This window comes from Actinopolymorpha sp. B11F2 (assembly GCF_040195635.1).
GTDB lineage: Bacteria > Actinomycetota > Actinomycetes > Propionibacteriales > Actinopolymorphaceae > Thermasporomyces.
This window is the reverse complement of record NZ_JBEFTX010000008.1, coordinates 1-56964: the sequence shown is the minus strand read 5'-3', so window position 1 is coordinate 56964 and position 56964 is coordinate 1. Positions and strand designations below refer to the sequence as shown.

Below are 56964 nucleotides of genomic sequence, written 5' to 3'. Positions count from 1 at the left end.
CTCCGCCCACTCGCCCAGTTCGCCACCAGCAAACCGGTCGATCCGTTGTCGAAGTGAAGTGTCGCCGTGATCCAGTTGAGGTCCGGTACGCCGACCTGCTTGCAGTGGCTGTCGATGTCGACGACCTCGCCACCGCAGAGCCACCGCAACGTGTCGATCGCGTGCACGCCGTCGTCGAGCATCCGGTCGCGGGCGGACACGAATGCGCGCCGGTCGCACTTGTAGAACTCGCACACGGCATGGGTGATCGGTCCTCGGGCAAGACATGCCTCGCGCATCTTCACCAGGAGCGGCGACGTCCTGCGTTGGTGGCTGACCTGAGTGATCACCCCCGACGTCTCGGCGAGGTGGGTCAGCATCCGCGCCTGGTGCCAGCTGAGGCCGAGCGGCTTCTCGACGTAGAGGTTGAGGCCGTGTTCCAGGCACCAGACCCAGATGTCGTACATCAGGTGCGGCTGGCCGACGGCATAGACACCGTCGGGTGCCGTGGCGTCCGCCATCGCGCGATAGTCGGTGAAACGACCCTCGATGCCGTACTGGTCCGCGACCTCCGCCAGGCGTCTGGCGTCCAGGTCACAGACACCGACGATCTCCACGTCCTCGAACGACGCCAGTGACGGAAGGTGCACCCGCTGCGTCATCGCACCGACGCCGATCAACGCGACCCTCGCACGGTCCATGCCATCTCCTGCTTCCGTTGCTCAGTCGTCAGCTTCCGGCGGCTCTTCCGGCGGTCTCCGGCTGCTCAGCTGCCGGCTTCCGGGCACCTGCGCCCGCTGCTTTCATCGACCGCCCGGTGGGGCCGTCGACTGCCGGACGACGAGTTCCGCCGCCGCGGTCACGTGCTCGGGCTCACCACTCCGCTCGCCTTCCAGTCGTCCGATGAGCTGGTCGGTGGCGACACGCATCATCTCGGGCAGCGGTTGGCGCACCGTGGTGAGCGGCGGCGCGGCTACCTCCGCGAGCACCGGCAGGTCATCGAAGCCGAGCACCGACAGGTCGTCGGGCACGCGAAGGCCGAGGTCACGAGCGCCCGCGTAAGCCCCGATCGCGTACATGTCGTTGATCGTGAAGAGCGCCGTCGGCCGGTCGGGCCGGCTCAGCAGGTGATGCGCACCTGCCCGACCCAGCTCGGCCCCCTCCGCATCACCGAACGCCGTCACCGACGCGCCCTCCCACACCAGACCAGGGTCGAACCCGATGCCCGCCGCCTCCAACGCCTGGCGGTACCCGGCGAGCCGCTCGCGCCGACTGACGGTACGGATCGGGCCGGACAGGAAACCGATCCGCGTGTGCCCCAGTCCGGTCAGGTGGGAGGTCGCCAGCCGGGCGGCGAGGACGTTGTCGATCTCCACGCTGCCGACGACCACCGAGCCCGCGCCGGCGAGCGAACGGTCGAACGCGACGACCTGCAGGCCACGCCCAGCGAATGTCGTGAGGTGGTCGAACGACAACGGCGACGACCCGAAGATCAGTCCTCGGACGCCGGAGTCGAGCAGCGTCTCGGCGAACCTGGCCTCCCGCGCCGGGTCGCGCTCGGCGTTGCACAGCAGCACCTGGTAGTTGCGTTCACTCGCCGCCTGTTCGACCCGCAACGCGACGAAGCCCCAGAACGGGTTCGCCACCGAGGGAACGAGCAGCCCGATCGTGCGTACCTGCCCGGTACGGAGCTGGCGGGCGAGCTGGTTGGGCGCATAGCCGAGCTCGCGGACGGCCTGGCGTACCCGCTCGCTGGTCTCGTCCCGCATCCGGCCGACCCTGCCGTTGAGGACGTTCGACACCGTGCTCGGTGAGACGCCGGCATGGCGCGCGACATCACGCAGGCTGACCTTGCCGCTGCCCAACCGCCCTCCTCACACCGGTATGGATGTCGTTCGGAGTCTAACGATTTAGTCAAGACGTTGGCCACCTCGAACATCGGTCTCTTCGAAGCACGACAGCGTCCTCTCTCGGACGCGGCGACGTCCGCAACGCCATTGAGTGGCAGATTGATAAATCGTTACACTGCGGCGATCCACGCTGGTCGTCGTCTCGCCCGGCGGGCGGCATCTCCACAGTCCCGCGTTCAGCCCGCCCGTTGGATTCGAAGGCTGGCGCTGCCTCGACGAGAGGAGCCTGACCATGGGTCAGCAGACCAACCACGTCCGCCACGGTCTGACCCGGCGGCAGGCACTCGGCATTGGCGTGTCGACCCTGCTGGCCAGCGGCGCGGGAGCCGGCTGCAACCTGCTGTCGACCGATCCGAGTACGCAGAAGAAGGCGACCGGACCGGCCGCGTCCAAGGGCCGGGAGGCGCCCATGCTGGCCGAACGCGTCAAGGCCGGTACGCTCCCGCCGGTCGGACGACGCCTACCGAAGAAACCGCTCGTCGTCGAGCCCGCCGAACGCATCGGCCAGTACGGCGGTACCTGGCGGGCGGCCATGCTCGGGCCCGACACCGCGTGGCTGGATCGCAGCGTCGGTTACGACCCGGTGCTGCGATGGCGCCCCGATGCCCGCACGTTCGGCCGCGACCAGGTGGTGCCGGGCGTCGCCGAGTCCTTCGAGGTCAACGCCGACGCGACCGAGTACGTCTTCCGGTTCCGGGAGGGCACCCGGTGGTCCGACGGAGAACCCTTCACCGCCGACGACGTGCTCTTCGCCTATGACGACGTGTTGCGAAACGAGGACATCTCTCCGCTGCTGGCCGCCGCCTACCTCAGCGCGGATGGCCCGGCAACGCTGGAGAAGATCGACGACTACGCGGTACGGGTGACGTTCCCCGCGCCCAACGCACTCTTCGCCCAGCGGATGGCGACCAAGGCGTACGGTCTCGACTTCGTCCGGCTCCCGAAGCACTACCTGTCCCAGTTCCACGCGAGCTACGCCGACAATGCCGACCAGCTCGCCGAAGAGGAGAAGCTCGGCGACTGGGTGGCACTGTTCGACGCCAAGCGCGACAGATGGGCCAACCCCGAGCTCCCCACGCTCAACGCCTGGATAATCAGGCAGCCGGTCGGAGAAGGCGACCGGGTGGTTGCCGAGCGCAATCCGTACTACTGGAAGGTCGACCCCGACGGCAGCCAGCTTCCCTATCTGGACGAGTTCGTCAACGCCATCATCACCGACCCGGAGGTGATGCTCCTCAAGGCCACGAACGGCGAGTTCGACATGCAGACGCGGACCATCACCTCGCTGCGGAACAAGCCCGTCCTCGCGCAGAGCCGCGAGAAGGGTGGCTACGAGTTCGTCGACATGGTCAACGCGAACATGAACACCGCGATCATCTCGCTGAACCTCTGCCACAAGGACCCGGTGAAGCGCGAGATCTTCCGCAACCGCGACTTCCGCATCGGACTCTCCCACGCCATCAACCGACCGGAGATCATCGTCGCGGCCTACCAGCGGCAGGGCGAGCCGGCCCAGCCGGCGCCCCGCCCGGAGTCGGACTTCTACGACGAGACGTTGGCCAAGCAGTACACCGAGTACGACGTGGATCTGGCCAACTCGCACCTGGACAGGGCCGGTTACAGCGACCGCGACGGTGATGGCCTTCGGCTGGGCCCGGACGGGTCGCCGATCAGGTTCTCCGTCGAGATCGCCTCCCAGGACTACGGCTTCGCCTGGGCGAGCGTGATGGACCTGGTGCGGGGATACTGGCGCGAGGTCGGCATCGATGTGAACATCCGGGCCGAGGACGGCGACCTGTTCTACGAACGCAAGGACGCCAACCTCTTCGACGCGGTGGTGTGGCAGGGCGACGTCGGTGGCATGGACCCGCGCCTCGAACCCCGCTACTACATGCCGTACCGCGACGAGTCGAACTTCGCGCTGGCGTGGGCGGAGTGGTACCAGACCAAGGGCGCCGGCGGCGAGGAGCCGCCGGCCGCGGTGCGCGAGCAGATGCGGCTGTACGACCAGATGGCCGCGACCGCCGACCCGGCCGAGCAGGACCAGTTGCTCCGCGACGTCATCGCGATGGCGCGCGAGCAGTTCTACGCGATCGGGATCGCCCTGCCGCCGAAGGGTTACTGCATCAGGCGTACGGATTTCCACAACGTGCCCGCGACGATGATGATCGAGTCCGACTATCCCGAGCCAGGACCGTCCAACCCGGAGCAGTACTTCACCACCCGCACCTGACTGACCGCCTTCGCCCACGGACCACCCGTGGCGATAGTGAACGTTGTGTTTCCAATACATGGAGAGTAATCTGCGCGTATTGGAAACGCTCCGTACTCTATTCTCGCGAGGGTGGGTGGCGGCATGGCGCAGCGACGGCCGACGTCGATGGCCCTCGTACTCCCGGGACTCCTGCTCGTCATGCTCCTCGGCGCCCTCGACCAGACGATCATGGCGCCCGCGCTGCCCACTGTGGCGGCGGACCTCGGCGGGCTCGAGGAGATGCCCGCTGTCGTGGTCGCCTACCTCGTCGCGGCGACCGTGGTCATGCCGATCTACGGCAAGCTCGGCGACCGGCTCGGCCGCAAACCCGTCATGCAGGCGGCGATCGGGGTTTTCGTCGCCGGCGCGATCCTGTGCGGGCTCGCGGGGTCGATGTCGCAGCTCGTCGCGTTCCGGGCGGTCCAGGGCATGGGCGGCGGCGGGTTGATGATCGGCGCCCAAGCCCTCATCGGCGAGATCGTCAGTCCCCGTGAGCGCGGCCGCTATCTCGGGTTCGTCGGTGCGGCGTACGTCGTCGCCGCCGTGGGTGGGCCGCTGCTCGGCGGGTTCTTCGTCGACCAGCTCAGCTGGCGGTGGATCTTCGCGATCTATCCGCCGCTCGGGCTGGTCGCCTTCGTCCTGCTGGCCGGCACGCTCCGGATCCCCCGGCCGACCGCCAGGCCGCCGATCGACTGGGCCGGCGCACTCACCCTGGGCACCGCAGTCGTCGGCACGGTCCTGCTGGCAGGCACGGTGGGCGGTCTCGACGCGGTGCCGGGGTGGGTCCGTCCAGGCCTGATCGCCGCGACGATCGCCGGGTACGCCGGCTGGCTCGTCACGACCAGGCTTGCCACCGACCCGATCCTTCCGCTACGGCTGTTCCGCGACCCGGCGTTCGCCATCCCGGTCACGATCAGTTTCCTCATCGGGTTCGCGCTCTTCGGTACCGTCACCTACGTCCCGGCGTTCCTGCAGATCGCCCTGGGGACGACCGCCACGCAGGCGGGGTTGCTGGTGACGTCACTCATGGCCGGCGTCCTGCTCACCACGGTGGTGTCCGGTCGGCTCATCACGCGGACGGGGAAGTACAAGGCCTTCCCGGTAGCCGGTACCGCCCTCACGGCGACCGGACTGGCACTGCTGGCCCTTGTCGGCGCCGGCGCTCCTCCCGCGGTTCTCGCGACCGTGCTGCTCCTGACCGGACTCGGGGTCGGTCTCGTCATGCAGGTCATGGTCCTGGTGGCACAGAACTCCGTGAGCTATCCCGACCTTGGTGCGGCGACGTCGGCCGTGACCTTCCTCCGCCAGATCGGCGCCTCGGTCGGGGTGGCGGTCGTCGGAGCACTGGTGACCTGGCGCTTCACCGAACGCCTGCCCGCCGGGCTCACGGACCGGCTCGGCGGCGGCCGGATCGAGAGCCTCTCCCCCGACGCCCTGGCGCAGCTTCCAGAGGGTGTGCGGTCCGCCGTCAGTGCGGCGTTCGGTACCGCCGCGCCACCGGTGTTCGGCGCGATGGCGCCGCTGCTCGTGCTGGCGTTCGTTCTCGCGCTCGCGCTGCCGGTACGCCCCCTGCGGACCACTGCCCATGTCGACGCGCACCACGAGCCCACCGCCCAGGTCGCCACCCACGACGACGCCACCGCCTCCCGACGACACGAGGAGCAACTGCCATGACGGACTGGCACGTCACCTCGCTCAGCGACTTCGGCCGCGACGACATCGGTGCAGCAGGCGGCAAGGGCGCCAACCTGGGCGAGCTGGTCCGGGCCGGCTTCCCGGTCCCCGACGGGTTCGTCGTCCCCACCGATGCGTACGAACGAGTCCTTGACGCCTCCGGGCTCCGGGTCCACATCGCCGACGTGCTGGGCGCTGACGGTGGCGACGGTGCCGCGATTCGCGCCGGGTTCGCCGCGGTCGAGGTTCCCGAGGCACTCCGAGCCGCGCTCGCAGACGCCCACGCGAAGCTCGGCGGCGGCCCGGTCGCGGTCCGCTCGAGCGCCACGGCGGAGGACCTGCCCGGCGCGGCGTTCGCCGGCCAGCAGGACACCTATCTCAACGTCGTCGGTTCCGCCGCCCTGGTCGACGCCGTACGCCACTGCTGGGGATCGCTGTGGACCGACCGGGCGATCGCCTACCGCCGTAAGCGGCGGATCGACTCCGCCGACGTACGCATCGCCGTCGTCGTCCAGCGCATGGTCGAGGCCGAGACGGCGGGCGTCATGTTCACGGCTAACCCGGTCTCCGGCGACCGGAGCGAGATCGTCGTCGACGCCAGCACCGGGCTCGGCGAGGCCGTCGTCTCGGGCCTCGTCACACCGGACCACTACGTCCTGGACGCCGGCGGCAGGGTCAAGGAACGCACGCCCGGGCGGCACGAGGTCGTCGTCACGTCGACGCCGGGCGGCGGCGTCAGCCAGGACAAGGGTCCGGTCACCGACACGCCTCCGCTGCCGGCGGCCGTGCTGGCAGAGCTCGCCCGGCTGGGAACCGCGGTCGCCAGCCACTTCGGACGTCCCCAGGACATCGAGTGGGCCTACGCCGACGGGCAGCTGTGGTTGGTGCAGTCGCGCCCGATGACCGCGTTGCCGCCGCCCCCTGTCCGGCTCAACCACGTACAGCGGCGCATGGCGTCGGTCCTGCTCGAGTATCTTCCGGTCCGCCCGTACCCCATCGACATGACGACCTGGCTGCCGTACGGACCAGCCGGGCTCATGGCAAAGGTGGCGGCGAGCGTCGGTGTGGTGCGGACCTTCGACGACATCCTCCACGAGGAGGACGGCGTGGTGGACCGGGTCGTGCCGCCATCGCCGCGCCTCGCGCCCAGGGTGCTCGTGGCGCCGTTCCGGCTCGCCCGCCGCGCCGGCCGGTACGACCCGGCACGGTGGACGGAGGACCCGCGCTTCGTCGAGTTCCTCCGGCGTACGGACGCACTCGCCCGCGTCGATCTGCAGGGCCTTTCCTGGTCAGAGCTCGTCCGGGTCCCGCGGACCGCTCTGGACCTGGAGAAGCCGGTCGCCGACCTGCGCATCGACTACCTTCCCCGGTCCGGACTCGCGCTGTTGCGGCTGCTCGTCGCGCTCACACTGGTGCGGCGACGGCGCCTGCTGGGCGACCTGATCCTCGGCGCGCACACAAGGACGGAGGCGGCCAACCGTGCTCTGGCTGGACTCGCCGATCTGGTACGCGCCGATGCCCGACTGGCGGACGCGTTCGCGCGGTTCGACGCGGTCAAGCTGGTCGACGTGATCGCGGATCCGGCGTTCGACGGGTTCGCGCGGGCGTTCGAGGACTTCCTCGGTGAGTACGGACATCGCGAGACCGCCAGCCCGATTCTCGTGTCGCCACCCACCTGGGGCGAGGCTCCGGAGACGGCCCTGGGGCTGGTCAAGGTGCTCGCCGGGGCGCGGTCGCGGAGTGGTCCCGACGCCGATGCCGATGCTGATGCCGATACCGATGCCAAGGCCGACCGGGCAGGTGCGGCGATGGCCGACGTGCTCGACCATCCACTGCTGCGCCGGCCGTGGGCGCGGGCGAGAATCCGGCGCTGGGTCGAGGCGGCCCGGGCGGGTATCGCCTTCCGCGAGGACTCGCACTTCTACTTCACCAAGCCCTTGCCGGTCCTGCGGCGTTCCCTGCTGGAGATGGGACGCCGGCTGTGCGAGGCCCGAGTGCTGAACGTCTCCGAGGACGTGTTCCACCTGCGTCTCGAGGAGCTCGAAGCGCTCCCCGACGTGACCGCTCTCCCGGACGCGACCGCATCGCAGGTGCGCGCAGTGGTCCGGGCGAGGGCGGCCAGGCGCGACGAGTTGTCCGGCGTACGCCTGATCGATCCTGCGCTGGTCTTCCCGCGCACCAGCGACGAGGGGGACGCGCTGGTCACCGGAACCGGCGCCGGCGGTGGCGCCGTCACGGGACCGGTCAAGGTCATCCGCGGACCGGACCGGTTCGGTGACCTGCAGACTGGCGACGTCCTCGTCTGTCCGTACACCAATCCGGCGTGGACACCGCTGTTCCCACGCGCGGCGGCGGTCGTGGTCGATGCCGGCGGGATCGCTTCACATGCCGCGATCGTCGCCCGGGAGTACGGCCTGCCCGCCGTCATGGGCACCGGCCGGGCAACCAGCGTGCTCAGCGACGGACAGCTCGTCACCGTCGACGGCGACACAGGACGGGTGACCGCGGCCATCCCGGAAGCTTCCTAGGATCTCCTGTGGCCCGCGAAGCGCACGACCCTCCGGCCAGGGCGGCCACCGACCACCGCAGCCAGCCGCGGCGGCGCGGAGACGCCCTCACCGCCGCCATCTTCCAGGCCACGCTCGACGAACTCGCCGAGCACGGCTACGCGAAACTGACCATGGAACGCGTCGCCGAACGTGCGCGGGCGAGCAAGGCCTCGCTCTACCGTCGCTGGCCGACCCGGATCGAGCTCGCGATGGACGCGGTCTACCACGCCCTGCCCGACCCGACCGCGCCTCCGGACACGGGGACGCTGCGCGGTGATGTCCTCGCCAGCCTCCGCGCCTCCGCCGACGCGCTCGCGGGACCTGCCGGCGAGGCGATGCGCGGTCTGCTGAGCGACGTCCTGCGTGACCAGGCCACCACCAGACAGGTACGCCAGCACTCGCAGGGAACCGGCCGGATGGTCATGGGAGAGATCGCCCGCCGGGCGGCCGAGCGCGGCGAGATCGACCCCGGCGTCGTGACTCCTCGCCGGCTCGAGACCGGACAGGCGCTGCTTCGTACGTACTTCCTCTTCAACGGCGTACCCATCCCCGACGAGGTCATCGTCGAGATCGTGGACGAGGTGGTACTGCCGCTCTTCGGGGCCGATCCCCCCGCGTCCTCGGCGTGAAGGTCCTCTGTACCCCGCCCCGGGGCTGCTGGCCCACCGGGCTCCAGCTCGGCTCAGGCGTCCTTCGTGGGTTCGCCGCGGTAGGTGCCGAACGACCAGAGGTTGCCCTCCGGGTCTCGGACGCCGAACCCGCGCGAGCCGTAGTCCTCGTCGCGGAGCTCCTGGAGGATGTCCACGCCCGCGGCTTTGGCGCGGGCGTACAGGGCGTCCGGGTCGTCGGTGACGACGTAGACGCCCTCGTGTCCCGGCTGCTGCGGCCACGGGTCGTCGGTGCCCGCATCGCGAACCGAGCCGAGCATGATCCCGCCGCCCAGGGGCCAGGACAGCTGCGCGTGGTCGACCCGGTCCCCTTCGCCGAAGACCGCCGTCTCGACGAAGCCGAAGGTGTCGACCAGGAAGCGGATCAAGGCTCGCGCGTCTCGGGCGCGGAGGGTCGGCCAGATGGCAGCCGTGCCAGGTGCGTTGTCAGTCATGGCCTCGATGCTGTCCGGTCGAGGTCCGGTGCGACTTGGAAATTTCCGAACTCCTCGGCCAGCCACCGGCTCGGCGGACATCCCGCCAGCGACCGGAACTCTCTCGCCAGGTGGGCCTGGTCGTAGTAGCCGGACTCCGCGGCCAGGGTGGCGAGGTTCGGGCCGGAGTCGTCGGCAGGTGTGGCGTGGCGCTGCAGGATCCGCCGGGTCCGGTCGAACCGGATGACCCGCGCGGCGACCTTCGGGGTGAGCCCGATCTCGGTACGAAAGTGCCGCGCGAGGTACCGGTCGCTCCACCCGACCTCCTGCGCGACCTCGGCCACTGAGGACGTTCCCCCGCTCGCCAGAAGCCGCCGCCAGGCGTGGAGGAGCTCGGGCGGGAAAGGGCGGGCTGGATGGTGGTCGCGGTGGTGGCCGAGTTGGTCGAGTCGTCGCAGGAGGAGTTCGTCGAGGATGGCGAGGCGTCGCGGCCAGGCCGCCGCGGTCCGGATGCGCTCGTGCAGTTCGTTCGCGAGTGACCCGAGGATCTCTGTGCCGTCGACGTCCACGCTGGCGAGCTCCCCGGCCGGCAACCCGAGGAGTGCCCTCGCGCCGCAGGGGTTGAGCGCCAGCTGGATCCCCGACTGCCGTCCCTCGTGGCTGATCAGGGCGGGAGCGGTGTGCAGGCCGCCGATCAGCGTGTCGTACCGGCCTGGCGGGATGGCAGGATCCGGATGGGCGGCGATCGTGACGGGTTCGTCCAGGGTGACGATCAGGGTGAGGTACGGCGAGGGCAGGCCGCGATGGATCCCAGGCGCCCGACCGGCCTGCAGGTAACCGACGTACTCCGCCACGAACGGTCGCAGGGCCGGCGAGGGCCGCCTGCTCACCCATTCCTCGGCCGGCTCGTTCCCGGGCATCCGTCCATTGTGCGGCACGTCGTACGGCCACCCACGCTGCGCGCCTTGTGCGCCAGTTCCCCACAATGCGCGCCCGATTCACCGTGCACGTGGGGAATGATCACGCATACGTGATCATTCTGCCTGGAGTCCGGTCGAGATCCGGCAATTCCTTGACACCTGTTGCGGGGCGTAAATAGCGTCCGAAATGCTGGACACCTGGCGCGGGACGCCTTTTCCATCCCGCTCCCGCCTGTGGAGGGCTCCGTCGCAAGGACCCCGGTCGGCCAATTCGCCCCGTTTCTCTCCGGGAGCGGCGGGTGGGCGCAACGTGGCGCCCGGCCCGGCGCGTCCCTCGCCGCTCGTCCGTTCCGGATCGCCAAGGTCACAAGGACCGCAAGGATCGCCAAGATCGCCATCGTCGCGAAGTGAGGTTTCGTTCATGGGGTTGGAGTCGTTCGGACTCAACGGCCGGGTCGCCCTGGTCACCGGAGGCAACCGCGGCCTCGGTCTGGTGATGGCGACGGCGCTCGCCGCCGCCGGCGCCGACGTCGCCGTGACGAGCCGCCAGGAGGAGCAGGCAAGGAAGGCGGCGGCCGGCATCGCCGAGTCCACCGGCGTCCGCGCGCTCGGAGTGGGCGGGGACGTGACCCGCGCCGACGACGTGGCCCACGTGGTCACCACGGTGGCCGAGGAGTTCGGCCGGATCGACATCCTGGTCAACAACGCCGGGATCAACATCCGCAAGCCGATCGAGGAGTTCGACGAGGACAGCTGGGACCGCGTGCAGGCGACCAACCTCAAGGCGCCGTACCTGTTCGCCCGGGCCGTCTCGCCGCACATGAAGGCGCAGGGCTACGGCCGGGTGATCAACATCGGTTCGATGCTGGGCCTGTCCGCACTCCCCGACCGCAGCGCCTACTGCTCGAGCAAGGCGGCCGTGATGCAGCTGACCAAGGTGCTCGCACTCGAGTGGGCCGGCCACGGCATCACCGTCAACGCGCTGTGCCCGGGACCGTTCGCCACCGACCTCAACATCCCGGTCATCGAGAACCCGGAGACGAACAAGTTCTTCGTCGACCGGATCCCCCTGGGGCGATGGGGAAATCCTGACGAGCTCAGTGGCGCGATCGTGTTCCTCGCCTCGGCCGCGTCGAGCTTCATGACCGGCTCGGAACTCGTGATCGACGGAGGGTGGACCGCCCAATGAGCCCGTCACCTCTGCGCGTGGGACTCTCCGCGTACGGCACCACCTACAGCATGGGTCTCAACCCCGACGCCGGTCGGCCGCGCATCACCGCGCGGGCAATGATGGACCTGGCACAGACGTACGGCCTGACCGGCGTGGAGATGCCGGCCACGTTCCTCGAGGGTGAGGACGTCGAGAAGCTGGGCAGCGAGGCGGCCGAACGAGGTCTGTTCATCACGGTCGACACCGGCGGCTACGACCCCGAGGCACTGGCCCGGGTGATCGAGCTGGCCGCGCGGGTGGGCGCTCCCACTGTCCGTACCGTCGTCGGCGGCGCCAAGATCGGCGGCGACCGGCGACCCCTGGCCGGCCGCTGGCAACCCTTCCTCGCCGAGGTGCAGGCGAAGCTGAAGGTGGCCGCCGGCACCGCGGAGAGCGCGGGCATCAACCTCGCCGTGGAGAACCACCAGGACCTCGCGTCGGAAGAACTCCTGTGGCTGTGTGAGTCGATCGGATCGCCGTCCTTCGGTATCAACCTCGACACCGGCAACCCGCTGGGAACGGCGGAGGAACCGGTCGACTACTTCCGCCGCGTCGCACCGTATGTCAAGAACGTCCACCTCAAGGACTACTGGACGTGGTGGAGCGAGGAGGGCTATCTGCTCGTCCGCTGCCCCCTCGGTCAGGGGCTGACCGACTTCCCGGCGTTGCTGGACCTGCTCGACGAGGCCGTGCCGGGCGTCACGATGGCGATCGAGCTGGGTGCGCTTCAGGCACGCGACATCCGGGTGTTCGCGCCCGACTTCTGGCCCGACTACCCGCCTTCCCGTACGCCCGCCCAGCTGGCCGAGGCGCTGCGCGTCGTCCGCGCGAACGTCCGGCCGGGAGGCGACTGGCGGACGCCCGCCGAACGCGGCGAACCGGCCGAGGCCATCGTCGCCTACGAGCAACGCCAGCTGACCGCGAGCCTCGCGTACGTCCACGCACTGCAGACCACTCGGGCAGGAGACCGATGACCGCGCAGGACCACCCGGGCGGTGACCTCACCGGCAAGGTCGCGCTCGTCACCGGGTCGAGCCGTGGACTCGGCCGCCACTACGCGCTCGAGCTCGCCCGCCACGGCGCCGACGTCGCGATCCACGACCTGGACGGGGCCGCGGCCGCGCGATTCGGCGAGGCCGAGTCCGGAGAGGCGGTGGCGGACGAGGTACGCGCGCTCGGCCGGGGGTCCGGGTTCTTCGCCGCCGACCTGACCGACGCCGCCCAGACCGCTGGTCTGATCACGGACGTGGTCGAGGCGTTCGGTCAGCTCGACATCCTGGTCAACAACGCCGGCGGGGACATCGGCGCGCAGACCCCCCGGCCGGAGCCGAACGACGCGCTCGACATCGACCCCGACGACATCCGCGCCGTCGTGGACAACAACGTCCTCACGACGATGTACGCCTGCAAGTACGCCGGCCGGCACATGCGCGAACGACGTACCGGCCGGATCGTCAACGTGGGTTCGGTCGCCGGACACCTACCGGCCCGCAACGGCCTCATCTACGCCGCGGCGAAGGCGGCGAACGCGCACTACACCAGGTGCCTGGCCGAGCAGCTTCGTCCGTACGACGTGAACGTCAACTGCATCGCGCCGACCGCGACCTATACCGGGCGGTTCCGCGCTACCCGGGAGGTCCCCGACCAGAGCGACCGGTCCCGGCTGCAACGCGTCGCGGAACCGGCGGACATGGCCTCGATCGTGCTGTTCCTCGTCGGCCCGGCGTCGGCCCGCCTGACCGGCGAGACGATCGTCTCCTGGTGACGCCCGTGACGAACCTGGCAATGAGCGTCGTGCGGGGCCGGCGTGACACGGCGGCGACGCTCGCCGTTCCCGAGCCCGGACCAGGCGAAGGCTCCGTGCTCGTGCGTACCCTCCTCGTCGGGGTCTGTGGCACCGACCTGCACCTTGTCGGCGGTACACACCGTGCGTCCGCGTCCGGCCCCGACGCGCCCCGGCTGGTGCTGGGCCACGAGGCGGTCGGCCAGGTCGTGGAGGCACCGCCGACCTCCGGGTTCGCGCCCGGGCAATTGGTCACCGGCATCGTGCGGCGGCCCTGCGCCGAGTGTGCCGCCTGCGCCCGTGGTGACTGGGACTTCTGCACCAGCGGTGCCTACACCGAACGCGGTATCAAGGGTGCCGACGGTTTCGGCCGGACCCGCTGGCGTAGCGAGCCCGCCTACCTGGTTCCCGTTCCCGACAGCCTCGGCGAGCTGGGCGTCCTCGTCGAGCCGATGTCGGTCGTGTGCAAGGCACTCGAGACCGCCTTCTACGTCGCCCGACGGGGACCCTCCACGCCCGCGCGCCTCCTGGTGACCGGCGCGGGGCCGATCGGTCTGCTCGCCGCCGCCGCCGGCCGCGACGCCGGGCTCGACGTGACCGTGCTCGACCGGATGCGTACCGGTGTGAAGCCCGACCTCGTGACCACGCTCGGTGCGGCGTACACCGACGACCTCGGCACCCTCGCGGACGGTCCCCGCTTCGACCTGGCCTTCGAGTGTTCAGGGGCGGCCGGGTTGATCGGGCCGGCCACCGCTCTGCTCGGCCAGGCCGGCGTGATGATGCTCATCGCCGGCGGCGCCGCCGACCCCGGCTCGGTCCCGCCGATGCTGCTGCGCGCGAACGCCGCACTGGTGGGCACGGTCAACGCCGGCCGCCGGCACTACGCCCAGGCCGTCGACACCCTGCTGCGCGTGGACCGCTCCTGGCTCTGCCGCCTCCTCACCCGGCGCGTGCCGCTCACCTCCTGGCAGAGCGCCCTCGACCGTGACGACGACGAGGTCAAGGTCGTCGTCGAGTTCTGAACCATCGGCTGCGGCGTTGTCGGGTTCTGCACTATCGAGCGCTCTGGGCACGCCGGTAACGTCGCGGCCATGGCGGAGCCGATTGCCGAAACGCAGGAGACCTACGACGCGATCGCATCCGAATACCTCCGGCGGAACTCGACCGTCGACCCTCGGTCGCTCAACGACGACATCGCTGCCCTCGCCGCCGTTCTCCCGCCCGGAAGCTGGGTGGCCGACGTCGGCTGCGGTCCCGGCCGGGAGGTCCGCGCCATGCGCGCGCACGGGTTCCGGGTCGTCGGCCTCGACCTGTCCGCCGGCCAGCTCCGGACCGGCGGGCTGACCGGCGCCGCGCGGGCCGACATGCGCCAGCTTCCGCTGCGTACCGGATCCATGGACGCCGTCTGGTGCCAGGCCGCACTGCTCCACCTCCCCCGTGCGGACGTGCCGGGCGTGCTCGCCGAGTTCGCCCGAGCCGTACGCATCGGCGGCCGGCTCCACCTGTCCGTGGCCGACGGCGACGGCGAGGCGTGGGAGGTCGCGTTCAACTACGGCTCGCAACGTCGGCGCTGGTTCACCTACCACCGCGAACGCGACCTCGCCGCGCATCTCGCCGCCGCCGGCTTCGTCGTCGAGGAGGTACGCCGGACCGCGTCCTACCGCGACTGGCTCGCCATCGATGCCCAGCGGGTCGCGACGTAGCACGTGTGCCTCTGCTCGATGGACCGTGAACCTCTAGTGTGGGGCACGCGTCGTTGCCCGCGAGTGAGCGTGCCGTGCAACGTCGTTCGTACGTACGAAAGAGGACGTCCATGATCTTCATCACCGCGAAGTTCCGCGTGCGGCCCGAGTCGGCCGACCAGTGGCCGGCGATCGTCGAGGAGTTCACGCGGGCGACCCGCGGTGAACCCGGCTGCCTGTGGTTCGACTGGTCGCGGAGCCTTGACGACCCGGCCGAGTACGTCCTGGTGGAGGCGTTTCGTGACGACGACGCCGGGGCGGCGCACGTTCAGTCCGCTCACTTCGCGAAGGCACGCGAGACGCTGCCGCCCCACCTCGTCGAGACACCGCGGATCGTGAACTTCAAGGTCCCGCAGGAGGACTGGTCCGAGCTCGGCGAGATGGCGGTGTCAGGCTGAGTCACTGAGTCGCGCGGCCAGCCGGGCGTCGTGATCAGCCGGTCCACCCGGGCACTGCCTGCCGCGACTGCGACGATCCGACCCTTGTCGAGTCTCGACCCACCCGCGGTGCATGGACAGCGCGGCGCATTCCGTTCACGTTCACCTTCCCGCAGTCCTACTCGGCCGCTGACATGGGCCAGTCTTGCGACCGGTCGGTCGGGGCCCCTCGTACGCCAGCGCACTGGGGTTGACCACCAGTGCAGTGTTCGGCGGAGAGGTCGCAACGGCGCATTGACAGATCACAGCTACCCGGACACGGCGCGTGGCGGCCAAGAGTGTCCACCGATGCCGCGTTCCGTTGACCTGCCACGCGGGCCACCATTACTAATTTTGTATGCCTTATTCCCCGCCCGCCGCTCAGCCCGCTGACGCTGGCACCAGGCGGTCAGGGGCGAAGCGGTCGCGCCGGCGCTGGGGGCAGGAGGCGGTGCACGGGTACCTCTTCGCCGCGCCGGTGATCCTTGGCCTGCTGATCTTCACGGCGTACCCCATTGTCTTCACGTTCTATCTGAGCTTCACCGAGTACAAGATCGTCGACGCGCCGACCTTCATCGGGTTGCGCAACTACCTGGAGATGTTCTCCGACGAGTTGTTCCTCAAGTCGCTGTCGGCGACGATCTACTACAGCGTTCTCGCGATCCCCCTGACGCTCATCACCGGTTTCATGGTGGCCATCCTCATGAACCAGAAGGTTCGCGGCATCAGCATCTACCGCACCATCTGGTATCTCCCGACGCTCGTACCCGCAGCGGCCGCCGCCGCCCTGTGGCGCTGGATCCTCAACCGCGACTTCGGCCTCCTGAACAACCTGCTCGACTTCGTTGGCATACCCGGCCCCGGATGGTTGATCGAACCCGGACTCACCATTCCCGCTCTTGTGATGATCGGGCTCTGGATGGGCCTCGGCGGGACGATGCTGGTCTTCCTCGCCGGACTGCAGGGACTCCCCCAACAGCTGTACGAAGCGGCCGAGATCGACGGTGCCGGCACCGTCGGTCAGTTCCGGCACATCACGGTCCCGATGATGTCGCCGATCATCTTCTACAACCTCGTACTCGGCATCATCGGGTCGTTCCAGGTCTTCACGATCGTCTACCTGATCTACACTCCCACCGGCACGGGCAGTTCGGGGCCTGAGGACTCCGCGCTGATGTACATGGTGTTCCTCTACCGCAACGCGTTCCAGTACTTCAATGTCGGGTACGCAGCGGCACTGTCGTGGCTGCTGTTTCTCGTCATCGTGGGGCTGACCGTGGTGATGTTCCGCCTCCAACGCCGTTGGGTCTACTACGAAGCCGAGCGCGGGAGGTAGGCAGGTGGCCACCACGACGACGGGAAGCGGTCCCCTGACAGTCGACCTGGGCGAGGCACCGGCCGCACCGCGCCGGCGGCCGACCGGTCGGATCCGTCGCGTGGTGGCGTACGTCCTGCTGACCGGAGGCGGGCTCGTCATGCTGCTGCCGTTCGCATGGCTGATCAGCAGCTCCCTGAAGGGGCCGGAGAACATCTTCGTCCTACCGCCGGAGTGGATCCCCGAACCGGTGCGTTGGAGCAACTTCACCGAGGTCCTCTCCGCACTTCCCTTCCTGCAGTATCTGGAGAACACACTCGTCATCACGTTCGTCGCGACCGCGGGGCAGGTGGTGACGTCGGTGCTGTGTGCCTTCGCGTTCTCGCGACTGCGCTGGCCCGGCCGCGACATCTTCTTCGCCATCGTGCTGGCCACGCTCATGGTGCCGTACACCGTGACATTGATCCCGACGTTCATCCTCTTCAAGTCGCTGAACTGGTTGGACACCTTCCTGCCGTTGACCGTGCCCTACTGGTTCGGCGCCGGCAGTGCGTTCTTCATCTTCCTGCTCCGGCAGTTCTTCCGTACGCTGCCGATGGAACTCGACGAGGCGGCCCGGATCGACGGGGCGAGCCCCTGGGTGATCCTCACCCAGATCATTCTTCCGCTGTCCAGACCGGCGATCGCGGTCGTGACGGTGTTCTCGTTCCTCTCACACTGGAACGACTTCTTCGGTCCGTTGGTCTACCTCACGAGCGAAGAGAAGTGGACCCTCGCGCTGGGAATCTCAGCGCTACAGGGTCTGCAGTGGGGCCGGGACATGACCCATCTCGTCATGGCCGTCTCCGTCATCATGGTGGCGCCGGTGGTGGTGCTGTTCTTCCTGGCGCAGAAGACATTCATCCGCGGAATCGTGCTCACAGGCCTCAAGGCGTAGTGACGACGCCCTGCTCGAAAGGAAGGCATCATCGTGGATGCTCCGAGACAGTCTCCGCTCCACAGCCGGCGCGGGTTCCTCCTGGGCGCCGGCTCGCTCGGCCTCGCCCTTGCGGCCGGAGGCTTCACGTCGGCCTGCAGTGGCTTCACCGGCGGATCCGGCGGCGCGGGCGGCAGCGACAGTGCGGGAGTCGACTTCTTCGCCCGTGGCGACCAGGCGATCTGGAAGGTGTTCCGCCAACTGCGTGAGGAGTTCGCCACCCGCAATCCCGACACCAAGGTGAACATCGAGCAGGTGCCGGGCGACTTCTACCAGAAGTTCCAGCTCAAACTCGCGAGTGGCACGCCGCCGGATGCGCTCTTCGAGTGCTCGTGCACGATCACGTCGTCGATTCGGGCGGGTGCGCTCGAGCCACTCGACGATCTGATCAAGAGCGACCCCCGGTTCAAGAAGGACGAGTTCCTGCCGACCGCGTGGGACACCTCGGAGTACGAAGGCAAGACGTACGGCCTGCCCTATGACGGGGGGTCGATGGCGATCTACTGCAACCTCGACCTGTTCGAGAAGGCCGGCATCGAACCGCCCGACCCGACGACGCCGATGACCTGGGACGAAGTGGTCGAGTACGGCCGTCAGCTCACCGTCGACCGCAACGGCAAGAGCCCCGGCCAGGCCGGCTTCGATCCGAGGCGGGTCAAGCAGTACGGCTTCGACCCCGCGGCCGGTGGCACTCCCTGGCCGTGGGTGTGGGCGAGCGAGGGCGAGGTGATCACCGAGGATCGCCGAGTGCCGTTGGACGAACCAGAGGCGGTGGAAGGTCTGCAGTTCGTTGCCGACCTTGGCGTCAAGCACGCGATTGCCCCGAGTCCTGCCTACCAGCAGTCCGGCCAGCTCTCCTTCCTGACCGGCAACGTCGCGATGGTCTATGACGGCGTGTGGGCGACGGTGCGCAACCGGGCGGCGAAGTTCGACTGGGACGTCGTCCCCTTCCCGGTCGGGCGTAAGAAGGTCTCCACGGGTTGGTACTCCCCGCTTTCGGTCACGGCGAAGGCACCGGACGAGGAGAAGCAGGCCGCCTGGGACTGGATCTCCTTCTGTACCTCGGCCGACGGCCAGAAGATCGTCTCCTCGCTCGGCCAGAGCGTGCCGTCGCTCCGGGAGCTCGCCGAGGGCGACGTGTTCCTCGATCCGTCGACGAAACCCATGAGCAAGCAGGTCTTCCTCGACGAGCTCAACCCTGAGTTCCTTCGTACGCCAGGTGACAAGACGGGCAAGCACTACGGCGGGTACGTCGTCGAGTGGGGCAACGTCTTCACGCCGGTCTGGGAGTCGGTCCTGATGGGCAAACGCTCCGCGGCCGAGGCGATGAAGGAGGTTCGACCCAAGCTGGAGAAGCTGCTCGCCACCGGGAAGACCTCCTAGCGTCGGCGGCCACGGGGACGGCTTCAGCCGGGACCTCATCGGCATCATCCGCGACACGTGATCGCCTGGAATCTCGACGGGCAGGGCCGGAACGCCCGGAACGTTACGATTCCCGCATGACGTCCAGTGACGAGCCGGGACTGGCTCCGGCTGACAGTGATCTCCTGCGGCAGGTCGTCCAGCTCGCTTTGGACAACGCGGGCGTCGGTCGAGCCCCGTTCGGCGCCCTCGTGGTCCGAGACGGGCAGGTGCTCGGCACCGGCGTCAACACCACCGCGCAGGACAACGATCCGACGGCGCATGCCGAGGTGGCCGCCATCCGCGCCGCCTGCTCCCGGCACGGCCTGGAGAACCTCACCGGGGCGACCGTCGTGTCGAGCTGCGAGCCCTGCGTGATGTGCCACGCGGCATGTGCCGTCGCCGGGCTGGCCCGCATCATCTATGCCGCACCCAAGGAGTTCGTCCCCGGCGTCGAGCGGACTCCCCCGATCCTCACGCAGATGCAGGACGCCCTGCACCGACTGGCGCCGGGCCAGCTCCAGTACGTCCCGACGCCCGGTGCCGACGAGCCGTTCGCCCGGTGGCAGCAGTGAGGCTCCAGGCCTCCGCGCGCGGGACCCGGGAGCTAGGGCTGCGACGCGTCCTTCGACCAGGCGAGCTCGGCGACGATCCGGGCCGAGTCGTCAACGGGTTCGTATCCCAACTCCCGCCGGGCATTCTCGAGGTCGTACCGCATCGGGGTGTTCGCCGAGACGCCGTAGTAGATGCCGAAGCGGACATCGGCGGTGAGGCTCTTACGGACGAGTTGGCCAAGGTCGCGGAAGCTCAACCACATCCGCCGCCAGCCCGCGTTGTCGGGAAGGTAGCGTTCGAGCACCCAGCCGATCCGTAGGCAGACGACGGACAGGTCACTGGTCTCGGCGTAGTAGCGTCCGAGCGCCTCGCCGAACGCCTTGCTCGCGCCGTAGAGGGAGTCCGGCGCGATGTCACCGCCAGGGTCGAGGGGCCACCGCTCCTGCTGGTCGAGCATGCCGGTCACGTGGTTGGTGCTGGCGAAGACGAGCCGACGCGCGCCGGCCAGACGGGCCGACTCGAACACGTGGTAGGCACCGTCGAAGTTGGGCGAGCGCAGGTCGTCCCAGGGCGCCGAAACCCGGGGATCCGCCGCCAGATGGATCACCGCGTCGCACCCCGCTGCCGCTTTCTGGACGCCGGCGAAGTCCGCGATGTCACCCTCGAACACCATCTCGTTCGGCCGCGCCTGGACGCCGGACGGATCCCGGTCATGCAGGTGCAGGCGATAGTCCGACAGCGTGTCGCGCAGGCTCGTGCCGATCCTGCCAGCCGCTCCTGTCAACAGGATCCGCGGTGCGTCGTCACCCACGTGCCATCTCCTTAGCCGGACGTCGAGACTGTCACGATATCGGCCAGGCGGACGACCGCCCTCACCCCGCCCTTGTCGGACAGAAGCCGGAGTTCCGGGCGCGGCTCAGGCGCTCAGACGCCGCCGAACGCAAGAGTGATCGCGATGTCCTGCGCTACTCCGCCCCGAAGGGATAGCCGCCGACGTCGTTACGTATTGCCTCGATCAGGATCGAGATCTCCCGCTTGTCGTCCGTGTCGAGCTCGAGCGCCGCACTGGGCGCCCGTTGGACGGTCGAGGTGAAGACGCCACGCCTCCTGAGGATGTAGCGCATCAGTGACTGCCGTTCCCGGATGAGGATCGGCAGGAGCCGCTGGTGGAGGTCCCGGGCGGCCGGCTCATCACCGGCCCACCACTGCTCCATCACCTTGGCCAGGACATCGGCAACCTGGCAGGCGGGCATGCACCCGCCGGCCCCACGGACAAGTTCCTCCGGAAGCAAGCGCCCGCCAACCCCGCCGAAGATGGTCTTGATCTTGTCGCCGAGCAGCTGGTGGATCTCCCCGATATGCCGCGGTCCCGGTGGGCGTTCCTCCTTGACGTACTCGATCTGGGGTACGTCGTCGACGACCGACGCCACCTGTTCGGCCGACAGCGGAACATAGTCGCTCGCGTTCTGCAGGATGATCGGGCCCTCGAAGACCTCGCCGAGCCGACGGAACATGTCCATTCCCACGTCCTGCGTCGTACGCGCCGGAGGCATGGCGATGATCGCGTCTGCACCCGCCTTCTGCGCCTCGCGGGCGAACAGCAACACCTGCGGTATGGACGTGCCGGAGCATCCGAACACCACCGGCAGCCGGCCGTTCGCCTTCTCCAGCAGGGGTTCGAGATGGCGGAGACGTTCTGACTCACCCAGGAGGTAGAACTCCCCCACCATGACCGGCCACACGATGCCGTGCTGCCCGGTCTCACAACAGAAATCCGCCGCCGCCAGGAGATCGGCGGTGTGGATCTCGTAGTCCTCGGTGTAAGGCGTGGGCAGCAGGCCGAAGACGCCTTTCAGATGGTCCAATCTCGTCATCGTCACTCCCGCCAGCGATCGTCTGGACGCCAGAAGCCGAGCTTGGGAGTGTTCCACTCTTCGGTGGGAAGGAACATCGTGTCGGGTGTGCGGAGGTTCTCCTCGATGGCGGCGTAGTTGAGATCGACACCCAGGCCAGGAACATCCGGAACGGTGACGTAGCCGTCGGTCAGATAGTCCGCCGGCAGGCCAGTCACCAGGCTCTCCCAGAAGGGAAGGTCGAGACCGTGGTGTTCGAGCGCCACGAAGCTGGGAATCGCCGCAGCGCAGTGGACGTTGGCCATGAACGCGATCGGCGAGCCGGCGAAGTGCAGCGCCGTCGTCAAGCCGAAGCGTTCGCCGTAGTCGGCGATCTTCTTCGTCTCCAGCATCCCACCCGAGGTGAGAAGGTCGGGGTGCAGAATGTCCATGGCCCGCTCTTCGATGAACGGCTGGAACTCGTCCCACAGATAGAGTTCCTCGCCCGCCGCCGTCGGCGTGGAAATCGCGTCCGTCACCCGCTTGTGCCCCGCCACGTCGTACCACGGCATCGGATCTTCCAACCAGGCAAGGCCGTAGGACTCCAAGGGCTCGGCGAGCTTGATGACGTCTTTCGCGGTCAGGTGTCCATGACCGAAGTGATCGGTGCAGAGCGAGACGTCCCAGCCGGCCGCCTCTCGCACCGCGGACACCACCTCGACCGCACGTGCGATGCCGCGTTCGGTGAGCTTCGCGGGAGATCCGGCACCCGGTGCCCGCCATCGGCGACCGAGGCCGTGCTCGAACCTCGACGGCTGGCCGATCGTGCCGCCCGGCGTGTCGGTGAACAGACTCGGCCGGATGTCGAACTTGATGAACGTGAGACCGAGAGCCTTACGGGCGCGTACGACGTCGGCGTAGGCCTCCGGTGTCGGCTCCGCCGGCGCGGGCGTGTCGCCGTAGATCCGTACGGCGTCACGGTACTTGCCGCCGAGGAACTGGTAGCAGGGGACGCCGTAGACCTTGCCGACGAGGTCCCACAGGGCGATCTCGATCCCGGAGACGCCGCCACCCTCACGACCGCTGTTGCCGTATCGCTTGATGGCACGGAAGATCATGTCCACGTTGCAGGGGTTCTGACCGACGAGCATGCTCTTGAACTGCAGCGCGCTTTCCTTGTGCCCCGCGTCGCGGACTTCGCCCAGTCCGTACACGTCCTGGTTGGTGTCGATCCGGATGATCGGGTAGTCGTAGTTGCTGGCCACGACCGCCACGCGGATATCGGTGATCTTCAGATCCGACGACCGCGAGGCCGTGGAGATGGCGTCCTCGACCTGGCCGAGGCGTTCGGCGTCGTCACCTGTGCGTGACACGAGAAGTCCTCCTGTCGGTAGGCAATCGTGAAAGGTCTGTTCCGGCCACCTGAGAGGGCTACTGGCGGCGCGTACGCTTCAACTCCACCAGCTCCTGGACTGCGACAACGGCTGCGGTCGGAAACTCAACTCCGCGATGGCTTCCACGTCGACCTCCGCACCGAGTCCGGGCCCTGTCGGAACCTCGAAGTGGCCGTCGACGAGCGTCACGCCATCGGGACACACGCGGTCTCTGACCGAGGACTCCCGCGGCATGTTCTCGAGAACGAGGAAGTGGGGGATCGCCGCGGCCAGGTGGATCGAGGCAAGCGTCGCAATCGGTCCACCGGGGTTGTGTGGCGCGACCGAGCGGGCCTCACCTCCCTGATTGCGGTCTCGACCGACGCGATGGCGCCGTGCAGAGATCCCTCTCCCAACCCGACGAGGCCCTCGTCGGTCGACACCCGGACGAAGAGCCAGTTGCACCAGTCGGCCCAGAACGTGAACGTGTCAACCTTCGTGATACGCACCCGGCTCCTCCTTCCTCACTAGCTCGTCCGTCCCTGATCAGATGGTCGACGAAGGTCATGGCATGGCGGCGGTGCAGGCGTTCGAGGTCGTCGCGTCGGCGTTGCTGTAGCAGGGTGAGCAGTTCACGATGCTCGGCCTGGGACGCTTCGAGATAGGCACGGTCGAAGACGTCGTCGGAGTGCCGGTAGCGCTCGGTGTTGCGGGCGATCGCGGCGATCGCCTCCTGCAGTGCCTGGGATGGTGCCTTGTGGACGAAGCTGTCGTGGAACTCGGTGTTGAGCCGGCGGAACTCGCGCACGTCGTTGTCGGCGGTGGCGCGTTCCAGAGCGTCGAGCAACCGGGCGGTGACGGCGAGATCCTCGGTGGTCATCACCTGACACGCTTCGGCCGCCGCGTACCCCTCGAGCACCCCTCGGACCGCGAACAGCTCGCGCAGCTGCTCGTCCGTCGCGCGTGAGACCGTCATGCCGCGGTAGGGGGTCTCGGTGACCAGGCCCTCACGCTGCAGCCGGCGCATCGCCTCGCGGACCGGTGTGATGCTGACATCGAACTGCTTGGCCAGCTTGTCGATGACGAGCTTCTCGCCGGGGACAAGGCCACCAGAGCCGATCAACTCACCAAGGCGCTCGTACACGGCGTCGGAAAGCGTGCCCCGTCCCAACGGGCGGATCGACGTCATGGTGATGGATCATGCATGATCCATGGCATCTCGTGGAGGGTTGGCGGCCTCTTCGGCCGCGATCGGCCCGTGGCCGACACTGCGTCCAGCCGGCCCACGCGGGGCGTAGCCCGTTCAGGTCCCCAGAGTCCGCCGGAAGAAGTCGAGGGCCTGCAGGCCGAGGTCCGCCCAAGGGTCGTTCCCCAAGGGCAGGTCCAGGTTCTCCAGCAGGTTGTGGTGCCCGCCGTCCACGACATGGAACGTCACCTCCCGCTCGTACGCCCGAAGAGCGCGGACCATGGTCTCGGCCTGCTCGAACGGCACGATCTCGTCGCGGGTGCCGTGCACGATCAGGAACGGCGGCACACCCACGTGCACATGCTCCGCGGGGCTCGCCAACCGGCGGAGCTCCGCGGTTTCCGAAGGCGGCCCGCCGAACAGTGCGTCGAGCACCTCCGCGTTCTCCTGTGGCATCGTGGGGAAGTCACTCGGTGCACAGCGCATGACCACCGCCTGCACCGCGCTGGGCCATTCGGCCGAGCCGCAGTCCCCTTCAAGATCGGCACGACCGGCGGTGGTGCCGAGCAGCGCGGCGAGATGTCCCCCCGCCGAATCGCCCCACACCCCGACGCGCTCGGGGTCGATGCCGTACGCCTCCGCGTTCGCCCGCAGCCAGCGGACCGCCGCCTTGACGTCGTACAGCTGGGCGGGAAATGGTGCCTGTCCGCTCAGCCGGTAGCTCACATTGGCCGCGACGAACCCGTGGGCGGCGAGCAGCGGGCTGAGCCAGGGGTACATGCCGGTGCTGCGCTCCCCCGCACGCCAACCGCCCCCGTGCAGGTAGAGGACGGCAGGTGCCAGCTCGGGAGGTCGCGGTGTGGGCAGGAGGAGGTCGAGGTACCGGTCCGCTTGCCATGCCGGCAGTCCCGGAACAGAGCCGTATTTCTGGGCGGCTCTCACGTCAACTGCATAAGGCGATTCTGGCGTGAGCAACATGTCGTGCACCGTAGTGAGGCCAGACGACGAAACGCGAGAGGCCGAACCCCGTCCGAATCCGGCCGATGTCGGGGAGGCGACACCATCAGCCGCATCGGTTCTCGGGCGAGAAGCACGCCCCGGACAGCCGACCGACCCAGGAACGGTCCTGCTATCCATGGTCACCGGTCTTTCCGTCGGACTGGGAGGGACACCGGGTCGTGTGGCAACCGGCACGCTTCCGCGGACGCCGACCGGCTCCTTGCCCGCCTCGGGACGGCGGCGACGGGCGGCAGTCAGGTGACAGGGACGATCCGGGCGTCCAGGATCCGACCGGCGTCGAGCTCGGGGATTCCGATCGTGCCTCGTGGCTGCCGGCGCCGGTCGGTCGGCGAGCCGGGGTTGAAGATCCGCAGACCCTGCCCGGTCTCCGTCAGCGGGATATGGGAGTGACCGAAGACCACGAGATCGGCATCCGGGTAGCGGCGGCGCATCCGGGCGAGGCGCCCGGCCGCCGGACCGCTGTCATGCAGCATCGCAAGTCGTACGCCTTCGAGTGTCAGCTCCACCTCGTCCGGCGCGCCCCAGTTGGCGACGTCGGGCCCGTCGTTGTTTCCCCGGACCGCATGCACGGGCGCGTAAGCAGCCAACTCGTCCAGCACCGCTGCCGTGCACACGTCACCCGCGTGAAGGACCACCTGAGCCGTCCGCAGGTGTGCGGCGACCCGCTCGGGGCATGACCGCCACCGCCGGGGCGCGTGGGTGTCGGACAGCACCACCACTCGCATCACCCCATCATGGCGCAGGCGTACGCCACCGGCGTCCGGTCCCGTACGGGTCGTCCGGCAGTCGCTGCGACTCGGCGGCTAGCGTCCGTCCGGCTGAGGAGACGAAAGGGAGGGCGACGACGGGGAGGGCGACGACGGGTCAAGGCTGACGGTCGGCGACGACACCGGAGTCTCGGGCACCGAACCGGTCGGAGTGGGTATCGGGCTCGGTGGCGGTTCCGCCTCCTCGTCCGGCTTCACCTGGTGCCGTTCGATCTGGGCCGACGTGAGCCCAAGCCCACCAAGCGTGATCTGGTCCCAGGCCCGAAGCTCCCTGGTCGACCGGTCGAGGTAGAGCACCGACAGCGCGACCGGCTGCGGCTCCTCGTACTTCAGGGCACGCATGCCAGCGCCACCGGTGGTGCCTTCCTGCATGAGTCGGCTGCCCTTCGGCAGGACGCGGGCGAGGTGTTCGTGGCCGTGGCCGGTGAGCAGCAAGGACGCGTGGCCGTCGAAGAACGTCGCGCCGGCGCTGTCGTGGAAGACGATCGCGTCGACGGCGGGAAAGGAGTTCTTCGCGACCTTCGCCAGCGCGAACGCCTGGTTCGCCACCGCGCGGGTGTCCGACTCCGGCACGACACGCCTCCAAGCCGGGGTGAACCGCGGATCACCCGCGCCGAGGAACCGGATCCCCTTCACCGTCTTCACCTTGCCGTCGAGCACCACGACGTTCGGCAGCGCCCGCATCGCCTTTTCGGTGATGAGCGAGTCATGGTTACCGCGCACCCAGACGTACGGCACGCCGAGGTTCCGGATGGGTTGCAGGAAGTAGTTCTCAGCCGGGAGGCCATGGTCGGTGATGTCACCGGAATCGACGATCACGTCGATGGAGTACTGCCGGGTGACTGAACCGATGATGTCCCACGCGTGCTCGCCGAGGTGCAGGTCAGAGACATGGAGGACCCGGATCTCGTCGTCGCTCGCCGAGGTGGCCGGGAGCGTGTTCGTGACGTCGTACAGCTCGGAGACGCTGCCGACCAGGCGTACCAGCTCGTCGGAGTAGGCACCGAAGCTCTCGGCGAGGTCCTGGGCGTTGCCGACCAGAGAGGGTGCGCTGGCAAGGAGGCCGGTGTACTTCGGCTCGGCGACAGCGCGCGGATCCAGCGTCGCGCCCGCGACGCTGAGCACCGTGAGGATCGCGACGGCGGCTCCACCGCCGGCGATGAGCGTCGGGATCCGGCGGCGCATGACGATCAGCGTGACCGTCATCGCGCCGAGTGTTCCGGTGATCAGCCCCTTGGTCGCGGTGGCGTAGATACCGGTACGCACGTCGTCGACGATCTCGGGCTCGAGCCCCCGAAGCGCCTGCGGGTCCTCGACGAGCCGCTTCGCCGCGACCGGGTTGATCGCGTCGACGCTGACCTGGATCTGGACGGGCCCGTCGTGCGTGTCGAGCTCCAGGGTGCCGAGAGGCGGCAGTGAAACCTTCGACTCGCCGTCCCACGACGGCACAAGCCGCATCGTCGTGTCCACCGGACCCACCGGAGCCGCGGTCTGCCCGAGAAACATGCCCAGCCAGGCCCCACCGGCAGCCAGCCCGGCCAGGCCGACGACCTGGACCGGACGACGCAACCGGGTAGACACCCGCGCGTACGTACCGAGGACGACGCCCAGGAAGCGTCGCTGAGCCGCCCACGCCCCGATCCTTGCGGAGGCGAGCGCCAGGCGCCTTCGAAGGCCCGGCATCAGCGGACGGTCATACATTCGTACCGTTGTATCACCCGCCGGCCCGGCTGATCGAACCTCTCCGCGAGCGTCGCCAGGACCTACCGACGACAACCTGGGCCGGTGCGGTACAACGGTACGTGTGAGAGTGGCGACCTGGAATGTCAACTCCATCACCGCCCGGCAGGCACGCGTCGAGGATTGGCTCGACCTTGCCCAACCCGACGTGCTCTGCCTGCAGGAGACCAAGTGCGCCGGAGACAAGTTCCCCGGTGAGGGGGCGATCGAGCGGGGCTATCAGGTGGTCGCCCACGGCGACGGCAGGTGGAACGGCGTGGCGATCCTGTCTCGCGTGGGACTCGAACAGATCACCCGGGGGTTCCCCGGCCAGCCGGGCTACGCGCCCCCACCGGATGAGGATGACGCGGCGCTGGTCGACATCCCGCCGGTCGCCCACGTCGAGGCCCGCGCGCTGGGCGCCACCTGTGGCCCGCTGCGGGTGTGGTCGGTGTACGTGCCTAATGGACGGACCCCGGACAGCCCGCACTTCCACTACAAGCTGACGTGGCTCGCCGCGCTGCGCGACGCGCTGGCAGCTGAGCTCGCCACCTCGGAGGCGTTCGTCGTGGCTGGTGACTTCAACGTCGCACCTACCGACGCCGACGTCTGGGATCCGTCCGTCTTCGTGGGTTCGACCCACGTCACCGATGAGGAACGAGGGGCACTCGCCGACCTTCGCGCGCTCGGTCTCGATGACGTGAATCCACGGGCGCTGAAGTACGACACTCCCTACACCTACTGGGACTACCGAGCTGGCAGGTTCCACAAGAACGAAGGCATGCGGATCGATCTCTTCCTTGCGAGCCGGTCGGCGGCCTCGCGGGTCACGGACGCCTACGTCGACCGAGATGCGCGCAAGGGGAAGAATCCCTCCGACCATGCCCCGGTCGTCGTCGACCTGGACCTGTGAGCAGTCGGGACACGAGGATCTCACGCTCAGGCGGAGGGAACGCCCGGATCCGACAGGTCAGTGGTGCCGGTGCCGGCGTGGATGCACCAACTGCCGCAGTCGCCGCTGGTTCCCAGGCTTACGCAGCTGCTCGCGGGCCTGACGAGTAAGTCGCTGTGCCTGCTCGCCGTGGAAGAATGCGCGGACGCGCTCAGAGAGCCTTGCCATGATGCCTCACTTTGCCGGATTCGTACGGGTCACCACACCTACTCAGTGGCCCTCGGCGAACTCGAGTCTTCGCTTGGTCTCTATTCGAGTCGACGAACGTACCCAGCTGGACGTTCCTTCCCGGCCGGGGCCGCACAGCACCGTGTGGGTGTCCTGATGGCGCGGTCGAGCCGGATTTGTACGGCTCTCACAGGTCCAATGGCACAGCCATGACCTGCGACAGAGTGGCTCTGAGATCAGGTCTTGTCCGAACGGCGGTCCTCGATGGCGCTGGCCATGGCGGCGAGCGTGACGATGCTGAGGATCACCATGCCGACAACGATCACGATCGCGGGGCCGGGACCATCCATCACCACTCCGCCGTACGTCACGAGCAGCCAGATGACTCCCACCCAGAGGCCGGTGAGGATGAACGTCACCACAACCTCGCCGGAGACCACCATGAAGATCGCCGCGACTGCAACGACGAGAAAGGTCCACGCCCAGACGTCCATCGCCACCAGCCTCCGCCCGCTCGACAAACCAAGTATCGCCCCGGAGGAGCACCGTCGACGTGGCATGTGGCCGCGACCTTCTACCTGGCCGCAACGGAATGAAGTGGCAGTCGCTGCCAGGGGCCTTTCCGCACATCACCAGTCTGTCCCGCACTGCAGGAGTTGCGATCCGTGGCCAGACAGCCGAATCCGGCCTCTTCGAATGGGCGTATCGCGTGAACCGTGGGGCTGGTTATGCCGTGCCTGTTGATGTCCGCGTACGTGGACCTACAGGAGGGGATCGATGAGTGGCAAGTTGAACCGCACGGTGACCGGTCGAGGTAGACGATGGTGGGCTGCGCTACTGGCGCTGGCGGCTGTTCTTGGAATGACGCTGGTGGGTGTCACACCCGCCGGCGCGGCCGTGCAGACCGCGGCTCGGGCGACGCAGGTCGAGGTCGAGGGGCTCGATCTCTTCCTGGACACGCAGAACGGCACAGACTGGGTGGCTGCGGCGAACTCAGGCCGCCGGTTCGTGTATGCCATTGCGACAGTGGGTGCCGATGGCGACGGCTTCACCGCGGGATTCGCGACGAAGACCGCCGGTGCGCGAGAGGCCGGGATGTTCGTCGGTGCTTACCATATGGCGAACCCGGCGGCGTTGCATCCCACAGCCCGACTAGCGGCGACGCAGGCGAACTTCTTCGTCGACAACGGCGGGGCGTGGTCGGCGGCCACCCAGACGCTACCAGGCGCTCTCATGCTCGGGCCTGACCCGAACTTCCAGGAGACATGTTCCTTCCTGACCCAGAGCGAAATGGTGGCGTGGATCCGGGAGTTCGTCGACACCTACCGCGCCCGAACGGGCCGGAATCCTGTCATCGCCACCAGCCGGTCGTGGTGGGAGCAGTGCACGGGCGGGTCGAGAGCCTTCGGATCTCTTCCGCTGTGGACGAATGTGAATACGTCTGGGCCCGTTCCCGTACTGCCGGACGGCTGGAGGTCCTACACGTTCCTTCTGTACGACAGAGGCCCTGTCCCTGGGGTCGACGGCACGCGAGCATGCGAGACCTGTGAGCACGAGGTGAGCCTCGACCGGTTCAACGGCAGCGAAGCCCAGTTGCTCGCCTTCGCCAACAACACGCAATAGCGCAGATCGCAGCATTCAAACCCGGCAGGGCCGAGGGTACGAACCGGCCCTGCCGGAAATCCACACACGAGTGGGAGACCGTCTCTACGTGCTGCTCCCCTTCGTGCCGAAACGATTCAGGTAGCCAAGAACTCGGGACGGACACGGCGGCAACGGCGTACGCGATCGGTGCAGCCATCGCTCGCCTCGACAAAGCATTGGCCGACTGCCCTGGCAGGTGCGGTCATACGTCGACGACCCAGCACGACAGATCCTGGACGAGGCCCTTCCGAAGCTTCCCGACATGGCTCGTACGGTTGCGCCCCTCGTCGACCGGCCTTCGGCCACCGTGGCCGGCTCTACCGACGGTCGAGCTCGACGGCAAGGATCAGTCTCAGTTCCGGCTGGAACCAGCCAGCCTCCCAACGCACGGCCACGTCCGGCAGCGGGCCCGACAACCTCGGTCTAGATCAGGATGACGGGGTTGGTGAGCGCTGCCATGGCACCGCTGGGGTGGCGTACTTCGATGCGGACGTAGTCCGATTCTTCGGCGGTGGTCGCCCACTCGGTCGCGCCTGCGCCATCCTCGGGCAGTGACGCGCGGTGGACGGTGCCGCGGTCGGTGTGCACGCTGATCGAGCCGGACGGTACGCCCTGAACGGCTACGCGCACGACGGCTGGCTTGTTGTCGGTCTCGAGCTGTTCACCGATTCCGGCGGTCCGGTGGTTGGTGGAGAGCGTGACCGCGAGGTCGACGCTGGAGGACTCGGCGACCCAGCTCCGACCGGCGCGTATGCCCGCGAGGATGGCGCCGGTGGTGAAGTCGTCAGCTTGGACGACTGTCTGCGGGATCCCCATCTGATTCTCGAAGTGGGTGTCGCTGTTGCCCATCGCGGGCCGCCACGTTCCGGAATGGATGTCCGCGGCCAGGTTGCGCCCCCATTCGGCAAGGGCCGCAGCGTTGTCGGCACTCCACGGCAGGTCCGACGCCCACAGCCCGTTCCACACCTCGATGACGTCGAGTCCCTGATGGGGATACATGAACGTCCCTGACTGGTAGGGGGCGTGCGGGTGTGCTGCCACGCACAGGCCACCCGTGCGGTGCACCTCGTCCAGGTGCCGGCCGAGCACGCCGTCCCGCACGCGGTACCGCCAGTCGATCTCCTGACCCGGGCGGATACCAAGCGCCAACCAGTGACCGTTGTCCGTGGTCACTTCCTCGCCGAGGATTACCAGCAGGTCATCACCGGCGACGCCACTCCAGGCGGCGTGACCGGCCGACGTGTTGTGCTCGGTGGCGGCGATGAAGTCCAACCCTGCGGTGCGTGCCTCCGCGGCGAGTTGCTCTGGCGTCAGGTGTCCATCCGAGTAAACCGAGTGCACGTGACAATCGCCGCGATACCATCCCGCGCCTCGCCCAACGACCCTGCCGCCTACCCGATCAGAACCCACTACGGCAGGTTAACCATCCTCAGCAATCGGCCTGGATGCGACGTACAGCGCTCGAGATGACCACGCGGGTCAGCGCGGAGGCGGCGTGCCGACCTGGCCCCGCGGCCATGCCAGGATGCCTCATACACCTCGCTTCATCTGCCGTAGGTACTCGGTCCGGTTGAGTGGATGCACGCCTGTATGCGGGCGGCTCGGCGCCGTGCCGCTGACCGGTTCGTAGTGGTCCAGGGCCGACTCCAGCACGCCTTCACCGCGGGTCAGTCCCGAGAGTTGTTCTTGGAGCAGATGCACTCGTCCTGCCGGGATCACACCCTCGATGGTGCACTCCGAGCCGCGAATCACCGGTGTTTCCGGCAGTGCGCGCAACCGCGCCAGGGCCGCCAGCATCTGCCCCACGGTGTCGGCGGGGACATCGAGATGGAGGCGGTGGATGGGCTCGCACACGATGGTGCCGGCGCGGCTGAGAGCGTCCATCAGCACCAATGGCGTCAGGAGGCGGAAGTCCTTCGCGCTCGTTGCCGAAACGAAACCGGACTTCGTCATGGTCACGATGCAGTCAGTGACTTGCCATCCGTGGATTCCTTGCCGGAGGGCGTTTCGCACTGCGGTTTCGACCGTCCTGCGGAACGCCTCCACGTCCTTGAACGCATGGATCGGTATTCCGTCGATCGTGACATCCGGCCGGAACTCGATGCCGGCACCGGCGGGCGCGGGCTCAACTCGAAGCCCGACCGTGGCGACGTACGGGTTCTCTCCCTTCCCGAGCACCTCGAGTGCAGTGCCGGTGCCAGCAGGTCGTTCGACGCAGATCGCCGTGGTCTCGCGGAACGTGACGTCGATGGCGTACTCGCTTGCCAGGGTGGCCTGGATGACTTCCTTCTGCACTTCACCGTAAAGCGAGAGGTAGATCTCCTGGCGGACATCGTCTTGTCGAAGGTTGATCAGCGGGTCCTGCTCGGCGAGTTGCGTGAGCGCGGAGTGAAGCGCGCCCTTGTCGGCCGGATTGCTGGGCACGACGACCGTTTCGAGGGAAGGCGGAGCGAAATAGTGTCCAGCTGTGGTGCGTGGCGTGCCGATGGCGTCGCCGATCTGGATGTCGACAAGGCCTGTCAGCTTCGCGATGTGTCCGGCTGTGACCGTGCCCTGATGGACGGCTTTGCCGTGGTCGAAGAGGTGGATGGCCGTGACCTTGCCCTCGGCATTGTCGCCGAAGCGCAGCCGGTCTCGGATGCGTACGGTCCCGGAGAACACGCGGACGTAGGCGATCTTCTCTCCTGACGGGCCGCGCTCGACTTTGAAGACCGAGCCAGCGACTGGACCTTCGGCGTCTCCTTCGACCGTGGGCAGGAACTCGGTGATCCCCTCGATCAAGGCCTCGACCCCGGCGCCGGTGACCGCCGATCCGAAGTACACCGGATGCACCTGCGCCGCACGGAGCTGGGTGACCAAGGCATGTCGGACCTGGTCGTACGGAACCTTCTCGTCGCCTACGTACGCGGCAAGCAGTGCGTCGTCACGGTCGGCGAGCTGGCTGGTCAGCCGGGAGGTGAAGCCAGGATCGGCCGGGTCGTACGGCGTGAATCCTGGATCGTGGGTGCCGAGACCGTAGGGAGATCCCATCGCAATGATGCCCGGGGTGAGTCTGTCGGAGATGCCCTGCAGGATGGGCCCCTCTTGTGCCCCGCTGCGGTCGATCTTGTTGATGAAGATCAGCGAGGGAACGCCCAGCCGTTGCAGGGTACGCATCAGTACGCGGGTCTGGGCTTGGACGCCTTCCACCGCCGAGACCACCAGCACCGCGCCGTCGAGGACGGTCAGCACGCGCTCGACCTCAGCGATGAAGTCGGGGTGCCCAGGCGTGTCGATCAGATTGATCACGACCCCGTTGACCTCGAACGAGACGACGGCGGACTTGATCGTGATGCCACGTTGGCGTTCGAGCGGCAGCGAGTCGGTCTGAGTGTTGCCATCGTCGACGCTGCCCAGCTGGTCGATGACGCCGGCTACGAAGAGCAGCCGCTCGGTCAGTGTGGTCTTACCTGCGTCGACATGGGCCAAGATTCCCAGGTTCAGCGTTCGCACTGCATGTCACGTCCTCCACATAGCTGGCAGTTCGCGTGGACATGAACGCACGACGCATCGTGGGGCCCCTTTCATCGATCGATACTTTGTCCAGGAGCGAAGCAGGTCGCCGTCCGACAGGCAACCGCATTTGCGCGCAGCGGGCGCTGCCTTCAGCGGCGTAGCGCCTCGAACGCCGATCGGGCCGCGGCGCCGATGGCCAGGTCGACGTCGTGAGCGATCATCGCTCTGCGGGTCGACCGGGTAAGGGCGGCGATCGCCACCCGGTCGCCGGACTCTGCTTCGACCACGCCGATCTCGTGCCGCAGATGGAGGAACGACCCGGTCTTGCCGCTCACCCGCAGTGTGTCCGTCCGTAGGTCGGAGGACAGCCGGTAGGTGAAGACCTGCAGCGACATCAGTCGGCGCAGCTCGGCAGTCGCCGCCGGGACCGCGATCTGGTCGAGCCACACCCGCTGCAGGAGATCGACGAGCGCTTCTGCGCTGGCGACGTTGCCCCGCCCGGGGTCGAGCAGCTCGATCACATGGTGCCCGGTGCTCTCGGACTTGATCGCGAGCTCCATCGCCAGGCCGAAGTCGTTGCCCGCCACACCGGCGGCGCAGTCGTACATCCGTTGCATCCGGTGCCTGATCTTGATGTCGGTGCAGCCCCACTCACGCAGGCTCTGCTGCACTCCGTCGACGCCGACAAGGTCGACGAGTGTGTCCGCGGCCGCGTTGTCGCTCACCGAGAGCATCTGGTACACAAGGTCGCCGACCGCGATGGTCACGGGATGGCGGTACGCCGCGATTCCGGTCGGCCCGAAGCTGGCTGCTCCCGGGTCGATGGTGATCTGCCGCGCGGCGTCGAGTGCACCGGTCGCGGTGCGTTGGAGTACGGCGAGCGCGAGCGGCACCTTCACGACCGACGCCATTGGCAGCGGCGTGTCGACGTCGAATCCGAACTGATCCCCCGTGCTGATGTTCCGCGCGAGCAGGTGCCCCTGGACGCCGAGCCGTTGCCAGTCGGTCGCGACGGACTGGGCGAGCGGGAGCAGCTTCGGTGAGCTGGCGACGTAGGCAGGTTGGCGTACGGTCACGCCTGCACCGCCAGTCGCGTGCGCGCGTCGTCGGCGTCCTGCCGGTACTCGGGGACACTCCCGACGGCGGCGCCGAGCAACGGGAGCAACCAGTCCGGGGCCTTGGGTGCCAGCTGGTACCCCCTGCGCACCGGGATGTCGGGCAGTCGCACCCAGGTGACCTGGTTGCGTCGCGCAAACTGCTCTGTGCAGAGCAGCAGTCCGGTGCCGGCGAGGGTCTCTGCGAGCGCGGTCGCCGTCGACGACGCGACCTTGACCCGTTCCTCCGGCAGCCCGGCACGAGCGATCGCCCTGCGCAGCTGCTCGACGAACTGTGGCAGGTCATCCTCCGGGGTGACGAGCAGCGCCGGGTCGGCATTCGAAGCAGCGCCCCGGCGGGGGCGGAGGCTCTCCAGGTGGGCGACGCCCCCGCCAGGCCCGCCGCGTGGCATCGCCCCGGCAAGGCCGAGCGGCACGTCGAGGTCCGCGGAGTCCGCTGCGTCCACGGGAACGCGAACCAGCGCGAGGGTCAGGGACCCGTCCGCCAAGGCGTCGGAGCGAGCCAGTGCGGGCAGCTCCCGCACGCTCACAGCGACCCCGCGGTCAGCCGCGGCGCGGATGACGCGGGCCAGCGCCGGCGGGTCGCAGTCCGGCGGCACACCGAGCACCTGGACCGCGGACGCCTGGGCGGACCTGGCCACGTTGCGCAGCTGCTCCACCCTTCGCAGCACATCCTGCGCGTGCGGGAGCAGCAGACTGCCGAACCGGGTGATCTCGATCTGCCGCCTGGACCGGTCGAAGAGCTCACCGCCGAGCTCCCGCTCGAGGGTCTTGATGCGGCGGCTGAGCAACGGTTGTGCGATGCCGAGGAGATCCGCGGCACGGGAGAAGCTCTGCTCCTCGGTGACGGCGACGAACGTCTCGAGGTGCACGAACAGGTCCATGGCCGACTCATATCAGATCTGCATGGTTCGTTCAATGTTGTGTCTTGGACATGACCGCAGGTGAGCTGGTTGGCTCGCCCGTGTCGTTACCCTCTCTCGAACCTGGAGCACAGATGCCCTCGACCTCACCGGTGTCCCGTCGTTCGCTGCTCAAGACCGGCCTCACCGCCTCGGCCGCCGGCGTGCTCGTGTCGGGGGCCGCCGCGGTCACCGCCACTCCGATGGCCACCGCGACATCGGACCCCGGCGTCAACCAACAGCTCCAAGACCTGGAGAAGCGGTACGCCGCGAGGCTCGGCGTCTATGCGCGCAACGTACGTACCGGCGAGACCGTCAGGTACCGCAGCGGCGAGCGGTTCCCCATGTGCTCGACGTTCAAGAGTCTGCTCGCGGCGCACGTGATGCGCGACTACGACAACCGCGGCGAGTACCTGGAGCGCGTCCTTTACTACGCCGAGGACGACCTGGTCGACTGGTCGCCGATCACCGAGAACCTCGTCAACACCGGGATGGCCGTCCGCGACCTCTGTATGGCCACGATCGCGCTCAGCGACAACACGGCGGCCAATGTGCTGCTGCGCGCGACGGATGGCCCTGGCGGATTCACCAGGTTTTGCCGCTCCCTCGGCGACTCGTACACCCGACTGGACAGGTACGAGCCAGACATGAGCGCGAGCGTCCCCGGCGATGTGCGGGACACCACCACGCCGGAGGCGATCGGCCGCGACTACGCGCACCTCGTCCTGGGCCGTGCGTTGAAGCCGTTCCATCGCGCCCAGCTGGTGTCCTGGCTGAAGGTCAACACCACGAGCGGCAGGCGCTTCCGGGCAGGCCTGCCGGACGACTGGGTGCTCGGCGACAAGACCGGCACCGGCGGTTTCGGAACCGCGAACGACATCGGCATCGTGTGGACACCCAAGGGTACGACGCTCGTCCTCTCCGTCATGTCCAGCAAGGAACTCGAGGGTGTTCCCGCGGACGACCACCTGCTGGCGGAAACCGCCGGCCTGCTCGCCCGCACGCTCGCCCCGCACGAGTGACAAGCGAACGCACGGAAGGATCTGCCGCTGGCCACACGAACGAATGCCCGACCCGACTCGGGTACTTCGGTGTGCGGCATCGCTGCGTACAGGACTAAGGATGTCCGGTATGCCTGCCACACTGGCTTTGCCGGCTCTGCCCCTGATCGGCCAGCGGACGGTCCGCAGGTGAAAGGAATGATGCGGCGATGACTCAGCGCATCTCCCCGAGTGTGGAGGTCATCGACCTCGCGCCAGGTCTTTGGATCTGGCGGCTCGAGCACCCCGCCTGGAGTGAGGGTCACGACTGGCAGGAGGTGGTGACGAGTGTCTGCGTGGACGCAGGCGACGAAACGTGGCTGGTCGACCCGCTGCTTCCGCCGGAGGACGCGACCGACGTATGGGATCGATTCGCCGACAGACCGCCTACGGCGGTTGCGGTCCTGCTTGCCGATCACATGCGTGAGACCTGGAGCGATCGCCAGACGTGGAGCGTCGATGCGCTGGTGCGCCGATACCGATGCCGCGCCTTCGGCCCGAACGCCTTTGATCCCGACATGATCGACAAGGTGGGCCCGGCAGAAACCGAGGTGCAGAAGATCGTGCCCGGCCGTGAGCTGCCGGGGGGCCTGCTACCTTTCCGGGATCCACGTGGCTGGCATGAGACGCCACTGTACCTTCCACAACAAGGGACTCTGGTCTTTGGCGACGGCCTGACCGAGCGAGCTGGATCGTTGAGGGTGTGGATGTCACCCACTCACGAGGAACGCGCTCTGCCTGACCTGCGTGCGATGCTGGACCTTCCGTTCGAGCGTGTGATCATCTCCCACGGCGAGCCTGTCCACGACCGCGAGGCTTTTCAGCAAGCGCTGGAGCGTCCACCGTGGCCGGCTTCGTCGCTTCACATTGCCGCCTGGCGCGGAGACCTCGAACAGGTCCGCAAGCTTGTGGAGGGTGGCGCTGACCCGACGGCGCGATCTGAGCCCGACGAGCCGTACGGGAACTCCGACCTGACCCCGCTGGAGTGGGCGGTCAATGCATCCCGCCTACAGTCGGAGCCCACGCACGACGACGTCATCGTCTACCTCAAATCGGTAATGAAGGCGAAAGGCATGGCGTAGAGGGTCACCTCGTCATGGGCACTGCCTGACCACATGGAACTCCACCCGGTAGAGCATCGTGTCGTCTTGGATCGGACCGGCGTGTGCAGCGCGACGACGAAGGGTCTCACGGTCGGGCTCTCCTGTCCGGTCGAGATCCTCCTCCCTGATGGACGAGAACGGAAGCAGCTCGATCTCGTCGATCTCAATCATCACGGACCCGCTCCGGTAGACGCCGCCGACCTTGACCTTCGGTCGCGACCAGAGCCGGTAGGAGACGGTGATGGTTCCGTCCGCTACTCGGTCGCGAAGATCGGCACTGAACTGCATGCCGCAATTGTTGCCGGAAGAACTCCGGCTATTCAATCGCAAACCTGCCAGGGTCAAAGGCGTGAATCGCCGCACGGACAGCCGGGAGTCCTCGGCCAACCGGATCGAGTACACCAAGGACCGCGCCCGGTTCCGGCACTCGGCTACAACGCCGCGCGCCAGGTCAGAGGGGTAGGGCGGGCGGGACTCGAACCCGCGACCCAGGGATTGTGAGAACGCTCGCCGAGCTGTCCCAGGCGTTCTACCTGCGACTTTGCAGTCGTGCCGCCCCTCCGGATTCGACTCCACGTGCATCGCGTGACCGCAGTTCGCACCACAACCCGCACCACGCGACGGCCGCCTGCGGCCCTCTACTAAAGAGGCAACGTCCAGCGTTCCGGCCATCCTGGCGCAGCGCGGCATGATCGGCAGCGTACGGTTAGCCCTCCCCAAATTCTATCGGTCGACGCAACGCCTTCTTCGAAGGCGGTGGGCGATGTACCTGGGATTGGATTCGGCTGCTGGTGTTCGGTTTCTGGATTCGGTGAAGGAGGGGCGCGGTCTCAAACCGTCCGCCCGTGCTGCCGGGGTGGGCACGGAGACGGCCTACCGGTGGCTTCGGGAGGCGTTCATGACCCTACGCGAGCAGGGTGTGAGCACCGCTGAGGCGCAGTCGTCGTTGGGCTACTTCTCGTCGCTGGTGGACCGTTGGGAGCAGCAGCGAGTCACCCGCAGGGTTGATCCACGACACCATCTCGCTGTCGCCGAAGGTGTCGAGGGTGCGTTCTGGACAAGCTTCTTCGCCGGGGCGCGCTGGAGGTGGCACGGCGGGCTGCCGGTGTGTCGCGGGCGACTGCATACCGGTGGTGGCGACGACAGTTCTTGCAGATGCGCGAACAGGGCCTGTCAGTTCGCGCGGCCGCGGCCCGGCTGCGGGTCCCGCTAGGTCGGGCAGCAGCTTGGGAGGCCGAACGCCGGGAGGCCGAGAAGACTGCCCGGGCCGCGCGGGCGGCAGCGGAGCGTCGCGCGGTGCGCACCTCTGCACGTCACGTCGAGCTACTGCTGCAAGCGCGGCGACCGCGTAGCGATGTTGCACTGCGCGACACGCGGTACTGACAACTGATGCGTTTCGGGCTGACGAACACCGCAGCCTGCAAGATCCTTGGCGTGAGCCGACGTACAGGTGTGCAGATCCGTGCCCGTCATCGTCAGCAGGCGTCTGCGCCGCCCCTCTCAGCCGCACCGTCGGGGCGTTACCTGTCACTGCGCGAGCGGCTGCAGATCGCGGACTTGTTGCGGCTGGGCTGTTCGAAGCGGAAGATCGCCACCGAGCTGGGCCGCAGCCCGTCGACGATCAAACGCGAACTCGATCGGCACCGTGACGAACAAGGCCGCTACCTGCCCCAGACCGCCGACCACGCCGCACGAGTACAGCGTCGCCGACCCCGCGAGCCAGGCTGGCCGTCAACCCGGCGCTGCGGAAGCTGGTGCAACGCAAGCTGAACCGCTGCTGGTCACCGGACGAGATCAGCGGCTGGCTGCGCAGCACCTACCCCGACGACAGGCCCATGTGGCTGTGTCCGGAAACGATTTACCGGGCGCTGCTCGTCCCTGGCGGGAAGGGCCTGCACAAGCGCTACTGCCGCAAGCTTCGCACCGGCAGGCGAATCCGCAAGTCCCGCTGGCTGACCCGGTCCGGACATGGTGCGGCGGTGCGCGACATGACGATGATCGACCAACGGCCGGCCGAGGTCGAAACCAAGCAGCAGGCAGGGCATTGGGAAGGTGCCTCATCCTTGGCGTCAGATCTGGCTCGGCGATGATGACGCTGCGGGAACGCAAAACCCAGTACGGGATCGTGGTGAACCTGCCGGACGATCACACCGCTGAGACGGTCAACGCCGCCGCCATCAGCGCGTTCGCGCCACTGCCGGCGCACATGAAGCGAACCCTGACCTGGGACCAGGGCGTGGAGATGGCCCGACACCGTGACCTTGCCGCCGCCACCGGCATCGACATCTACTTCGCCGAGCGAGCCAGCCCCTGGCAACGCGGCGCGAACGAGAACTTCAACGGCCTGCTCCGCCAGTACTTCCCGAAGGGGACCGACCTATCCGTGCACCCCGACACCCACGTCGCTACCGTGATGCGCGAACTGAACTGCCGACCCCGCAAGGGCCTGGACTACGACACCCCTCAGGCTCGTTTCCGGACCGAAATGCGCAGCCCGCAACCGAACATCCCGGCCGCAGCGGTGACCGGCTCGGCCACCTGACGAGCTCGCCAAGCCATCCGCAGCGCCAGCACAATTGCGAAGAAGACGCCGCCGCTTGGAGCGCACACGTAGCCGTCGGTCGGGTCGCCGCCGGCCATGGGCGCGGAGTCAGGGTGCCCAGTTTGAAGCTCAACGCCCGGGCAGACTCTCGACCAGTGAGCAGATCTCCCGACAGAAGGCCGACACCCGTTCGGCAATGAGGGACCGATCACCGGGCGCCGGGACGCAGCGGTAGACCCGTACGGCCGCAGCGACATGTGCCCGCGATTCGGGCGAGAGCTTGTCGAGTGCCCAGGCAGCGGCGTCGAGCTTGAAGTGAACAACGTTCTGGGTGGTGAGGCTGAGGAGAACCCGGCAGAGCCGCAGCGTCAGCCCGGCCGGATGGCGATGGTCATCAATGGCGATGGCGTCAGTGAGTTGGGCGACCAGCTCCGCCTCGATCTCAGCCCGGTCCGGGCGAGGAACGACCTGCTCCGGTGGCAGACCATGAACCAGGACGTAGGCACCGGCGAACCATTGCGCACGTTTGATCGCCCAGTTCTCATCGCGCTCCTCGGCTGGCCAGTTCAGGTCCCGAGGTCGCCGGGAGGAGCGGGCCTCGTCAAGCAGGACGTACCAGGCGTCGAGCTGCGAAATGGCGAGGTCAGAGCAGATGGTGCTGTGCAATTTGTTGACTCGCTCGAGCTCGTGACTGTCCGGGGCACGCCGGACGACGACATGCAGGTCGACGTCGCCCGGCGACCCGCCAGGAGCCAGCTGGCCCCCGTAGAGCCACATCGCAACGAGGTTGTCGCCGAGGAGATCACCGATACCGCGGGCCAGCCGCACCGATGCCGACTTGGCCGGTTCACCAACCTCGGCAAGCCGGCGTTCGAGTTCAGCGTCATTGATTGTCACTGGCCGGCCCGCAGAGGAAGCGCGGTGAGGCCCGTGTCGACCGCGGACGTTGCACGGGCCTGCCTGCGTCAAATGGCAGACGCGGGAGAAGCGCTCCCCCGCGTGGGCACGCAGGATTTCCTCGAGGCGACGACTTGAGCTCTGGCAGGCCATGCACGGTCGACCAGATGTCCGCCAGACGCTCGGGATCGCGGGTCACGAACGTGACGTCTCCGAACCTCAGCATGCCCACTTGATAGCACCAAGCGATGGCCGGTGGCACCTGACTTCCGCGTCGCGCGTTCGAGCTTGGCGGTTGGGTGGTCTCACGGCCGGACGTCGCGCCCCATTCGACGGCCAACCCGGAGCGCTCGACCGGAGAAACCCGCGCTCCAGATTGCGCAGCGCAAGTAGCTGCTGCTGGCAGGACCAACCGCCCGCTCAGGGCCCTATCGAACAACACGGTAGTCACCAGGTGCCCTGACCAACCCTGCCGCCCGAGCACAGCGCAGGAGCAACCGCCGCACAGTAAGCTCAGCACCCAACAGGCAAACACAAGCGTTGCATCGACCGCTGGAATCCGCCCCTCGAGAAGTGAGATTGTCACCGGACCACCTATCTGAGACGTGCCGGCCGCGACCGCAGTCCTCCCGCGCCTGTCCGGCCGGCGTGTCCGGTTGTCGTTCCCTTGCGGACATCCGCATTGTCGCCGTCGTGCTCGCGCAGGGATCGACGGTTGGCGTTCCCTAGCGGTCGCTTTTCGGATTCTGCTAGTCGATCCGGGTTTCGACGAAGTCGAGCCAGCGTTCGGTGAGCGGGTCGGGGAAATGTCGGATCGACCAGTCCACCAGCCGCAGCGACAGCACGGCCCAGTAGGGCCGCAGTTCGTCCGATGTGAGCTGCTCATCGAGGGCTTGGTCGATATGGCGTGCGACATCGTCCTGCAACCGGTCTGGCGGGCCGGCGAAGCGCATGACCACGATCGCGAACCGTGCGTCTCCGCGTGCAGCGCCGATCCAGTCCACTATCCCGGTCAGCGTGCCATCCTCGCCGACCAGCACGTTACCGGGGTGGTAGTCGACGTGGGCTGGGAAGTCTGCCCACGGCAGCATCACCAACTTCCAGCCCTCCCCCACCTTCAGCGGAGGTGGCTAGACGCCCCGACAACGTTGCGGCCACGTCGTGCATCGTGAGGCCCCACATGTGCGGCGGCATCTTGGCCGGCCAGGAAGGCGCCTGCATCTGGGCATCTCCCCACGTGCTCAGTCGAAGTAGCTGAGCCGGGTGAGGGCGGCTTGTGCCGTCGGCAGGGCCGCGGCTGGGTCGTAGGTCGCCAACGTGCCGTAACGGTTGACGCTGATGACCGCGATCGCGCGCCCGTGCTGAACGACTGCTGCCGTCATGTCCTCGAGGAACTCGGGGTCGCTCGTGGCGAAATCGGCGTTCCACACCGTGCCCCGGCCGCCGGTAGGGTCGGCGACGTCGCCCACGTACGTGACGGGGAGGTCGGCGCCTGTCTCAGCATGCCGCTCTTGACAGGTCGTCAACTCGGTGGCGAGCTGATCGTAGGCGCTGGCGGCCGTCGCCGCGTCAGGGAACAGCAGGACGTCTTCTTCGACGGAGGCGTCATAGCTGGTGGCTGTATCCGATACGAGAATGCGGTTGCGGAAGGCTTCACCGCTGAGCTGGGCGTACGTCGCTTCCCGGCAGGGGTGACTGACCTCGTCCCAGGGATCTCCAACGACCTGGATGCGGTCAGGACGCGGGATCCGCCATGGAATGGTGCCGGCATAGGGCGCGTCGTCGGTGACGAGCATCGCCGCGCGAGCACGTCGTAGTTCGGTGAGAGCGTCCGTAGGCGCGGCGACAGCTGGCGCACCGACCCCACTGATGGTGGAGCTGCGGGTCAGGGCTGGTTCGGCAGCGGCAGCTGGTCCAGCAGTTGTCGCGCCGACGACAGCGGTGGTCACGGCCACAACGGTAGAGGTCGCCAATGCTGTGGTCATGGCTTGAAAGCGCACACCCATGAAATTCTCCCCTCGTTGGTGGGTCCGGGATGGTGGCGTGGACCCCTTGCTTTGAGGATGCACTGAACGTCCCCTGGGTTGCCTTGGCCGCTCCAATTCTTCAGCTGGGCGAGAACGTGGCGAGAGTTTTCTCAGCGGAGCAACTCCACCACAGCTGTGGGCATCTCTTCCATGAACCTTTCGATCTTTGGCGAGTGAGAATCCTCAGCGGAGGTGCTTCATGAGGACAGGCAGACTGATCAGAGAAGCCGCGGCGATCGCGGTCGCGGTGCTCGCATTAGCGACTGCCGCAGCCGGCAGCCGCACGGCGATGGCAGGCAGCACGACACCGTCGGCCGCACCCGCGGAAGCATCGACGTGGGAGATGGTCCCGATTCCGTCGGTGCGCGGGCAGGCGGATCTCACCGAGGTGACGGCCTTCAGCCCATCGGATGCATGGGCGGTCGGATACGTTCGTGGCCGGACGGGGGTTCGCACCCTCACGCTGCACTGGGACGGCGCCCGGTGGACGCGTATCCCGAGCCCCAACCGAAGTCGCGCGCAAAACTGGCTATTCGCAGTCGCGGGATCCTCGTCCTCAGACGTATGGGCGGCCGGCTACGACGTCGACGCCGACGGAACACACCGCACCTTGCTCATGCACTGGAACGGCATGCGCTGGCAGGTGGTGCCGAGCCCGAGCGATAACACCCTCGACAGCATGCTGGTCGGCGTCACGGCGTTGTCGCCCACGGATGCATGGGCGGTTGGATCCGTGACTGCCTGGCCGTTCACCGAGCAGACGCTGGTCCAGCACTGGGACGGCGATCGCTGGTCCGTGGTCGAGAGTCCCAACCCCGGTACGACCGGGCTCGGCAGCAACCTGCTGGACGTCGCGGCATCGTCGGCCGCCGATCTATGGGCGGTCGGTGACTACGACGAGGGCGACATGGTGATGCGTACGCTGACCGAACACTGGGATGGCACGTCGTGGACCGTCGTACCGAGCCCGACCAGACGTGACGGCGCCCTGCTCGGCAGCGTGGCGGCCGATTCGGCCACGGAGGCGTGGGCCGTCGGCTACGCGTATGGACCTACACACCTGGAGCCGCTCGCCCAGCGCTGGGATGGCTCCTCTTGGCAGGTCTCCACGACACCCACCTTCGACGGCATGGATGCGACCTTCGCCGACGTGGCCCTTCGCGGACCGGACGACGTATGGGCCGTCGGAGGGCAGGGCACCGACACACTCATCGCGCACTGGGACGGCCTTACATGGAGCGTCGTTCCTGGCGTCGACCCGGGAACCGTCGGAAGCAGCCTGACAGCCGTCACCGCGGTCCCAGCCAGCACCTGCCTGTGGGCGGTGGGCCAGTTCACCGACGGCGAACGCGCCGAACCCTTCATCGAACGCTCGTGCACTCCGTAGGATGCCGCGCCCCGGCGATAGGGCAACCGGCGTTGACCACGCCACAAGCGGAGTGCCCCCGACAACGTGCTGTAAAGACGCGCAGCACCCATGAGTCGCCGCATCCGCGTTTATCCACGGGCTACGTCGTCGGCTCCGCTTCCACACCGGGCACCACGGCCGGGCATGCGTTCTGGCGCAGACGGACTGCCGGCACCGGTCATCGCACGGCGTCCGACCGCGGGCGACGCGGCCTTGAACGCGAGGTAGCCACCTCCGCGTGCGGTCGCGCCGGCCGCGGCTGGTCCCTAGCCCGCCCGCTACCGGCGTCCTGTCGTGGGTCCTACGCCCGGCTCTGCCACCACCGACGACGAAACCACGACCTCTGATTGCGGCTGTAATACTCGGAAGCCGCAGCCCACGACGCCCCGGAATCCGCCGATCTGCGTGAGGGAGTCCACTGGCTAGCCGGCAGACATGACCAGCGCGTCAACGATCCAGTACATGTCCGGCTCGCCGCTGAAGGTGAGATCTACCGTACGGCCATGGGCGCCACCGTCGATCTCGAACTTCAGCCAGGCGAAGTCACCCGCAGGCAATGGCGTCCCCGTTCGGGCCAAGGCCTGATCACCGGAGGAAATGGTGACCGGATTGGCGAGAAAACTCGGATCGCCGATCAACGCATACGTGTCGTGGACTCCTGGTGGCACAACGAGCCGGAGTGTGGCCGGTCTGGTGGCTGCGACGAAGTCACGCAACAACGCATCAGGGCCACCACGGTCACGACACTGTGGTCGCGTGTCGATCCAGCCGTAGGTACGTACGCCGTCCCACATATCGTTGGGAGTCAATCGGTGATAGCTGTCGAACAGCGGACTCGTCCCACAGCCGGCATCGAGCGCCATCGCGGCAGAGTTGGCCGGAGGTGCCAGGGCGACGAGCGTGCTGGCCGACACGGGTTCGCCCTGGCCGGCACGAGCACTGGCGACGAAGGTGAGTTCGTAGGCACCGATGTTTGCATCTCGCGGCGGCGTGACCGACACACCGTACGTTGCGGAGACTGGCAAGCCGTCACTGTCCAGCCGGAAGCTCTGTTGGGCCGGGTCGAGGGCCCAGCCGCTAGGCCCGACCGCTGACAGCGTGCCGCTGATGCTGTGCCGCGACTGACCCCAGACGGTAATGGATATCTCGTACGGCTGTTCCGGGACCGCCGCCAGTCACCTCGGCGATAGTTCGATACCAAGCCTCGGCGGATACTGCGTACCGCTCTCCTCTCGCGCGTCCGCCGAGACAGGAAAGCACGTCACAACGGCAACCGTCATGACCACGGTAGCGACGACCCGTGCCTGGCCGTGCAGGATTCGCATAACGGGATGGGGCGCCGGCCGCCTCCCAGGCATCGCACTCACCGGCCTGTCACATCGGAAGTCAACCGAAACAAGGATGCCGCCCCTGAATCGAGCACCAGGTCAAGTCGTCTGCTGGGGGTCCTGACAGTCTCGTATGCCTGGGCAGCCGTATTGAACACGTGGACTCCGTCCCGGGCGACGGCGGACCCGAAGGTGCGGCGTGCCCGGGCTTCACGGTCGAGCGCGTAGTTGACGACCAGCAGCCACCGGGTGGACGTGTCCTGCCCGGTGAATCGACCGAGAATGACCGGATACCAAGTGTGCCCTCGACGATCTCGCCCGGTTGAAACGCGGGCAGTCCAGCGGGTGGAGTGGCGAGCAGGTTCGCGACACTGACCGACTCCGACGTCAGTGGTTTGAGCTGCCTGCCCACTCTGGACAGCCAGGTGTTGTTGATTTCCTTCGCGCTTTCGTAGCGCTCCGTGCGCTGGCCGTCTTGAGTGATCATTGCGCCCTCACGGCCGGCATATCCCTCGCCACGGGCTGGGTCGGGAGTCCAGTAGGTGAAGTACTGGATGCCCTTACAGCCATAGGCCAGGCTGACGTTTACCTGCCAGAGCAGCTCGGCCTTGGTCGGGGCACGATAGCCGAGGTGGGGAACCGACAGGATGTAGGTCCACATCGGCAGGTTGTGTTCCAGACCAGCCGCCCGCACGTTGGCCCAGTTTTGAAACCAGGTCTGGTCGATCCTGTCCGTGAATAGCGGATAGTGGTCGAATGAGATGAGCGATGGCCTGACGATCTCGATGAACGATCGCAGGCTGTCGCGGTTGATGGACGTACGAGCGTGCAGGTTGGTGTAGGGCAGCCGTCCAGGACTCACCTTCCGAAACAACTCGAAAGCTCGGCCGATCGTCTGGAACTTCTGGGGATCGGGTTCGTCGTAGAAGCTGATTCCGGCGAATGAGCGATGCGCTTGGAAGGATCCGATGAGCTGCTGTACCACCGCCCGCGCCTCCGCGGTCGACATCTCGAGAAATCCGGCGCCAGTCTCTGTGATCGAATGCGTATGCATCATGTCGAGCAGACGCCAGTCGTCGGCTACAAGGTACGCAAGACCAGTCTCGTCCGCCCACTTCATGGCATGGTTCAGGATGTAGCGATCCAGCAGATAGTTGCCGCTGATCACGAAGGTGAAGCCTGCTTCGGCAATCTCCTGATAGCGCTCGATCGTCGTCTCCAGCGGTGGCGGCGGCCAGAAGATTCCGATCGGAAACGTGTTGCCATCGATCAACGGCAGGTTGTCGGCACCAACGGTCGCCTGAGCGGTTCCGCCGAATCCTGTCGTCGCGTGCGCCGGGTTCGACCCTGATGACAGCGCCGCCAGCGCGCCAGCACCTGCCGCGCCAAGCAGCACACGGCGGTTGATCGGCGGCCCGTCGATCGCCCCACCACCGGGCCACCGGCCAGCTGGCATCGAATGCTCCCTCATGAGTACTTCGCTTTCCTCACCGGCCTACCCGGTGCTCAGCAGAGTCGCAGCGCCGGGCGCGAGAACGAGGTCCAGGTGGGAGCCACGTTCGGCGAGCCAGCGGTCGGCTTCAGGTTCGTACCGTTCGATCCGGCCGGCGCTGGCCGACCCGAACTCCACCACCGATCGCGCGGTGGTCGCGCTGTGCCGGTTGGTGATGAGCAGCCAGCGTGTCCGGTCGCCAGGATCCGCGGACCGGAACCGTCCGAGGACCAGGGGGCTTCCAACGACGGAACGGACGTAGCCGTCTGGTTCGAAGGCGCTCGCGCCAGGTGGCAGTGGATCGTCGTTGGCGTGGACGACCTGTTCGGACACAAGTGGTTTGAGCTGCCGTCCTACCTGTCGCAGCCAGCGGGTGTTGACGTCTCGTGCGCCGTCGTAGATGTCGGTTCGCTCGCCGTTCACAGAGACGAGGGCTTTGCGGTAGCCCTCTCCGCGGGCCGGATCTGGCGTCCAGTACGTGAAGTACGCGATGCCCTTGGCGCCGTAGGCGAGGCTGATGTTCACCTGCCACAGCAGGTCCTCCGCGGTGGGGTCCCGGAGGTCCAGATGTCCGACCGACTGGATGTAGGTCCATGTCGGCAGACCGGTCGCCAACCCTTCGGCCCGGACTCGTGACCAGTTGTCGAAGTAGTTGGGGTCATTGGTTCCGTCGGCCCGCAAAGGGTAGCGGTCGAAGGAGATCACGGAGGGCTTGACGGTGCTCACGAACTGCCGCACATACTCGGTGTACGCATCTCCGCGCCCTGGAAAGAGATTCGCGAACGGCAGCAGTGTGGGCGCGAGCTCCCGCAGGAGGGAGAAGGCGATACGCACGGTCTCGAACTTCTCGGGTCGCGGCTCGTCGTAGAAGCTGATCCCGGCAAACGCGGGCTGGTTCGCCCAGAAGGACAACACCTCCTTCAGCATTGTTCGCGCCTCGGCTCTCGACAGAGAGCGAACCTCGCTGCCGTCCTCAGAGATATTCATCATGCGTGTCATGGTCATCAGGCGCTCGTCGGCCGCGACGACCATCTTCAGGCCGACTTCGCCAGCTACGCCCATGGCATGCCTGATCACCCACCGGTCGAGCAAGTAGTTGCCAGTCATCACCCATGTGAATCCGGCGTCCTTGATCTCTCGGTACCGTTCGACAGTGGTCGCGAACGGATGAGGGGGCCAGAACAGTCCGATCGGAAACTCCGGACCGCCGATCAGCGGGAGCTCCGAGGTGGACGGGGTCGATCCCTGCCAGGAAAGAGGCGTGCTTGCCGCCACGGCTGCGTTACTGGTGGTGGATGTGCCCATCGCAGTCGTACCAAGCACCGACGCCGCAAGCAGAGTACGCCGTGGAACTCGGTACTCGGCAGTCTCACGAGGCTTTCCCGTAGATCCGAACTCACCCATGCCCTCTCCTCTTTTCGACCACTTCGGCGTCGGACACGAGAAGCGTCGGAAGGCGCTTCCCGATCCCTCTTGTCGTAATAGTCCGGATTCTGGGCGTGCTCGCCGCCTGAAGCGATGGCGTCGCCATGCTGCGCGCGCAAGGTCAGCGATGTCGAGGTTTTTCGACGAGGATCGAAAGGCATCGACCTTGCGGCCTGAACGAGTGTCCGTGTCCGGCACAGTCGAGCGATGTTCTTGATCCCCAGTGCTTCCTGTGCTCCGATGTCAGGCGCCAGTCGCTGCGGGCGAACTCACTGGCGGGCAGCGCAGATCCTCTCAGCCGTCACCTGGACGGACGGCTGACGAGATGTGTCCTCTGCCGTTCGGCGCTGTACAGGATAAGCCGTATCCGTGTCGTAAGTCGCGAGGGAGTTGCCCATGGTCCCTGGTTGCATCGGTGCGAGGCAGGAGCGGAAGGAGCGAGTGGGTCGGCGGCGTTTTCTGCGACTGGGCGCCGAAGTGGTCGGTGCTGCGACTGCTGCTGGTCTGGCCGGGACAGGGAACGCTTTCGCCACACCTGCCTTGCTCACATCGTCGTCGGCTAGCGAACTTCCTCTGCTCAATGGTCCGGACTACCCGATCGGCTTCTTCTGGCCGCCACCACAGGAATTTACGACCAATGAACGATACGCAGAGATCGCCGAGGCCGGATTTACGTGGGTACTCGGGGTGAACGACATCGTCGACTTTCCCATCAACGACACGATGCTGCGGCACTGCGAAGATAACGGACTGCACGGCGTTCCTACCGACTTCAGAATCTACCGGATTCGCGATTATCCGCCCGAGGACTGGCAGGAGGTCTTCGCCACGACCCTGACTGAATACCGGCGCTATCCGGCGTTCGTCGGTCTCCACCTCCGGGACGAGCCTCGCCCGGACTGGTACCCGAGCATCGCGGAGGTCATCCGGATGGGCCGCGAACAGGCACCGGACGTCCTCTTCCACACCAACGCGGCACCTTGGCATCTTGGCCAAGACCTGCGGGAATTCGTCGAGGCACTCCGCCCACCGATGCTCTCGTTCGACAACTACCCACTGATGCGCGGCCGGGACTCGCCCGGGTTCTTCGAACAGTGGGGCCAAGTTCGGTCACTGGGCCTGGAGTTCGGCATTCCGACATGGACCTACATCCAGTCCTTCGCGAGCGCGTCCTACCGCAGTCCGACAGCGGCCGAGGTCCTGTGGCAGATCAACGTGAGTCTCGCGTACGGCTGCAAGGGCATCCAATACTTCACATATTGGACGGTGCCGAGCTACAGCGAATACGGCACGGCGCTCATCGGTCTCGACGGGCAACGCACCGAGCTCTACGAGGTCGTCAAGCAGATCAACAATGGGTGGCTTTCCCGGATCGGTCGCCAGCTCAAGCCGATGACGTCGGAGGTGCTCGGCATCGCTAACCTGCTGGACTCGCCACCACCGGGACTGCCGCCCTTCCGCCCTGACGGATACATCACGGAGTCCTGGGGAGACGCGGCCATCCTCAGCCGGCTCAGCGAACCGTTTGAGCCTGACCACCGGTGGCTGCTAGTCGTGAACTACTCGCACGACCTGCCCAGCCGAACGCGCCTAAACCTCGGCCCGCAGGTGAGCGGCTGGGGCATCACGGAGTTCAATGCTTCCACCGAGACCTACGACGAGGTGGACGTTCCGCAGAAGCGGCTTGAAGTCACCCTCGACGCGGGGGCCGCCCGTCTCTACCGGCTACCTGTGAGTCATGAGGAGAGGGAGGTGCCGCAAGCATGACCGTAGCGATGGAATGCCGTTCGAGCATCCGCCGCCGCAGCCTCGCCGCAGTCGGCGTCCTCGTCCTGGTGGCGGGCGCGGTGACGGCCGTCACCGCCGAGCGGAGCAGCGCTGCGGGCGACACGATGCCGACGCAGGTCGCGGTGCACGTCTCCCCGGAGCAGGACCTGGTGCCGCACCGATCCACACATGCGTTCGAGGTGACGATCTGGGGCCAGGCACGAAACCGGCTCGGCGGGATTCTCGAGGTGTCGGGTCCGCCCGAGTGGCAGATCAGCCCGGCGTTGCAGCGCTTCGACCTGGACAGTGACGGCCTGCCGGTCAGCCAAACCTACACCGTCTCAGTCACGGCCCAGCCGGAGGCCGGAATCTTCGATAAGGACACGATCACCTTCACGGCGAGTACCGACAGGTCGGACGGGCCTGATGCTGCACGCGACTCCACGACCGCCGTGGTGGAGCCGATCTGGTCGGGTGACGACGTACCGATCGCCCTGGACGCCGGCCCGACCGGGAGCCCTGTGATGGAGACCTACCACGCCCTGACACCGGAAACGAGGTGGGATCCGGTCCGCGGGTATGGGTGGGTCGACACCTGCCCGAGCGCCCGTGACCGAGGAGCGCCAGACCTGCTGCGGCGCGACTTCACGTTCTCCAGTGCGGTGTGCACGCTCCGACTAACCGTTCCGCCTGGCATCCATCAGGCCTTCCTGCTCACGGGCGACCCGCTGTACCAGTCCAGCCACACGGTCGTCTACGTCGACGGGCAACGGGTCGCGGAGACCGATCACCTCCTCGGAGCGGGCGAGTACTCGTGGCTCACGTTCGACCTTGACGGTAGGGAGGCTGGGCGTCAGGTCGACATCGTGCTCGACGGCGAGGACTACCAGGAATACTGGCGCCTCGGCGCACTCGTGGTGGAGTAGCGACCCCGCCAGCTTGCGGACAACAAAGTGGGCCGAGGATGCTGAGGAGTCATCGTCCGGGGTAGGCCGTCGACGTACGCGGCCGCCGGGACGCTGCCTGATCGGTTCGTAGTGCACGATCAGTGCTCCTCTCGGGCTCGTGCCCTACGCGTGGTCCGGCGTCAGGCCGGCAACCAGATTGAATGCGCCGGTGAGGATGTTGAGGGCGACGATCCCGACGACGTCAGCAATCTCTCGGTCGCTGTAGCCGTGGCCGTGCAGGATTTCGATCTGCTCATCGGTGATGGAGGCGGGCTCGCGGCAGACCTGCAGGCCCAACTCGATCATGGCCGCGATCGCTGGATCGTCGGAGGTGCCCGCCCGGGCGCGGTCGACCTCTTGCCCGTCGACACCTATCGTGCGCGCGGCGTTGATGTGGGATTCGAGGCACAGTCCGCATCCCTGCTGGGTTTGGACTGCGATCGAGATCCGTTCGCTGATCTTTCGGCTCAGCTTGGCACGTTTCATGGCGCGGCTGAGTTGGAGGTATCCCCTCACCAGCCGCCTCCGAGACGACCGTCTTCTTCCTCGTACCGTTACGAACGTTGGCAGACTCCCGGTCGGGCTCGACACGATTCTTCTCGTGCCCGAGATGCTCCGTCATCTCCTCACCCAGCGCTGTCTCCAGCACATTCTTGGTGAACAACTTCAACAGCCCGTCCGGGCCAGTCAGCGCCAGGCCACGCTCCCGAGCCTGCGCCACCATCGCCGCAGCTGCGGCCTGCTCCGCAGACCGCCGCCGCCCACCGTCATCCGTCTTCTGCTGTCGAGACCCCATGGCCCCAGATGTCATCACTGTCCGTGCCCATCCCGCCGAATCCAGCCCGGCGTGTCGAGCCGGAAACACCGTTCAGTGCACAGTCCCCGAGGCTCTGGTCGATCTGGTCGTGCGGCTTTACGGATCTCAGCACGGGCCCGGGTGGGTGGTGCTCTTCGGGCGATCGGCGTGCGGTGGATAGGTTTAGCGGCCGACGAGTCCGAGGTGGAACTCGTTGTAGCGTGCGCCTTGGATCCCGACGCGTTGTGCGAGGGTGTCGAGGTCGGCGAGCTCATCTGCGGACAGCGGGACTTGTGTGGAGCGCGCGTTCTCCTCGATTCGGGAGGTGCGGCGGGTGCCGGGGATGGGGACGATCCAGGGTTGTTGGGCGAGCAGCCAGGCCAGTGCGACCTGGCCGGGGGTGGCGCTCTTGTTCTTCGCGAGTTCGGCGACGTGGTCGACGAGTGTCTGGTTAGCGGCACGGTTTTGTTCGGTGAACCGCGGGATCGTGGTGCGAATGTCACCTTCTGTGAATGTGGTGCTGGTGTCGACGGTGCCGGTGAGGTAGCCCTTGCCCAGCGGGCTGAAGGGGACGAACCCGATGCCGAGGTCGGCGAGCGTGGGTAGCACTTCGAGTTCTGGGTCGCGTGTCCACAGCGAGTATTCGCTTTGGACAGCGGTGACGGGGTGGATGGCGTGCGCGCGGCGGATCGTTGATGCCGATGCTTCGGACAGTCCGAAGTGTTTGACTTTGCCGGCCTGGACGAGGTCGGCAACTGCCCCGGCGACGTCCTCGATCGCAACGTCAGGGTCGACGCGATGCTGGTAGTACAGGTCGATCACGTCGGTGCGCAGCCGTTGCAGCGACTTATCGGCGACCTGCTTGATGTGTTCGGGGCGACTGTCCAGGCCGACCAGTTTGCCGTTCTCGAAGTGCCATCCGAACTTCGTTGCGATGATCACTTGGTCGCGGACGGGTTGAAGGGCCTCACCGACGAGTTCCTCGTTGACGAACGGGCCATAGGCCTCGGCGGTGTCGAAGAAGGTGACGCCGAGCTCGACGGCGGACCGGATCACAGCGATCATGTCGTCGCGGCTGCCTGGATTGGGTCCGTAGCTTTGCGACATGCCCATGCAGCCCAGACCGATCGCGGAGACCTCTAAACTTTGTCCGAGGTTGCGTGTGTGCATTGTCAGCCCCCCGCTGCTGCGCGGTAGTCCTCGTCGGTGACGTGCTCGAACCAGCCGTCTTCGGCATCCGCGCCGTTGGAGGTTTCGAGCATGGCGAGGTGTTCGGTGAAGTCCTCGGGTGCGGCGCCGTGCCAATGTTCTTCGCCGGGTGGGGTGTAGATCGTCTGACCAGGCGTGGCGCGGATGACGGTCCCGTCACGGGTGCCCAGCAGGGCGATTCCTTCGGTCACATGCAGGGTTTGGCCGCGGCCGTGGGCGTGCCACGCGGTGCGCGAGCCGGGGGCGAAGCGGACCCGGCCGACGATCATGCGCTGGTCGCCGTCTCTGGGTGCTGCGATTGGGTCGACCCACACATCCCCGGTGAACCAGTCAGCCGAGCCCTTGTTGGTCGGCGACTTGGGTTCGATGTTCATTGCTGGTTCTCCTTGGCGGGGGTCGTGCCGCGGGCTGTGTCGGGATCTGTCTGGGTGGCTGCCCAGCTGGCGAGCAGTTTGAGGTTTTCTTCGGAGAGGCTGCCGGGTTCGGCGGTGTAGATCAGCAACGACAGGCCGGGTTCGGCGGTGAGTTCCAGCCCTTCGTAGGTCAAGGTGAGATCGCCGACGACGTGGTGGTGGAAGTTCTTGGTGCCGGCACCGTGCCGGCGCACGTTGTGCGCACCCCACCGAGTTCGGAACTGTTCGCTTATCGTCGAGAGTTCCCCGATGAGGTCCTGCAGGTGTTTGTCGTGGGGGTCGCGGCCGGCCTCGGTGCGCAGGATCGCGACGCTGACATCGGCGGCGGCGTCCCAGTCCGGGTAGAAGTCGCGGGAACGGTCGTCGAGGAAGTTGAACCGGGCCAAGTTCCCCCGCCCCGGTCCGTCGAAGACCTGGTCATAGAACGCCCGACCGAGCGCGTTGGTGGCCAGGATGTCCAGCCGTCCGTTGCGGACAAACGCAGGACCGGCCGTGATTGCGTCAAGAGCGAGCTGCAGACCCGGCCGCGGCACCCACTGTTTGGGCCTGCGCCGTGGCGGGGTGACGGTCGTCTGGTTGGCAGCGCGTGCGAGATCGAACAGATGTTCCCGTTCAGCGTCGTCGAGTTGCAGGGCGCGCGCGACCGCGGACAGGACGCTGTCAGAGACGCCGGCGAGGCTGCCGCGTTCGAGCTTGGAGTAGTACTCGATGCTCACGTCGGCGAGCATCGCGACTTCGCTGCGGCGCAGCCCGGGTACCCGCCGATTGCTGCCAGCCGGTAGGCCCGCCTGATCGGGGGTGAGTTTGGCGCGACGGGTGGTGAGGAACTCGCGCACCACATCCCGGTTGTCCACGCCATCGACGCTACGACACCGACCAGAGGCAAGGGATGCCCTGCCAGTACACCCTTCGGCAGAGACTCCCGCAGGCCAGCAAACGGCGGTTTGGTGGACCTGCTCCGTTGATCGTCCAGAAGGGCTCACCTCGATGCCGCAGCACCACCAAGCACAGGCGCAGGCGCGGGTTGGTGTCGGACTGTCGATCGTGCTGATGTTGCTGACGGTGTTCGGGCCCATTTCAATGGATATGTATCTGCCGGTACTGCCACAGTTGACCGACCAGTTGCGCACCTCGACGTCGGCGGCACAGCTGACCATGACGGCATGTCTGGTGGGTTTGGCCTTGGGGCAGATCATCGCCGGGCCGCTGTCGGATCGGTTCGGCCGTCGCCGGCCGTTGCTGATCGGAATCGCCGCATACGTGCTGTTCTCGCTTGCGTGCGCGATCAGCCCGTCGGTGCCCATGTTGATCATCGCCCGGCTGTTCCAAGGGGCCGCTGGAGCAGTGGGGATCGTGATCGCCCAGGCGGCCGGCCGTGACCTGTACGACGGCGGCCCACTGGTGCGCTTTTATGGCCGACTGGCGGTGATCGGCGGCCTGGCGGCCATCATCGGCCCAGTCCTCGGCGGCCAGCTCGCCGCGATCACCGACTGGCGCGGCGTGTTCCTCGTTCTTTCCGGTATCGGCGTCATCATCTTCACGGTGTGCCTGATCATCTTCGGTGAGACTCTTCCGGTCCAGCGGCGACACTCGGGTGGCCTGGGCAGCAGCGTGCGATCGTTCCAGCGACTACTCCTCGACCGGTCGTTCGTCGGTGCGCTGCTGGTGGGCGGGTTCACCGGCGCGGCGTTGTTCGCCTACCTCGCCGGGGCTACCTTCGTCCTGCAAGACATCTACGGGCTCTCCCCGCAGGAGTACTCGTTCGCATTCGGCCTGAACTCGCTGGGGTTCATGCTCTTCGGCTTCCTCGGCGGCCGAATTGCCGAAGTATCACACTGGTCGGAACGCGGTGCTGTGGCCGTCGGCCTGACGGCCTGTGCCGCCGGCGCCGGCGGTTTGCTGATCACCGGTCTACTACAGCTGCCGTTGATCGCTTTCATCGTGCCGCTGTTCGTCATGGTCGCCGGTGTCGCGTTCGCCTCCCCGGCATTGACAGCGATCGCGTTGCGGGACTTCCCGACCATGGCCGGCACCGCCGCCTCCCTCCTCGGCCTGACCCGCTACGCATTCGGAGGTCTGGCCGCCCCGCTGGTCGGGGCCGCCGGCCCGCACACGGCCACACCGCTGGGCATCGTCACCCTCACCGCCGCGGCCGCAGCCGCGCTCGCCTTCCTGACAGGGATCCGAACCCGCAAACCCACGGCGCCGCTCCCCTCATTGACAACAGCCCTCGAAAGGACGACCTGATGTCCGTCGAGCCCTCCGGTGCCCAGCGTCCCACCTCTACTACGCCCGCCAGAACGGGGTGTCACCCACGCCAAACTGACCGAGACGATCACCCACCTGGCGTTCCATCCGGCGACGTCGGGTACGAGCAGCATGAGGACCCACAGAATGGATCGGGGTCAAGTCCATTGGTGTGGTGTATCGGTCGTGTCGCGTGATCCGTTGGTTGGTTAGGCGCTGAGCGCCGGGATGGTGTTGTCGTTCACCTCCTCGGTGGTTGGGTTGGGGGCGCGTCGGGCTTTGGCGAGGAGGTCGAGGCCGAGGTAGCGGCGGCCTTCGATCCATTCGTCGTGTTGTTCGGCCAGGACGGCGCCGACAAGGCGGATGAGGGCTGCTCGGTCGGGGA

General features: G+C 67.3%; 54 protein-coding genes and 2 pseudogenes (1 of these 56 only partly in view). 25 read left to right on the top strand and 31 right to left on the bottom strand.

The features are described from left to right. Positions 1-680, bottom strand: partial view of a Gfo/Idh/MocA family protein gene (locus ABN034_RS16205; protein WP_349691845.1) — the 5' portion only. 286 nt of this gene lie to the left of the window's left edge; 680 of the gene's 966 nt are visible here — the first part of the coding sequence; it begins with the start codon at positions 678-680; the stop codon falls past the left edge of the window. 102 nt (positions 681-782) lie between these two features. Beyond that, entirely contained in the window at positions 783-1844 is a 1062-nt protein-coding gene (locus tag ABN034_RS16200; protein ID WP_349691844.1) for a LacI family DNA-binding transcriptional regulator, read from the bottom strand. A 277-nt stretch (positions 1845-2121) separates the two neighbouring features. On the opposite strand from ABN034_RS16200, the gene ABN034_RS16195 reads away from it, so the two are divergent. From ABN034_RS16195 to ABN034_RS16180, 4 genes are all read left to right on the top strand, one after another. Next, complete coding sequence (locus tag ABN034_RS16195; RefSeq protein WP_349691843.1) at positions 2122-4122, top strand: ABC transporter substrate-binding protein; 2001 nt, start codon at positions 2122-2124, stop codon at positions 4120-4122. A gap of 123 nt (positions 4123-4245) precedes the next feature. Next, positions 4246-5817, top strand: coding sequence for an MFS transporter (locus ABN034_RS16190; protein ID WP_349691842.1), 1572 nt, complete (start codon positions 4246-4248; stop codon positions 5815-5817). Next, the gene (locus ABN034_RS16185; RefSeq protein WP_349691841.1) at positions 5814-8345 is read left to right on the top strand and encodes a PEP/pyruvate-binding domain-containing protein; all 2532 of its coding nucleotides are present in this window, start codon (positions 5814-5816) and stop codon (positions 8343-8345) included. The genes ABN034_RS16190 and ABN034_RS16185 overlap by 4 nt, the downstream gene beginning before the upstream one ends. An 8-nt stretch (positions 8346-8353) precedes the next feature. Further along, a complete protein-coding gene (locus tag ABN034_RS16180) occupies positions 8354-8995 on the top strand; it encodes a TetR/AcrR family transcriptional regulator (protein WP_349691840.1) in 642 nt (213 codons plus the stop codon). Positions 8996-9048: 53 nt separating this feature from the next. Here ABN034_RS16180 and ABN034_RS16175 read toward each other — a convergent pair whose 3' ends face one another. Together ABN034_RS16175 and ABN034_RS16170 are read right to left on the bottom strand one after the other, a co-directional pair. Continuing rightward, entirely contained in the window at positions 9049-9468 is a 420-nt protein-coding gene (locus ABN034_RS16175) for a VOC family protein (RefSeq protein ID WP_349691839.1), read from the bottom strand. Further along, a complete protein-coding gene (locus ABN034_RS16170) occupies positions 9465-10367 on the bottom strand; it encodes a helix-turn-helix domain-containing protein (protein WP_349691838.1) in 903 nt (300 codons plus the stop codon). The genes ABN034_RS16175 and ABN034_RS16170 overlap by 4 nt, the downstream gene beginning before the upstream one ends. Before the next feature lie 421 nt (positions 10368-10788). On the opposite strand from ABN034_RS16170, the gene ABN034_RS16165 reads away from it, so the two are divergent. From ABN034_RS16165 to ABN034_RS16120, 10 genes are all read left to right on the top strand, one after another. Further along, a complete protein-coding gene (locus tag ABN034_RS16165; RefSeq protein WP_349691837.1) occupies positions 10789-11556 on the top strand; it encodes an SDR family NAD(P)-dependent oxidoreductase in 768 nt (255 codons plus the stop codon). Further along, on the top strand, positions 11553-12551 hold the full coding sequence (locus tag ABN034_RS16160; protein ID WP_349691836.1) for a sugar phosphate isomerase/epimerase family protein: 999 nt from the start codon (positions 11553-11555) through the stop codon (positions 12549-12551). The genes ABN034_RS16165 and ABN034_RS16160 overlap by 4 nt, the downstream gene beginning before the upstream one ends. After that, entirely contained in the window at positions 12548-13342 is a 795-nt protein-coding gene (locus ABN034_RS16155) for an SDR family NAD(P)-dependent oxidoreductase (protein ID WP_349691835.1), read from the top strand. The genes ABN034_RS16160 and ABN034_RS16155 overlap by 4 nt, the downstream gene beginning before the upstream one ends. 5 nt (positions 13343-13347) lie before the next feature. Continuing rightward, a complete protein-coding gene (locus tag ABN034_RS16150; RefSeq protein WP_349691834.1) occupies positions 13348-14382 on the top strand; it encodes an alcohol dehydrogenase catalytic domain-containing protein in 1035 nt (344 codons plus the stop codon). A 69-nt stretch (positions 14383-14451) separates the two neighbouring features. Next, positions 14452-15063 carry a class I SAM-dependent methyltransferase gene (locus ABN034_RS16145; protein WP_349691833.1) on the top strand — a complete coding sequence of 204 codons (612 nt, stop codon included), beginning with the start codon at positions 14452-14454 and terminating at the stop codon, positions 15061-15063. Positions 15064-15173: 110 nt separating this feature from the next. Further along, positions 15174-15500, top strand: coding sequence for a putative quinol monooxygenase (locus ABN034_RS16140; protein WP_349691832.1), 327 nt, complete (start codon positions 15174-15176; stop codon positions 15498-15500). 469 nt (positions 15501-15969) lie between these two features. Beyond that, positions 15970-16854 carry a carbohydrate ABC transporter permease gene (locus ABN034_RS16135; protein ID WP_349691831.1) on the top strand — a complete coding sequence of 295 codons (885 nt, stop codon included), beginning with the start codon at positions 15970-15972 and terminating at the stop codon, positions 16852-16854. A 4-nt stretch (positions 16855-16858) separates the two neighbouring features. Continuing rightward, positions 16859-17770, top strand: a complete 912-nt coding sequence (locus ABN034_RS16130; protein WP_349691830.1) for a carbohydrate ABC transporter permease — start codon at positions 16859-16861, stop codon at positions 17768-17770. 33 nt (positions 17771-17803) lie between these two features. Further along, positions 17804-19192: an ABC transporter substrate-binding protein gene (locus ABN034_RS16125; protein ID WP_349691829.1), complete on the top strand. Its 1389-nt coding sequence runs from the start codon at positions 17804-17806 to the stop codon at positions 19190-19192. Positions 19193-19308: 116 nt separating this feature from the next. After that, positions 19309-19785, top strand: coding sequence for a nucleoside deaminase (locus tag ABN034_RS16120; protein WP_349691828.1), 477 nt, complete (start codon positions 19309-19311; stop codon positions 19783-19785). A gap of 32 nt (positions 19786-19817) precedes the next feature. On the opposite strand, the gene ABN034_RS16115 is transcribed toward ABN034_RS16120, so the two are convergent. From ABN034_RS16115 to ABN034_RS16085, 8 genes are all read right to left on the bottom strand, one after another. Continuing rightward, entirely contained in the window at positions 19818-20576 is a 759-nt protein-coding gene (locus ABN034_RS16115; RefSeq protein WP_349691827.1) for an NAD-dependent epimerase/dehydratase family protein, read from the bottom strand. A gap of 154 nt (positions 20577-20730) precedes the next feature. Next, positions 20731-21639 (bottom strand): dihydrodipicolinate synthase family protein, encoded by a 909-nt coding sequence (locus ABN034_RS16110; protein WP_349691826.1) that lies wholly within the window; start codon positions 21637-21639, stop codon positions 20731-20733. A 2-nt stretch (positions 21640-21641) separates the two neighbouring features. Then, on the bottom strand, positions 21642-22970 hold the full coding sequence (locus ABN034_RS16105) for a mandelate racemase/muconate lactonizing enzyme family protein (RefSeq protein WP_349691825.1): 1329 nt from the start codon (positions 22968-22970) through the stop codon (positions 21642-21644). Positions 22971-23048: 78 nt separating this feature from the next. Continuing rightward, positions 23049-23435, bottom strand: a complete 387-nt coding sequence (locus ABN034_RS34440; protein ID WP_502879054.1) for an enolase C-terminal domain-like protein — start codon at positions 23433-23435, stop codon at positions 23049-23051. Further along, on the bottom strand, positions 23326-24159 hold the full coding sequence (locus ABN034_RS16100; RefSeq protein ID WP_349691824.1) for a GntR family transcriptional regulator: 834 nt from the start codon (positions 24157-24159) through the stop codon (positions 23326-23328). The genes ABN034_RS34440 and ABN034_RS16100 overlap by 110 nt, the downstream gene beginning before the upstream one ends. 114 nt (positions 24160-24273) lie before the next feature. Further along, the gene (locus ABN034_RS16095; RefSeq protein ID WP_349691823.1) at positions 24274-25134 is read right to left on the bottom strand and encodes an alpha/beta hydrolase fold domain-containing protein; all 861 of its coding nucleotides are present in this window, start codon (positions 25132-25134) and stop codon (positions 24274-24276) included. Positions 25135-25409: 275 nt separating this feature from the next. Beyond that, on the bottom strand, positions 25410-25901 hold the full coding sequence (locus ABN034_RS16090; protein WP_349691822.1) for a metallophosphoesterase family protein: 492 nt from the start codon (positions 25899-25901) through the stop codon (positions 25410-25412). A gap of 78 nt (positions 25902-25979) precedes the next feature. Then, positions 25980-27644, bottom strand: a complete 1665-nt coding sequence (locus ABN034_RS16085; protein WP_349691821.1) for a metallophosphoesterase family protein — start codon at positions 27642-27644, stop codon at positions 25980-25982. Positions 27645-27747: 103 nt separating this feature from the next. Here ABN034_RS16085 and ABN034_RS16080 point away from each other — a divergent pair, with 103 nt between their 5' ends. After that, positions 27748-28575 carry an exodeoxyribonuclease III gene (locus tag ABN034_RS16080; RefSeq protein ID WP_349691820.1) on the top strand — a complete coding sequence of 276 codons (828 nt, stop codon included), beginning with the start codon at positions 27748-27750 and terminating at the stop codon, positions 28573-28575. Positions 28576-28632: 57 nt separating this feature from the next. On the opposite strand, the gene ABN034_RS16075 is transcribed toward ABN034_RS16080, so the two are convergent. After that, positions 28633-28782 carry a hypothetical protein gene (locus ABN034_RS16075; RefSeq protein ID WP_349329036.1) on the bottom strand — a complete coding sequence of 50 codons (150 nt, stop codon included), beginning with the start codon at positions 28780-28782 and terminating at the stop codon, positions 28633-28635. A 236-nt stretch (positions 28783-29018) separates the two neighbouring features. After that, positions 29019-29276 carry a hypothetical protein gene (locus ABN034_RS16070; protein WP_349691819.1) on the bottom strand — a complete coding sequence of 86 codons (258 nt, stop codon included), beginning with the start codon at positions 29274-29276 and terminating at the stop codon, positions 29019-29021. A 283-nt stretch (positions 29277-29559) separates the two neighbouring features. Here ABN034_RS16070 and ABN034_RS16065 point away from each other — a divergent pair, with 283 nt between their 5' ends. Further along, a complete protein-coding gene (locus ABN034_RS16065) occupies positions 29560-30405 on the top strand; it encodes a GH25 family lysozyme (protein WP_349691818.1) in 846 nt (281 codons plus the stop codon). A 444-nt stretch (positions 30406-30849) separates the two neighbouring features. Here ABN034_RS16065 and ABN034_RS16060 read toward each other — a convergent pair whose 3' ends face one another. From ABN034_RS16060 to ABN034_RS16045, 4 genes are all read right to left on the bottom strand, one after another. Continuing rightward, a complete protein-coding gene (locus ABN034_RS16060; protein WP_349691817.1) occupies positions 30850-31836 on the bottom strand; it encodes a CehA/McbA family metallohydrolase in 987 nt (328 codons plus the stop codon). 120 nt (positions 31837-31956) lie between these two features. Further along, positions 31957-33918 carry a GTP-binding protein gene (locus ABN034_RS16055; RefSeq protein ID WP_349691816.1) on the bottom strand — a complete coding sequence of 654 codons (1962 nt, stop codon included), beginning with the start codon at positions 33916-33918 and terminating at the stop codon, positions 31957-31959. A gap of 152 nt (positions 33919-34070) precedes the next feature. After that, positions 34071-34997, bottom strand: a complete 927-nt coding sequence (locus ABN034_RS16050; RefSeq protein ID WP_349691815.1) for a serine hydrolase — start codon at positions 34995-34997, stop codon at positions 34071-34073. Continuing rightward, positions 34994-35920 (bottom strand): LysR family transcriptional regulator, encoded by a 927-nt coding sequence (locus tag ABN034_RS16045; protein ID WP_349691814.1) that lies wholly within the window; start codon positions 35918-35920, stop codon positions 34994-34996. Before ABN034_RS16045 ends, ABN034_RS16050 begins: the two co-directional genes overlap by 4 nt. A 113-nt stretch (positions 35921-36033) precedes the next feature. On the opposite strand from ABN034_RS16045, the gene bla reads away from it, so the two are divergent. Continuing rightward, positions 36034-36960, top strand: a complete 927-nt coding sequence (gene bla, locus ABN034_RS16040) for a class A beta-lactamase (RefSeq protein WP_349691813.1) — start codon at positions 36034-36036, stop codon at positions 36958-36960. A gap of 437 nt (positions 36961-37397) precedes the next feature. Next, complete coding sequence (locus ABN034_RS16035) at positions 37398-38060, top strand: MBL fold metallo-hydrolase (RefSeq protein ID WP_349691812.1); 663 nt, start codon at positions 37398-37400, stop codon at positions 38058-38060. A gap of 12 nt (positions 38061-38072) precedes the next feature. Here ABN034_RS16035 and ABN034_RS16030 read toward each other — a convergent pair whose 3' ends face one another. Beyond that, positions 38073-38369, bottom strand: a complete 297-nt coding sequence (locus ABN034_RS16030; RefSeq protein WP_349691811.1) for an ASCH domain-containing protein — start codon at positions 38367-38369, stop codon at positions 38073-38075. Between the two features lie 1101 nt (positions 38370-39470). On the opposite strand from ABN034_RS16030, the gene ABN034_RS34435 reads away from it, so the two are divergent. Genes ABN034_RS34435 through ABN034_RS16020 form a run of 3 tightly spaced genes read left to right on the top strand, consistent with a single transcriptional unit; the run spans position 39471 to position 40623 of the window. Continuing rightward, positions 39471-39851, top strand: a complete 381-nt coding sequence (locus ABN034_RS34435; protein ID WP_502879053.1) for a helix-turn-helix domain-containing protein — start codon at positions 39471-39473, stop codon at positions 39849-39851. Continuing rightward, entirely contained in the window at positions 39836-40171 is a 336-nt protein-coding gene (locus ABN034_RS16025; protein ID WP_349691810.1) for a hypothetical protein, read from the top strand. The genes ABN034_RS34435 and ABN034_RS16025 overlap by 16 nt, the downstream gene beginning before the upstream one ends. Beyond that, the gene (locus ABN034_RS16020; RefSeq protein WP_349691809.1) at positions 40168-40623 is read left to right on the top strand and encodes an IS30 family transposase; all 456 of its coding nucleotides are present in this window, start codon (positions 40168-40170) and stop codon (positions 40621-40623) included. Before ABN034_RS16025 ends, ABN034_RS16020 begins: the two co-directional genes overlap by 4 nt. 129 nt (positions 40624-40752) lie before the next feature. Here the strand turns inward: ABN034_RS16020 and ABN034_RS16015 are convergent, their stop codons facing one another. The 3 genes from ABN034_RS16015 to ABN034_RS16005 form a co-directional block, all read right to left on the bottom strand. Beyond that, positions 40753-41520 (bottom strand): aminoglycoside adenylyltransferase domain-containing protein, encoded by a 768-nt coding sequence (locus ABN034_RS16015; protein ID WP_349691808.1) that lies wholly within the window; start codon positions 41518-41520, stop codon positions 40753-40755. A 749-nt stretch (positions 41521-42269) separates the two neighbouring features. Next, the gene (locus ABN034_RS16010) at positions 42270-42611 is read right to left on the bottom strand and encodes a phosphotransferase (RefSeq protein ID WP_349692012.1); all 342 of its coding nucleotides are present in this window, start codon (positions 42609-42611) and stop codon (positions 42270-42272) included. 150 nt (positions 42612-42761) lie between these two features. Then, on the bottom strand, positions 42762-43469 hold the full coding sequence (locus ABN034_RS16005) for a sensor domain-containing protein (protein WP_349691807.1): 708 nt from the start codon (positions 43467-43469) through the stop codon (positions 42762-42764). 277 nt (positions 43470-43746) lie between these two features. On the opposite strand from ABN034_RS16005, the gene ABN034_RS16000 reads away from it, so the two are divergent. After that, a complete protein-coding gene (locus ABN034_RS16000) occupies positions 43747-44934 on the top strand; it encodes a hypothetical protein (RefSeq protein ID WP_349691806.1) in 1188 nt (395 codons plus the stop codon). 443 nt (positions 44935-45377) lie between these two features. On the opposite strand, the gene ABN034_RS15995 is transcribed toward ABN034_RS16000, so the two are convergent. The 3 genes from ABN034_RS15995 to ABN034_RS15985 form a co-directional block, all read right to left on the bottom strand. Beyond that, complete coding sequence (locus tag ABN034_RS15995) at positions 45378-45980, bottom strand: hypothetical protein (RefSeq protein ID WP_349691805.1); 603 nt, start codon at positions 45978-45980, stop codon at positions 45378-45380. A 361-nt stretch (positions 45981-46341) separates the two neighbouring features. Beyond that, on the bottom strand, positions 46342-47739 hold the full coding sequence (locus ABN034_RS15990) for a hypothetical protein (protein WP_349691804.1): 1398 nt from the start codon (positions 47737-47739) through the stop codon (positions 46342-46344). 39 nt (positions 47740-47778) lie between these two features. After that, entirely contained in the window at positions 47779-49179 is a 1401-nt protein-coding gene (locus tag ABN034_RS15985; protein WP_349691803.1) for a hypothetical protein, read from the bottom strand. A gap of 462 nt (positions 49180-49641) precedes the next feature. Between ABN034_RS15985 and ABN034_RS15980 the strand changes: the two genes are divergently transcribed. Further along, the gene (locus ABN034_RS15980) at positions 49642-50967 is read left to right on the top strand and encodes a hypothetical protein (RefSeq protein WP_349691802.1); all 1326 of its coding nucleotides are present in this window, start codon (positions 49642-49644) and stop codon (positions 50965-50967) included. Continuing rightward, on the top strand, positions 50964-51893 hold the full coding sequence (locus ABN034_RS15975; protein WP_349691801.1) for a hypothetical protein: 930 nt from the start codon (positions 50964-50966) through the stop codon (positions 51891-51893). Before ABN034_RS15980 ends, ABN034_RS15975 begins: the two co-directional genes overlap by 4 nt. A gap of 144 nt (positions 51894-52037) precedes the next feature. Here the strand turns inward: ABN034_RS15975 and ABN034_RS15970 are convergent, their stop codons facing one another. The 5 genes and pseudogenes from ABN034_RS15970 to ABN034_RS15950 all read right to left on the bottom strand — a co-directional run bounded on the left by ABN034_RS15970 (position 52038) and on the right by ABN034_RS15950 (position 55186). Next, positions 52038-52430 carry a carboxymuconolactone decarboxylase family protein gene (locus ABN034_RS15970; protein ID WP_349691800.1) on the bottom strand — a complete coding sequence of 131 codons (393 nt, stop codon included), beginning with the start codon at positions 52428-52430 and terminating at the stop codon, positions 52038-52040. Continuing rightward, positions 52429-52710: pseudogene (locus ABN034_RS15965) on the bottom strand (transposase); the annotation flags it as partial. The gene ABN034_RS15970 and the pseudogene ABN034_RS15965, both read right to left, overlap by 2 nt. A gap of 183 nt (positions 52711-52893) precedes the next feature. After that, on the bottom strand, positions 52894-53880 hold the full coding sequence (locus ABN034_RS15960) for an aldo/keto reductase (RefSeq protein WP_349691799.1): 987 nt from the start codon (positions 53878-53880) through the stop codon (positions 52894-52896). Positions 53881-53882: 2 nt separating this feature from the next. Next, positions 53883-54293 (bottom strand): (R)-mandelonitrile lyase, encoded by a 411-nt coding sequence (locus ABN034_RS15955; protein WP_349691798.1) that lies wholly within the window; start codon positions 54291-54293, stop codon positions 53883-53885. Then, entirely contained in the window at positions 54290-55186 is an 897-nt protein-coding gene (locus ABN034_RS15950; protein ID WP_349691797.1) for a helix-turn-helix transcriptional regulator, read from the bottom strand. Before ABN034_RS15950 ends, ABN034_RS15955 begins: the two co-directional genes overlap by 4 nt. A 133-nt stretch (positions 55187-55319) precedes the next feature. Here ABN034_RS15950 and ABN034_RS15945 point away from each other — a divergent pair, with 133 nt between their 5' ends. Beyond that, positions 55320-56579 carry a multidrug effflux MFS transporter gene (locus ABN034_RS15945; RefSeq protein WP_349691796.1) on the top strand — a complete coding sequence of 420 codons (1260 nt, stop codon included), beginning with the start codon at positions 55320-55322 and terminating at the stop codon, positions 56577-56579. A gap of 209 nt (positions 56580-56788) precedes the next feature. Here the strand turns inward: ABN034_RS15945 and ABN034_RS15940 are convergent. Then, positions 56789-56964: pseudogene (locus ABN034_RS15940) on the bottom strand (IS256-like element IS1395 family transposase); the annotation flags it as partial.

Excerpts from the sequence above, each read along its gene's own strand:
- ABN034_RS15955 (WP_349691798.1), bottom strand. The coding sequence starts at position 54,293 with ATGAACATCGAACCCAAGTCGCCGACCAACAAGGGCTCGGCTGACTGG.
- ABN034_RS16090 (WP_349691822.1), bottom strand. The coding sequence starts at position 25,901 with ATGCGAGTGGTGGTGCTGTCCGACACCCACGCGCCCCGGCGGTGGCGG.
- ABN034_RS16175 (WP_349691839.1), bottom strand. The coding sequence starts at position 9,468 with ATGACTGACAACGCACCTGGCACGGCTGCCATCTGGCCGACCCTCCGC.
- ABN034_RS15975 (WP_349691801.1), top strand. The coding sequence starts at position 50,964 with ATGACCGTAGCGATGGAATGCCGTTCGAGCATCCGCCGCCGCAGCCTC.
- ABN034_RS16120 (WP_349691828.1), top strand. The coding sequence starts at position 19,309 with ATGACGTCCAGTGACGAGCCGGGACTGGCTCCGGCTGACAGTGATCTC.
- ABN034_RS16195 (WP_349691843.1), top strand. The coding sequence starts at position 2,122 with ATGGGTCAGCAGACCAACCACGTCCGCCACGGTCTGACCCGGCGGCAG.
- ABN034_RS34435 (WP_502879053.1), top strand. The coding sequence starts at position 39,471 with ATGCGTTTCGGGCTGACGAACACCGCAGCCTGCAAGATCCTTGGCGTG.
- ABN034_RS16100 (WP_349691824.1), bottom strand. The coding sequence starts at position 24,159 with ATGACGTCGATCCGCCCGTTGGGACGGGGCACGCTTTCCGACGCCGTG.
- ABN034_RS16095 (WP_349691823.1), bottom strand. The coding sequence starts at position 25,134 with ATGTTGCTCACGCCAGAATCGCCTTATGCAGTTGACGTGAGAGCCGCC.
- ABN034_RS15990 (WP_349691804.1), bottom strand. The coding sequence starts at position 47,739 with ATGCCAGCTGGCCGGTGGCCCGGTGGTGGGGCGATCGACGGGCCGCCG.
- ABN034_RS16030 (WP_349691811.1), bottom strand. The coding sequence starts at position 38,369 with ATGCAGTTCAGTGCCGATCTTCGCGACCGAGTAGCGGACGGAACCATC.
- ABN034_RS16020 (WP_349691809.1), top strand. The coding sequence starts at position 40,168 with ATGATGACGCTGCGGGAACGCAAAACCCAGTACGGGATCGTGGTGAAC.
- ABN034_RS16155 (WP_349691835.1), top strand. The coding sequence starts at position 12,548 with ATGACCGCGCAGGACCACCCGGGCGGTGACCTCACCGGCAAGGTCGCG.
- ABN034_RS16160 (WP_349691836.1), top strand. The coding sequence starts at position 11,553 with ATGAGCCCGTCACCTCTGCGCGTGGGACTCTCCGCGTACGGCACCACC.
- ABN034_RS16065 (WP_349691818.1), top strand. The coding sequence starts at position 29,560 with ATGAGTGGCAAGTTGAACCGCACGGTGACCGGTCGAGGTAGACGATGG.
- ABN034_RS15945 (WP_349691796.1), top strand. The coding sequence starts at position 55,320 with ATGCCGCAGCACCACCAAGCACAGGCGCAGGCGCGGGTTGGTGTCGGA.
- ABN034_RS16140 (WP_349691832.1), top strand. The coding sequence starts at position 15,174 with ATGATCTTCATCACCGCGAAGTTCCGCGTGCGGCCCGAGTCGGCCGAC.
- ABN034_RS16165 (WP_349691837.1), top strand. The coding sequence starts at position 10,789 with ATGGGGTTGGAGTCGTTCGGACTCAACGGCCGGGTCGCCCTGGTCACC.
- ABN034_RS16010 (WP_349692012.1), bottom strand. The coding sequence starts at position 42,611 with ATGCTGCCGTGGGCAGACTTCCCAGCCCACGTCGACTACCACCCCGGT.
- ABN034_RS16075 (WP_349329036.1), bottom strand. The coding sequence starts at position 28,782 with ATGGCAAGGCTCTCTGAGCGCGTCCGCGCATTCTTCCACGGCGAGCAG.
- ABN034_RS16045 (WP_349691814.1), bottom strand. The coding sequence starts at position 35,920 with ATGGACCTGTTCGTGCACCTCGAGACGTTCGTCGCCGTCACCGAGGAG.
- ABN034_RS16000 (WP_349691806.1), top strand. The coding sequence starts at position 43,747 with ATGAGGACAGGCAGACTGATCAGAGAAGCCGCGGCGATCGCGGTCGCG.
- ABN034_RS15960 (WP_349691799.1), bottom strand. The coding sequence starts at position 53,880 with ATGCACACACGCAACCTCGGACAAAGTTTAGAGGTCTCCGCGATCGGT.
- ABN034_RS16110 (WP_349691826.1), bottom strand. The coding sequence starts at position 21,639 with ATGACGAGATTGGACCATCTGAAAGGCGTCTTCGGCCTGCTGCCCACG.
- ABN034_RS16070 (WP_349691819.1), bottom strand. The coding sequence starts at position 29,276 with ATGGACGTCTGGGCGTGGACCTTTCTCGTCGTTGCAGTCGCGGCGATC.
- ABN034_RS15985 (WP_349691803.1), bottom strand. The coding sequence starts at position 49,179 with ATGGGTGAGTTCGGATCTACGGGAAAGCCTCGTGAGACTGCCGAGTAC.
- ABN034_RS16170 (WP_349691838.1), bottom strand. The coding sequence starts at position 10,367 with ATGCCCGGGAACGAGCCGGCCGAGGAATGGGTGAGCAGGCGGCCCTCG.
- ABN034_RS16085 (WP_349691821.1), bottom strand. The coding sequence starts at position 27,644 with ATGTATGACCGTCCGCTGATGCCGGGCCTTCGAAGGCGCCTGGCGCTC.
- ABN034_RS16185 (WP_349691841.1), top strand. The coding sequence starts at position 5,814 with ATGACGGACTGGCACGTCACCTCGCTCAGCGACTTCGGCCGCGACGAC.
- ABN034_RS16145 (WP_349691833.1), top strand. The coding sequence starts at position 14,452 with ATGGCGGAGCCGATTGCCGAAACGCAGGAGACCTACGACGCGATCGCA.
- ABN034_RS16190 (WP_349691842.1), top strand. The coding sequence starts at position 4,246 with ATGGCGCAGCGACGGCCGACGTCGATGGCCCTCGTACTCCCGGGACTC.
- bla (WP_349691813.1), top strand. The coding sequence starts at position 36,034 with ATGCCCTCGACCTCACCGGTGTCCCGTCGTTCGCTGCTCAAGACCGGC.
- ABN034_RS16035 (WP_349691812.1), top strand. The coding sequence starts at position 37,398 with ATGCGTGAGACCTGGAGCGATCGCCAGACGTGGAGCGTCGATGCGCTG.